The 54,539-nt window shown below is 72.9% G+C and carries 62 protein-coding genes (1 of these 62 running past the window's edge); 16 read left to right on the top strand and 46 right to left on the bottom strand.

All coding sequences use genetic code 11. The features are described 5' to 3' along the window. Window positions 1–136: the start of an arylamine N-acetyltransferase family protein gene (locus VGD70_RS24260; RefSeq protein ID WP_331085104.1), read on the bottom strand. Its footprint begins 743 nt before the window's first position; the window shows 136 of its 879 coding nt (coding positions 1–136); it begins with the start codon at window positions 134–136; its stop codon lies off the left edge, out of view. Window positions 137–173: 37 nt separating this feature from the next. Here VGD70_RS24260 and menE point away from each other — a divergent pair, with 37 nt between their 5' ends. Further along, entirely contained in the window at window positions 174–1,340 is a 1,167-nt protein-coding gene (gene menE / locus VGD70_RS24255) for an o-succinylbenzoate--CoA ligase (protein ID WP_331085136.1), read from the top strand. Here menE and VGD70_RS24250 read toward each other — a convergent pair. Further along, window positions 1,288–1,680 carry a hypothetical protein gene (locus VGD70_RS24250; protein WP_331085102.1) on the bottom strand — a complete coding sequence of 131 codons (393 nt, stop codon included), beginning with the start codon at window positions 1,678–1,680 and terminating at the stop codon, window positions 1,288–1,290. The genes menE and VGD70_RS24250 overlap by 53 nt on opposite strands. 220 nt (window positions 1,681–1,900) lie before the next feature. Here VGD70_RS24250 and VGD70_RS24245 point away from each other — a divergent pair, with 220 nt between their 5' ends. Beyond that, window positions 1,901–3,109, top strand: a complete 1,209-nt coding sequence (locus VGD70_RS24245) for a hypothetical protein (RefSeq protein ID WP_331085101.1) — start codon at window positions 1,901–1,903, stop codon at window positions 3,107–3,109. Here VGD70_RS24245 and VGD70_RS24240 read toward each other — a convergent pair. Further along, window positions 3,073–4,290, bottom strand: a complete 1,218-nt coding sequence (locus VGD70_RS24240; protein ID WP_331085099.1) for a glycosyltransferase 87 family protein — start codon at window positions 4,288–4,290, stop codon at window positions 3,073–3,075. The genes VGD70_RS24245 and VGD70_RS24240 overlap by 37 nt on opposite strands. A 78-nt stretch (window positions 4,291–4,368) precedes the next feature. Between VGD70_RS24240 and VGD70_RS24235 the strand changes: the two genes are divergently transcribed. Beyond that, window positions 4,369–5,244 (top strand): 1,4-dihydroxy-2-naphthoate polyprenyltransferase, encoded by an 876-nt coding sequence (locus tag VGD70_RS24235; RefSeq protein WP_331085097.1) that lies wholly within the window; start codon window positions 4,369–4,371, stop codon window positions 5,242–5,244. Window positions 5,245–5,268: 24 nt separating this feature from the next. Here the strand turns inward: VGD70_RS24235 and VGD70_RS24230 are convergent, their stop codons facing one another. From VGD70_RS24230 to VGD70_RS24220, 3 genes are read right to left on the bottom strand one after another with little or no spacing between them, the layout of a single operon-like run. Further along, on the bottom strand, window positions 5,269–6,375 hold the full coding sequence (locus VGD70_RS24230; RefSeq protein WP_331085134.1) for a PLP-dependent cysteine synthase family protein: 1,107 nt from the start codon (window positions 6,373–6,375) through the stop codon (window positions 5,269–5,271). Next, a complete protein-coding gene (locus VGD70_RS24225) occupies window positions 6,372–6,656 on the bottom strand; it encodes a DUF4229 domain-containing protein (RefSeq protein WP_331085095.1) in 285 nt (94 codons plus the stop codon). The genes VGD70_RS24230 and VGD70_RS24225 overlap by 4 nt, the downstream gene beginning before the upstream one ends. Before the next feature lie 10 nt (window positions 6,657–6,666). Beyond that, a complete protein-coding gene (locus tag VGD70_RS24220) occupies window positions 6,667–7,131 on the bottom strand; it encodes an Lrp/AsnC family transcriptional regulator (RefSeq protein ID WP_331085093.1) in 465 nt (154 codons plus the stop codon). 168 nt (window positions 7,132–7,299) lie between these two features. Here VGD70_RS24220 and VGD70_RS24215 point away from each other — a divergent pair, with 168 nt between their 5' ends. Beyond that, the gene (locus tag VGD70_RS24215; protein WP_331085091.1) at window positions 7,300–7,509 is read left to right on the top strand and encodes a BldC family transcriptional regulator; all 210 of its coding nucleotides are present in this window, start codon (window positions 7,300–7,302) and stop codon (window positions 7,507–7,509) included. 93 nt (window positions 7,510–7,602) lie between these two features. Beyond that, window positions 7,603–7,830: a hypothetical protein gene (locus VGD70_RS24210; protein WP_331085089.1), complete on the top strand. Its 228-nt coding sequence runs from the start codon at window positions 7,603–7,605 to the stop codon at window positions 7,828–7,830. An 8-nt stretch (window positions 7,831–7,838) separates the two neighbouring features. Here VGD70_RS24210 and VGD70_RS24205 read toward each other — a convergent pair whose 3' ends face one another. The 18 genes from VGD70_RS24205 to VGD70_RS24120 form a co-directional block, all read right to left on the bottom strand. Then, a complete protein-coding gene (locus VGD70_RS24205; RefSeq protein ID WP_331085132.1) occupies window positions 7,839–9,176 on the bottom strand; it encodes a MinD/ParA family ATP-binding protein in 1,338 nt (445 codons plus the stop codon). 222 nt (window positions 9,177–9,398) lie between these two features. Further along, window positions 9,399–10,112, bottom strand: coding sequence for a hypothetical protein (locus tag VGD70_RS24200; RefSeq protein WP_331085088.1), 714 nt, complete (start codon window positions 10,110–10,112; stop codon window positions 9,399–9,401). Window positions 10,113–10,294: 182 nt separating this feature from the next. Then, entirely contained in the window at window positions 10,295–11,251 is a 957-nt protein-coding gene (gene ccsB / locus VGD70_RS24195) for a c-type cytochrome biogenesis protein CcsB (RefSeq protein ID WP_331085086.1), read from the bottom strand. Beyond that, on the bottom strand, window positions 11,251–12,912 hold the full coding sequence (gene resB / locus VGD70_RS24190) for a cytochrome c biogenesis protein ResB (protein WP_331085084.1): 1,662 nt from the start codon (window positions 12,910–12,912) through the stop codon (window positions 11,251–11,253). Before resB ends, ccsB begins: the two co-directional genes overlap by 1 nt. Then, window positions 12,909–13,733, bottom strand: coding sequence for a cytochrome c biogenesis CcdA family protein (locus VGD70_RS24185; protein ID WP_331085082.1), 825 nt, complete (start codon window positions 13,731–13,733; stop codon window positions 12,909–12,911). The genes resB and VGD70_RS24185 overlap by 4 nt, the downstream gene beginning before the upstream one ends. Window positions 13,734–13,799: 66 nt before the next feature. Further along, window positions 13,800–14,366: a TlpA disulfide reductase family protein gene (locus tag VGD70_RS24180; RefSeq protein ID WP_331085080.1), complete on the bottom strand. Its 567-nt coding sequence runs from the start codon at window positions 14,364–14,366 to the stop codon at window positions 13,800–13,802. Then, window positions 14,363–14,995, bottom strand: coding sequence for a histidine phosphatase family protein (locus VGD70_RS24175; RefSeq protein ID WP_331085078.1), 633 nt, complete (start codon window positions 14,993–14,995; stop codon window positions 14,363–14,365). The genes VGD70_RS24180 and VGD70_RS24175 overlap by 4 nt, the downstream gene beginning before the upstream one ends. Next, window positions 14,992–16,311 (bottom strand): glutamate-1-semialdehyde 2,1-aminomutase, encoded by a 1,320-nt coding sequence (hemL, locus tag VGD70_RS24170; RefSeq protein WP_331085076.1) that lies wholly within the window; start codon window positions 16,309–16,311, stop codon window positions 14,992–14,994. The genes VGD70_RS24175 and hemL overlap by 4 nt, the downstream gene beginning before the upstream one ends. After that, complete coding sequence (locus VGD70_RS24165; protein ID WP_331085075.1) at window positions 16,301–16,654, bottom strand: hypothetical protein; 354 nt, start codon at window positions 16,652–16,654, stop codon at window positions 16,301–16,303. The genes hemL and VGD70_RS24165 overlap by 11 nt, the downstream gene beginning before the upstream one ends. A 16-nt stretch (window positions 16,655–16,670) precedes the next feature. After that, entirely contained in the window at window positions 16,671–17,267 is a 597-nt protein-coding gene (locus VGD70_RS24160; RefSeq protein ID WP_331085073.1) for a hypothetical protein, read from the bottom strand. Window positions 17,268–17,271: 4 nt separating this feature from the next. Continuing rightward, window positions 17,272–17,748, bottom strand: coding sequence for a hypothetical protein (locus VGD70_RS24155; protein ID WP_331085071.1), 477 nt, complete (start codon window positions 17,746–17,748; stop codon window positions 17,272–17,274). After that, window positions 17,745–18,335 (bottom strand): hypothetical protein, encoded by a 591-nt coding sequence (locus VGD70_RS24150; RefSeq protein ID WP_331085069.1) that lies wholly within the window; start codon window positions 18,333–18,335, stop codon window positions 17,745–17,747. Before VGD70_RS24150 ends, VGD70_RS24155 begins: the two co-directional genes overlap by 4 nt. 30 nt (window positions 18,336–18,365) lie before the next feature. Next, the gene (gene hemB, locus VGD70_RS24145) at window positions 18,366–19,337 is read right to left on the bottom strand and encodes a porphobilinogen synthase (RefSeq protein ID WP_331085067.1); all 972 of its coding nucleotides are present in this window, start codon (window positions 19,335–19,337) and stop codon (window positions 18,366–18,368) included. 32 nt (window positions 19,338–19,369) lie between these two features. Further along, a complete protein-coding gene (locus VGD70_RS24140) occupies window positions 19,370–20,902 on the bottom strand; it encodes a bifunctional uroporphyrinogen-III C-methyltransferase/uroporphyrinogen-III synthase (protein ID WP_331085065.1) in 1,533 nt (510 codons plus the stop codon). 39 nt (window positions 20,903–20,941) lie between these two features. Next, a complete protein-coding gene (gene hemC, locus VGD70_RS24135; protein WP_331085063.1) occupies window positions 20,942–21,907 on the bottom strand; it encodes a hydroxymethylbilane synthase in 966 nt (321 codons plus the stop codon). Continuing rightward, window positions 21,904–23,229: a glutamyl-tRNA reductase gene (locus tag VGD70_RS24130; protein WP_331085061.1), complete on the bottom strand. Its 1,326-nt coding sequence runs from the start codon at window positions 23,227–23,229 to the stop codon at window positions 21,904–21,906. The genes hemC and VGD70_RS24130 overlap by 4 nt, the downstream gene beginning before the upstream one ends. Next, entirely contained in the window at window positions 23,226–24,056 is an 831-nt protein-coding gene (locus tag VGD70_RS24125) for a redox-sensing transcriptional repressor Rex (protein ID WP_331085059.1), read from the bottom strand. The genes VGD70_RS24130 and VGD70_RS24125 overlap by 4 nt, the downstream gene beginning before the upstream one ends. 161 nt (window positions 24,057–24,217) lie before the next feature. After that, window positions 24,218–25,765, bottom strand: coding sequence for a molybdopterin-dependent oxidoreductase (locus tag VGD70_RS24120; RefSeq protein ID WP_414638040.1), 1,548 nt, complete (start codon window positions 25,763–25,765; stop codon window positions 24,218–24,220). A gap of 138 nt (window positions 25,766–25,903) precedes the next feature. Here VGD70_RS24120 and VGD70_RS24115 point away from each other — a divergent pair, with 138 nt between their 5' ends. Further along, window positions 25,904–26,416 carry a hypothetical protein gene (locus VGD70_RS24115; RefSeq protein WP_331085056.1) on the top strand — a complete coding sequence of 171 codons (513 nt, stop codon included), beginning with the start codon at window positions 25,904–25,906 and terminating at the stop codon, window positions 26,414–26,416. Between the two features lie 17 nt (window positions 26,417–26,433). Here VGD70_RS24115 and VGD70_RS24110 read toward each other — a convergent pair whose 3' ends face one another. Both VGD70_RS24110 and VGD70_RS24105 read right to left on the bottom strand, forming a co-directional pair. After that, complete coding sequence (locus VGD70_RS24110) at window positions 26,434–26,667, bottom strand: glutaredoxin family protein (RefSeq protein ID WP_331085054.1); 234 nt, start codon at window positions 26,665–26,667, stop codon at window positions 26,434–26,436. Continuing rightward, on the bottom strand, window positions 26,668–28,191 hold the full coding sequence (locus tag VGD70_RS24105) for an AMP-binding protein (protein ID WP_331085053.1): 1,524 nt from the start codon (window positions 28,189–28,191) through the stop codon (window positions 26,668–26,670). Window positions 28,192–28,383: 192 nt separating this feature from the next. Between VGD70_RS24105 and VGD70_RS24100 the strand changes: the two genes are divergently transcribed. From VGD70_RS24100 to VGD70_RS24090, 3 genes are all read left to right on the top strand, one after another. Next, on the top strand, window positions 28,384–29,025 hold the full coding sequence (locus VGD70_RS24100; protein ID WP_331085051.1) for a sigma-70 family RNA polymerase sigma factor: 642 nt from the start codon (window positions 28,384–28,386) through the stop codon (window positions 29,023–29,025). 415 nt (window positions 29,026–29,440) lie between these two features. Next, the gene (locus VGD70_RS24095; RefSeq protein ID WP_331085049.1) at window positions 29,441–30,349 is read left to right on the top strand and encodes a DUF5667 domain-containing protein; all 909 of its coding nucleotides are present in this window, start codon (window positions 29,441–29,443) and stop codon (window positions 30,347–30,349) included. 60 nt (window positions 30,350–30,409) lie between these two features. Further along, complete coding sequence (locus tag VGD70_RS24090) at window positions 30,410–31,324, top strand: HAD-IB family hydrolase (protein ID WP_331085047.1); 915 nt, start codon at window positions 30,410–30,412, stop codon at window positions 31,322–31,324. An 80-nt stretch (window positions 31,325–31,404) separates the two neighbouring features. On the opposite strand, the gene VGD70_RS24085 is transcribed toward VGD70_RS24090, so the two are convergent. From VGD70_RS24085 to proC, 5 genes are all read right to left on the bottom strand, one after another. Next, window positions 31,405–32,376, bottom strand: a complete 972-nt coding sequence (locus VGD70_RS24085; protein WP_414638042.1) for a lysophospholipid acyltransferase family protein — start codon at window positions 32,374–32,376, stop codon at window positions 31,405–31,407. Window positions 32,377–32,379: 3 nt separating this feature from the next. Beyond that, a complete protein-coding gene (locus VGD70_RS24080) occupies window positions 32,380–33,315 on the bottom strand; it encodes an NAD-dependent epimerase/dehydratase family protein (protein WP_331085045.1) in 936 nt (311 codons plus the stop codon). A gap of 174 nt (window positions 33,316–33,489) precedes the next feature. After that, on the bottom strand, window positions 33,490–33,591 hold the full coding sequence (locus VGD70_RS24075) for a 30S ribosomal protein bS22 (protein ID WP_018684825.1): 102 nt from the start codon (window positions 33,589–33,591) through the stop codon (window positions 33,490–33,492). 143 nt (window positions 33,592–33,734) lie between these two features. Continuing rightward, window positions 33,735–33,953, bottom strand: coding sequence for a helix-turn-helix domain-containing protein (locus VGD70_RS24070; RefSeq protein ID WP_331085126.1), 219 nt, complete (start codon window positions 33,951–33,953; stop codon window positions 33,735–33,737). Window positions 33,954–34,162: 209 nt separating this feature from the next. Then, on the bottom strand, window positions 34,163–34,990 hold the full coding sequence (proC, locus tag VGD70_RS24065; RefSeq protein WP_331085029.1) for a pyrroline-5-carboxylate reductase: 828 nt from the start codon (window positions 34,988–34,990) through the stop codon (window positions 34,163–34,165). Window positions 34,991–35,028: 38 nt separating this feature from the next. Between proC and VGD70_RS24060 the strand changes: the two genes are divergently transcribed. Continuing rightward, the gene (locus VGD70_RS24060) at window positions 35,029–35,505 is read left to right on the top strand and encodes a ribosomal protein L7/L12 (protein WP_331085027.1); all 477 of its coding nucleotides are present in this window, start codon (window positions 35,029–35,031) and stop codon (window positions 35,503–35,505) included. A 50-nt stretch (window positions 35,506–35,555) separates the two neighbouring features. On the opposite strand, the gene VGD70_RS24055 is transcribed toward VGD70_RS24060, so the two are convergent. From VGD70_RS24055 to VGD70_RS24020, 8 genes are all read right to left on the bottom strand, one after another. After that, a complete protein-coding gene (locus tag VGD70_RS24055; RefSeq protein ID WP_331085025.1) occupies window positions 35,556–36,398 on the bottom strand; it encodes a thioesterase family protein in 843 nt (280 codons plus the stop codon). 58 nt (window positions 36,399–36,456) lie between these two features. Then, window positions 36,457–37,383 carry a proline dehydrogenase family protein gene (locus tag VGD70_RS24050; RefSeq protein WP_331085023.1) on the bottom strand — a complete coding sequence of 309 codons (927 nt, stop codon included), beginning with the start codon at window positions 37,381–37,383 and terminating at the stop codon, window positions 36,457–36,459. A gap of 160 nt (window positions 37,384–37,543) precedes the next feature. Next, a complete protein-coding gene (locus tag VGD70_RS24045; RefSeq protein WP_331085021.1) occupies window positions 37,544–38,326 on the bottom strand; it encodes a sugar phosphate isomerase/epimerase in 783 nt (260 codons plus the stop codon). 7 nt (window positions 38,327–38,333) lie between these two features. Next, a complete protein-coding gene (locus VGD70_RS24040) occupies window positions 38,334–39,740 on the bottom strand; it encodes a hypothetical protein (RefSeq protein WP_331085019.1) in 1,407 nt (468 codons plus the stop codon). 130 nt (window positions 39,741–39,870) lie between these two features. Further along, window positions 39,871–40,809: a Ppx/GppA phosphatase family protein gene (locus tag VGD70_RS24035; protein ID WP_331085017.1), complete on the bottom strand. Its 939-nt coding sequence runs from the start codon at window positions 40,807–40,809 to the stop codon at window positions 39,871–39,873. 44 nt (window positions 40,810–40,853) lie between these two features. Further along, window positions 40,854–41,540, bottom strand: a complete 687-nt coding sequence (locus VGD70_RS24030) for a response regulator transcription factor (RefSeq protein ID WP_331085015.1) — start codon at window positions 41,538–41,540, stop codon at window positions 40,854–40,856. Beyond that, entirely contained in the window at window positions 41,537–42,691 is a 1,155-nt protein-coding gene (locus VGD70_RS24025) for a sensor histidine kinase (protein ID WP_331085012.1), read from the bottom strand. Before VGD70_RS24025 ends, VGD70_RS24030 begins: the two co-directional genes overlap by 4 nt. 107 nt (window positions 42,692–42,798) lie before the next feature. Continuing rightward, the gene (locus tag VGD70_RS24020; RefSeq protein WP_331085010.1) at window positions 42,799–43,722 is read right to left on the bottom strand and encodes an oxidoreductase; all 924 of its coding nucleotides are present in this window, start codon (window positions 43,720–43,722) and stop codon (window positions 42,799–42,801) included. A gap of 95 nt (window positions 43,723–43,817) precedes the next feature. Between VGD70_RS24020 and VGD70_RS24015 the strand changes: the two genes are divergently transcribed. Beyond that, complete coding sequence (locus VGD70_RS24015; protein WP_331085008.1) at window positions 43,818–44,462, top strand: DNA-binding response regulator; 645 nt, start codon at window positions 43,818–43,820, stop codon at window positions 44,460–44,462. A gap of 62 nt (window positions 44,463–44,524) precedes the next feature. On the opposite strand, the gene VGD70_RS24010 is transcribed toward VGD70_RS24015, so the two are convergent. The 5 genes from VGD70_RS24010 to VGD70_RS23990 all read right to left on the bottom strand — a co-directional run bounded on the left by VGD70_RS24010 (window position 44,525) and on the right by VGD70_RS23990 (window position 49,513). After that, on the bottom strand, window positions 44,525–45,298 hold the full coding sequence (locus tag VGD70_RS24010; RefSeq protein ID WP_331085006.1) for a phosphoglyceromutase: 774 nt from the start codon (window positions 45,296–45,298) through the stop codon (window positions 44,525–44,527). Between the two features lie 398 nt (window positions 45,299–45,696). Then, a complete protein-coding gene (locus VGD70_RS24005) occupies window positions 45,697–46,194 on the bottom strand; it encodes a YbjN domain-containing protein (protein WP_331085004.1) in 498 nt (165 codons plus the stop codon). Next, window positions 46,191–47,513: a D-inositol-3-phosphate glycosyltransferase gene (gene mshA, locus VGD70_RS24000; protein ID WP_331085002.1), complete on the bottom strand. Its 1,323-nt coding sequence runs from the start codon at window positions 47,511–47,513 to the stop codon at window positions 46,191–46,193. Before mshA ends, VGD70_RS24005 begins: the two co-directional genes overlap by 4 nt. A 12-nt stretch (window positions 47,514–47,525) precedes the next feature. Next, entirely contained in the window at window positions 47,526–48,365 is an 840-nt protein-coding gene (locus tag VGD70_RS23995; protein ID WP_414638037.1) for an alpha/beta fold hydrolase, read from the bottom strand. Then, window positions 48,341–49,513: a L,D-transpeptidase gene (locus VGD70_RS23990; protein ID WP_331085000.1), complete on the bottom strand. Its 1,173-nt coding sequence runs from the start codon at window positions 49,511–49,513 to the stop codon at window positions 48,341–48,343. Before VGD70_RS23990 ends, VGD70_RS23995 begins: the two co-directional genes overlap by 25 nt. A 140-nt stretch (window positions 49,514–49,653) precedes the next feature. On the opposite strand from VGD70_RS23990, the gene VGD70_RS23985 reads away from it, so the two are divergent. After that, window positions 49,654–50,400 carry an SDR family NAD(P)-dependent oxidoreductase gene (locus VGD70_RS23985; RefSeq protein ID WP_331084998.1) on the top strand — a complete coding sequence of 249 codons (747 nt, stop codon included), beginning with the start codon at window positions 49,654–49,656 and terminating at the stop codon, window positions 50,398–50,400. Here the strand turns inward: VGD70_RS23985 and VGD70_RS23980 are convergent. Beyond that, on the bottom strand, window positions 50,397–51,497 hold the full coding sequence (locus VGD70_RS23980; RefSeq protein WP_331084996.1) for a UDP-N-acetylmuramate dehydrogenase: 1,101 nt from the start codon (window positions 51,495–51,497) through the stop codon (window positions 50,397–50,399). The genes VGD70_RS23985 and VGD70_RS23980 overlap by 4 nt on opposite strands. Before the next feature lie 25 nt (window positions 51,498–51,522). On the opposite strand from VGD70_RS23980, the gene VGD70_RS23975 reads away from it, so the two are divergent. Then, on the top strand, window positions 51,523–52,023 hold the full coding sequence (locus VGD70_RS23975) for a DUF2505 domain-containing protein (RefSeq protein WP_331084994.1): 501 nt from the start codon (window positions 51,523–51,525) through the stop codon (window positions 52,021–52,023). A 68-nt stretch (window positions 52,024–52,091) separates the two neighbouring features. Continuing rightward, window positions 52,092–52,808: a class I SAM-dependent methyltransferase gene (locus VGD70_RS23970; protein ID WP_331084993.1), complete on the top strand. Its 717-nt coding sequence runs from the start codon at window positions 52,092–52,094 to the stop codon at window positions 52,806–52,808. Between the two features lie 9 nt (window positions 52,809–52,817). Here VGD70_RS23970 and VGD70_RS23965 read toward each other — a convergent pair whose 3' ends face one another. Next, window positions 52,818–53,690: an ADP-ribosylglycohydrolase family protein gene (locus VGD70_RS23965; protein WP_331084991.1), complete on the bottom strand. Its 873-nt coding sequence runs from the start codon at window positions 53,688–53,690 to the stop codon at window positions 52,818–52,820. A 102-nt stretch (window positions 53,691–53,792) separates the two neighbouring features. Here VGD70_RS23965 and VGD70_RS23960 point away from each other — a divergent pair, with 102 nt between their 5' ends. Further along, a complete protein-coding gene (locus VGD70_RS23960; RefSeq protein WP_331084989.1) occupies window positions 53,793–54,365 on the top strand; it encodes a MerR family transcriptional regulator in 573 nt (190 codons plus the stop codon). Window positions 54,366–54,378: 13 nt separating this feature from the next. Beyond that, window positions 54,379–54,539, top strand: a 161-nt coding sequence (locus VGD70_RS23955; RefSeq protein ID WP_331085122.1) for a transposase, incomplete at its 3' end; no start/stop codon positions are given.

The raw sequence follows: 54,539 nt of genomic DNA, 5'->3' as shown, positions 1-54,539 counted from the left end.
CGTACGGGATGCGCTCGACCTGCGCCCGGTGGACCGCGAACAGCGCCTCGACGCCGACCGGCGGCGGCCCGGGCAGGCCGAGCCTGCGTAAGTACCGGTCACGCAGGCCGGCGTCCAGCGGTGCGAGCCAGGTCATGGCACGACTGTAGGTGAGGGGTACGACAATCGACGGCATGCGGGAGATCGTGCTGGCCGGGCCGTCGAGCGTCGGCTCGTTGGTCGACGCGCTGCGGGCGGCCCTCGACGGCTCCGGGCCGGCCGTGCTGCCGCTGTCGGCGGGTGACCCGCGGCTCGCGCGGCTGCGCGAGCGGATGGCGCCGGAGCGGCCGGCCGAGCCGGGGACCGCGGTGGTCGTCGCGACGTCGGGGTCCACCGGGGAGGCCAAGGGCGTGCTGCTGGCGGCGTCGGCGTTGCGAGCGTCGGCGGGGTCGACGCACGCGCGGCTCGGCGGGCCGGGGCGGTGGCTGCTCGCGTTGCCACCGCAGCACATCGCGGGCATCCAGGTGATCGTCCGGTCGCTGCTGGCGGGTGCCGAGCCGGTGGTCCTGGGCACGCAACCGTTTGCCGACGCGGTCGCGCGGCTCGGCGGGGGCCCGCGCTACACCTCGCTCGTCCCGACCCAGCTGACCCGGCTCCTCTCGCCCGGCCGCTCCGCGGACCTCGAGGCGCTGCGGTCGTTCGACGCGGTGCTGCTCGGCGGCGCGGCCACGCCGGCGCCGCTGCTGGCGCGGGCGCGCGAGGCCGGGGTCAAGGTCGTCACGACGTACGGGATGTCGGAGACCGCGGGGGGCTGCGTGTACGACGGCTTCCCGCTCGACGGCGTCGGGGTGCGGCTGCGCGACGGCCTGGTCGAGCTGTCCGGGCCGATGCTCGCGAGCGGCTACCGGCTGGCGCCGGAGGAGACCGCGGCGGCCTTCGTGGCCGGCTGGTTCCGGACCACCGACCTGGGCGAGCTGCGGGCCGACGGCTCGCTGGCGCTCCTCGGCCGGGCCGACTTCATGATCAACACCGGCGGGGTGAAGGTGGCACCCGGCGCGGTCGAGGCGGTGCTCACCGCGCAGCCGGGCGTGGCCGAGGCGTGCGTGGTCGACCTGCCCTCGGCCGAGTGGGGTCAGCTCGTGGCGGCCGCGATCGTGCCGGCCGGCCCCGCCCCCGCGGTGGCCGACCTGCAGGCCGCGGTGCGGGCCGCGCTCGGTGGCCCGGCGGTGCCCAAGCTCGTCCGGTTCGCCGACACGCTTCCGTCGCGCGGCCCGGGAAAGGTCGACCGGTCGGCCGTGCGCGAGCTGCTCAGAACAGCCGAGGGTTCAGCCACGCGGTCGTCTCGGCCCGGAAGAGGCTGACCAGGACGAGCACGCCGAGCGCCAGGTTGGCCACGCCCGCCGGCGCGCCCTGGGCCAGCGTCACGAGCCCGCTGATGATGCCGATGACCTCGATCACCGCGACGGGGACGCGGGCCCACGCGACGCGGCGGAGCAGGAGCACCCCGGAGACCACGAGCACGACGGTGATGAGGAACGAGAGGTAGCCGAGCAGGTAGACGATGCCGGGCACCTCCCGCCCGTGGCCGACGTCCTGGGCGGCGCCCCAGAGCACGAGCGCGCCGGCGAACGCGTTGAGCAGCGCCTGCAGGAAGATCGCGACGACTGCGTTGAGGAGGGCTCCGGGCCGCTTGTCCACCATGCGCGCAACGCTAAGGCCTCGGCGGCGGGACCCCTCCCGGATGGCCGCTCCCCGGCCGGAACCTGCCACCGGGTCGGGACGTCTCGATCGGTGATTCTTCCCCGACACGCGAGAACTTTCGGTTGACAGGTCACCAGCCGGCGTCTTGGCTCTGGGCGCCAACGGCACGCGACCCTGCAGCGGTTCGTCGGCCGCTCCGTGTGCCGCCGAAAGGACGATCATGAAGTCCAGCCGACACTTCCTGCTGGTCGCCGCCCTCGTCGCGGCACCAGTCGTCGGGTTCGCCCCGGCGGGGGCCGAGCCGGCGCCGGCGCACCGCGTCGACCTCGCCCGGCCGGGCGGCGGCAGTACCAACGTGACGACCGGGCCCGCCGTCCGGTTGGGGACGGCGGCCAACCGGGCGGCCAGCACCGAGTCCTCGCTGCGGACCGGCATCGCGGTCTACCCGCTCGGACGGCTCGCCACCGCGGCCGACACCTTCGACGCCACGGTCGAGAGCACCGTCCCGGCGGGTGCCGAGCTCGCGGTCGACGTCCGCGGGCGGCTCCGCGACGGGCAGTGGACCGAGTGGACCGAGATCCGTCCCGGCGCACCGGCCGTCCTGCCCACCGCGGCCCGGGACGTCGAGGTCCGCGCGATGCTCACCGCGCCGGACGGGGTCGCCTCGCCCGAGCTGCGGGCGTTGACGATCACGCCGTCGGCGACCGGGAAGCCACCCTCCGGCCCGGTGCACGCGGCCGACGCGGGGCTGAGCTACCGGGTGTTCGCCACCCGCGAGGGCCTCGTCGGCGGCACCACCGCCAACGGCCACGTGATCACCTCGCGGGACCACTTCGTCGCGCTGCCCTCGCGGCGTGGCCTGGCCGGCAACGGGGCCGGCGACTACAGCGTCCGCGTCTGCGCGAGCAACGGCCGCTGCGAGTGGGCGCCCGTCTGGGACGTCGGCCCCTGGAACACCCGCGACGACTACTGGAGCCCGCCGAGCGTGCGGCAGGAATGGAAGGACCTCCCGCAGGGCAAGCCCGAGTCGCAGGCCGCGTACCAGGACGGCTACAACGGCGGCAAGGACCAGTTCGGCCGGCAGGTCGCCAACCCCGCCGGCATCGACCTCGCCGACGGCACCTTCTGGGACGGCCTCAAGCTCACCGACAACTCGTGGGTGACCGTGACCTACCAGTGGACCGGCTCGGACCCGGCCGGCGTCGTCAAAACCGCCCGCGACCCGCTCAACGTGCGCAACGCCACCACCACCACCGGCGCGGTCGTCGGGATGGCGGCCAACAACGCCCAGGTGCGGGTCGAGTGCAGGACCACGGGCCAGCAGGTCTCGGGCTCGCAGGGCACGTCCAACGTCTGGTACCGGCTGGCCGCCGGCAAGTTCGTCGCGGCGGCCTACGTCTCCGGGGGCGGCTCGGCACCCGGCTGCTGACCCGCGGCGGCGCGCCGGGGCCCGGGCCCCGGCGGGCCGCGCCGGAAACCGGTGGCCGCCAGCACGACCAGCAGCGCGAGGGCGCACCACACGTAGTCGTTGCCCAGGACGTGCTGCCACAGCGCCCAGTGGCGCTCGCGGTTGTGCTGCCTGGGCAGCAGCCAGTGCGGCGGCGTGACGAACAGCAGCAGCCCGGCCACCGCGGCGAGCTGGGCCGGCAGGTGCCACTCGCGCAGCCGCCGCACCACCCAGATCGCCGCCACCGCCACCCAGACCCAGTGGTGCGACCAGGAAACCGGCGACACCAGCAGCCCGACGGCGGCCGCCGCGACCAGCGCGCCCAGGTCGTCGCCGGCCTCGCGGCTGGCCCGCACGGCCCGCCAGCCGAGCGCGACGACGACCGCCGCCGAGCCGAGCCACAGGACCTTCGTGGCCGTGTCGCCCAGGTCGAGGCGGTGCCAGAAGCCGTTGAGCGACTGGTTTCCCGCGTAGGTCAGGCCGCCGATCCGGCCCGGGTCCTCGATCACCGTGGACAGGTACGCGGAAATGGCGCCAGGGGAGGCGACCCACGCGACCGCCGTGGCGGCGGCGAACCCGGCCAGCGCGGCGAGGACCGGGCGCCACTGCCCGCGGGCGAGGAAGAAGAGGACGAACACGGCCGGGGTCAGCTTCACCGCCGCCGCGATGCCGATCAGCAGGCCGCGGGGCCACCAGGTGCGCGGCAGGAGGCAGTCGGCGACCACGAGGACCATGAGCAGCAGGTTGATCTGGCCGAAGCTGAGCGTCTGGCGGACCGGCTCGAGCAGCAGGCCGCCGGCGACCGCGGCCAGGATGGCCAGTCGCGGCCGCCGCACGACGATCGCCGCCGTGCCGGCGAGGGCGGCGAGCGAGGCCACGGTGACGAGCGCGATGGCCACGCCGAACGGGATGACCGCGACCGTCGTGAACAGCATCGCCGAGACCGGCGGGTAGGTGAACGGCAGGCCCACGCCGGAGCGGCGGACGAACTCGTTGCTGTAGAGGGTGTACCCGTCGAGCCAGGCGCGGCCGCCGGCCCGGTAGACGCGCAGGTCGATGAAGTTGTCGAAGTCGACGAAGAGGACGAGCGCCGCCGCGACGACGACGAGCAGCCCCACCGCGACGACGGCCGACGTGCGCCGCGTCATCGAGATCCCGGCCACCGCGCCCCCTCCCGGTCCCGGGGGGAGCGTAGGCCAGGCGCCGGGCGTGCCGTCGTTCGCGTCGAGCAAGATGGGCGCATGGCCGCAACAACGACAGAGTGGATCGAGGGGGCGCGGGTCCGGACGCTGCCGAACTCGGTGGCCCCGGTGATCGTCGGCGCCGGCGCGGCCGGGGCGATCGACCGGTTCAGCTGGTGGGCGTCGCTGCTCGCGCTGGTGGTCGCGCTGGCGTTGCAGGTCGGGGTCAACTACGCCAACGACTACTCCGACGGGATCCGCGGCACCGACGCCGCCCGCGTGGGCCCGTTGCGGCTGGTCGGCTCCGGGGTCGCGACGCCGGCGTCGGTGCGGGTCGCGGCGGTCGCGTGCTTCGTGGTCGCCGGGGTGGCGGGCCTGGCGCTCGTGGCGCTGACCGGGCACTGGTGGCTGCTCGCGGTCGGGGCGGCGTGCATCGCGGGTGCGTGGTTCTACACGGGAGGGTCGCGCCCGTACGGCTACTCGGGCTGGGGCGAGGCGGCGGTGTTCGTCTTCTTCGGACTGGTGGCCGTGCTGGGGACGCTGTACGTGCAGGCCGCGACGGTGACGTGGCCGGGGGTGGCCGGCGCGGTGGCGCTGGGCGCGTTCTCGGCGGCGGTGCTGGTGGCCAACAACCTGCGCGACGTCCCGACGGACGCGGAGACGGGCAAGCGCACCCTGGCCGTCCGCCTCGGCGACCGTCGCACCCGGACACTCTACTTCGGACTCGTCACGGTGCCGTTCGTCGTGACCCTGCTGGCGGCGCTCGCGAACCCGTGGCTGCTGATCGCGCTGCTGGCCGCCGTGCTGCTCCTACCGGCGGTGCGCATCGTGGCGCGCGGCAGGGACGGCATGGCGCTGATCCCGGTGCTACGCGACACCGCGATGGCGATGCTAGCGTGGGCCGTGTTCGCGGGCGCGGCCCTCGGCTTCAGCTAGGCCGTGGTTCAGCCGGGCCGTGGCTCAGCTGGGCCGTGGTTCAGCCGGCCACTCGCCGGTCGACAGGAACGCGTCCACGGTCGTGCGGTCCGCGGTCAGGTCCAGGCCCTGGGCGGCCAGCCACGCGTCGGAGTAGTAGGTGTGGCCGTAGCGGTCGCCCTGGTCGCAGAGCAGGGTCACCACGCTGCCGGCGCGGCCCGCGGCGCGCAGCTCGGCCACGATCTGGAAGGCGCCCCACAGGTTCGTGCCCGTCGAGCCGCCGACCCGGCGGCCCAGCACGGGCTCCACGGCGCGGATCGTGGCCAGGGACGCGGCGTCGGGGACCTTGATCATGCGGTCGATCACCTGGCCGATGAACGACGGCTCCACCCGCGGCCGGCCGATGCCCTCGATGCGGGAGCCGTTGCAGTTGGTGAGGTCGGGCGCGCCGTCGCGCCAGGCGGCGAAGAAGACCGAGTGCTCCGGGTCGACCACGGCCAGCCGGGTGTTCAGCCGCTGGTAGCGGATGTAGCGGCCGATCGTCGCGCTGGTGCCGCCGGTGCCGGCGCCCACCACGACCCACTCGGGCTCCGGGTGCGGCTCGAGGGCCATCTGCTCGAAGATCGACTCCGCGATGTTGTTGTTGCCACGCCAGTCCGTGGCCCGCTCGGCGTTGGTGAACTGGTCCATGAAGTGGCCGTTCAGCTCGGCGGCCAGCCGGTGCGACGCCAGGTACAGCTGGCTCGGCTCGTCGACGAAGTGGCACCGCCCACCCTGCCGCTCGATCAGCCCGACCTTCTCCGCGCTCGTCGTGCGGGGCATCACCGCGATGAACGGCAACCCGAGCATGCGCGCGAAGTACGCCTCCGACACGGCCGTCGAGCCCGACGATGCCTCGATCACGGGCGTGCCCTCGACGATCCAGCCGTTGCACAGCGCGTAGAGGAACAACGACCGGGCGAGGCGATGCTTGAGAGAGCCGGTCGGGTGGGTCGACTCGTCCTTCAGGTAGAGCTGGACATTCCATTCGACCGGCAGCGGGAACGGGATGAGGTGCGTGTCGGCGCTGCGGTTGGCGTCCGCCTCGATGATGCGGACCGCCTCGCAGACCCAGGTCCTCGTCTTGTCACTGCAGCGGTCGACGGCGGTCACCACGAGGCCGCGCCGTCCGGCGGGTCCTCGCCACGCAGCTGGGCACGCAGCCGGTCGCGGTGCGCGTCGCGCTCGGCGCCGCGGGCCGCCAGGGCGGCGGTGACCCGCCGGTTGAGACCGCGGAAGACCAGGAGCCCCAAGGGAAAGCCGACCACGATGGCCACCGCCAGCGCCACCAGCAGCGGGACACCGAAGATCAGCAGGACGAGGGTGCCCAGCGCGACCAGGCCCAGCCTGGCCAACGTGTAGAGCGCCAGGTCACGCCGCAGGTTGTCAGCCACGACCGTGACGCTACTCGTCGCCATCCTCGACCTCCGACGTGTTCGGCCGGCCCTCGAACCGGGTCGAGAGCACGAGCGTGGTCCGGGTCCGCGCCACGCCGTCGATCCGGCGCAGCCGGCCCAGCGTGTGCTCGAGGTCGTCGACCGTGGCCACCCGCACCTTGACGACGAACGACTCGTCGCCGGCCACCCGGTAGCACGACTCCACCTCGGCGAGCAGCGCCAGCGCCGCCGCCACGTCCTCGTCGTCGGCGACGTCGGTGGGATGGATGCCGATCAACGCGGTCACCCCGAGGCCGACGGCACTCGGGTCGACCACCGCGTGATAGCCCGTGATCACCCCCGTCGCCTCGAGCTTGCCCACGCGCTCGTGCACAGCCGACGCGGACAGCCCCACCTGCCTCCCCAGCTCCGCGTAGGTGGCCCGGCCGTTCTCGCGCAGCGCGGCGATGATCCTGCGGTCCAGCGTGTCCACCGCGGCACTCTAGCGCTCCCGGGCGACCCGGAGCGCGTCTCACGCGCGTGCCCGAACCGGCCGATTTGTCCCTTACTACCTCTTTACCATAAGACAACCGTTCGAGTACCCGATGGTCGAGATGACACGATTGACACGTCCGGATCCAGCACACCTGAGGAGGACATGGTGACTGCTGCACACGTCGGCGAGCGCCTGCTGACCCCGGGCGAGGTCGCGGCCTTGTTCCGGGTGGACCCGAAGACCGTCACTCGCTGGGCGACCGCCGGACGGATCGGCTCGATCCGTACCCCGGGCGGCCACCGCCGGTTCCGGGAGTCCGAGGTCAAGACGCTGCTCGCCGAGCTCACCACCGAGGCGACCAAGGCCACGGGATAACGGCCAGACGGCTGCGGAACGGTTCACCCCCGAACCCCCGAAATCGGAAGAAACGGGCTAACCTCGACTCCAGGACTTCCGGGAGGTGGCTCGATGCTCTACCTGCTCGCCGCGATCGGCGCGATCTGCGTCGCCGTGCTGCTGTGGCGGGCGTTCGTGTCGAACCCCGCCGAAGGCGACGACCGTCGTGCCGTCCGACCCACCCGTCCGGAAGGTCGTCGGCCGGCGCCCATGGCGCCCGACGACGACCCGGAGTTCCTGCGCAAGCTCGGCAAGCACAAGCCGCCGCCGGCCGACCCGGACGGCAAGCCGCCGGTCTGACCGGCGGTTCAGCGCACGTAGTAGAACTCGCTCGGGAACCCGTCCGCCACGGTGGCGGCCAGTTCCAGCAGGGCCAGCCGAGTGGGTGCGGCGAGCCTGTCGAGCTCGATCTCGGCACCCTCTTCCAGGTGCGGGTCGAACGGGATCCGGCACACCGCACGGCAGCGGGCCCCGAAGTGCTGGGCCAGCTTGTCCAGGTCCACCGACCCCGCCCGCGGCCGCACCGAGTTGATCACCGCCACCGAGCGGGAGACCAGGTCGCGGTAGCCGTGCACGTCGAGCCAGTCGAGCGTGGCCGACGCGCTGCGGGCGCCGTCCACCGAGCCGGAGGACACCACGACCAGCGCGTCGGCGATGTCGAGCACGCCCTTCATCGCGGAGTGCATCAGGCCGGTGCCGCAGTCGGTGAGCACGATGTTGTAGAAGTGCTCGAGCAGCGTGACCGTGCGCCGGTAGTCGTCCTCGCTGAACGCCTCGGACACCGCCGGGTCCTGCTCGCTGGCGAGCACCTCGAGCCGGCTCGGGCCCTGTGAGGTGTACGCGCGGATGTCGCTGTAGCGGTGGATCCGGTCGGCGTCGCGCAGCAGGTGCCGCACGGTGGCCGTGGTCTCCAGCGGGATCTTCTGGCTCAGCGTGCCGCGGTCGGGGTTGGCGTCGACCGCGATGACCCGGTCACCGCGCAGCGAGGAGAACGTGGAGCCGAGCGTGGTGGTGGTCGTGGTCTTGCCGACGCCGCCCTTGAGGCTCAGCATGGCGATCTTGTAGCACCCGCGCAGCGGCTGGTTGACCCGCGTGATGAGCTCGCGGCGCTCGAGGTCCGCGGGGCTCTCGCCGACGTTGATGAGGTGCCCGCTGGCCACGAAGACGGCCTTGCGCCAGCCGGACTGCGGGCGGCGCTTGACCTGCTTGAGCAGCTTGGCCGACGACAGCTCGTCCGCGTGCGGCGGCCGCTGCTGGGGGTGCTGCTGCTGAGCCATCTGGTACTGCGGCTGGGGCTGCTGCGGCTGCGGGGGGTAGCCCTGCGGCGGGTACTGCTGCTGGGGCAGCGGGCCCGACGGCACGCGCTCCGCGTAGTGCGGCCCGGACACCGACGGGTCGGCGTAGGGGCGCGGCCCGGAGGCGTTGGGGTCGAGGTACTGCTGGGGTCCCGACGGCGTCTGCTCGGTGTAGTGCGGGCCGGACGGGGTGGGGTCCGGGTAGTGCGGGCCGCTCGAGGCCGGCTCGGTGGGAACCGGGTGCGGCGCCGAGTCGGTGCGCGCGTCCTCCTCGAGCGACGACGCCAGCGGCCGCGGCCCGAAGTCCTCGGTCGCCGCCTCGCCGCTCTCGTGCCTGGCCCCCTGCGGCATCCAGCTGAAGTCGTGCCGCGGAGCCGGATCCTGACCTACGCCAGCCGCGTCCGACTCGCCCTCACGCCCACTCACCGCTGGGTTCCTCCCTGAAAAGACTGCCCGAGACCGCCTCCGCAGGCGACGGTAGTCGTTGCCGCGGAAGACCGTCGACACCGGGGCCTGCCGGTCTTCGCACCAGCAACCACGGGGCCGGCTCGGGCAGCCTGTCCGGGTGGCGCGTCAGCCGCCGAGCAGACCGCCCAGCGGGTTGATCATGCTCAGGGCGGGCTGGCTGCCGCCGCCGGTGCTCAGCAGACCGGTGACCGGGGAGAGGATGCCGCCGACGGTGTCGGTGACCGGCTTGACGACGCCGCTGACCGTCTTGGTCACCGGGGTCAGCACCTGCTCGACCGGACCGGGCTTCGGGGCGGGCTTGGGGGCCGGCGCCGGAGCGGGGGCCGGCGCGGGTGCCGGGGCGGGCGCGGGTGCGACGTTCTCGCCGCCGCCGCTGTGGCTCGCACCGGTCGGGTGGCCGCCGGTGCCGCCGCCCGCCTGCGGGGCCTGCTGCACCGGCACGGCGACCCTGGGGGCCGCGGCGGCCGGCTTGGTGGGCTGCGCGGACTCCGGCTTCTTGTCGGCGGGTGCGGCCACGCCGGGGGCACCGCCGTCGTTGGGGCCGTGGCCCGGCGCCGAGGGCGCGTGCTCGGGGGCCCCGTCGCCCACGGCCGGCAGCGCGCCGCCGTTCAGGCCGAGCGCGCCGGCGGCGAAGGTGCCGGCGACGAGCAACGCGCCGGCGGCGACCCCGAAGGTCCACCGCTTGCTGGCGCCGTTGCCCTCGGCCACGTCGGCCGGGTCCTCGTAGACCCTGCGCACACCGAGCGGATGACCCTCTCGGTGCAGCAGTCGCTCGGCCGGCACACGCTCGCGACCGCCGTAGGCAGCTGCGTAAGTCACAACACCCTCCTGGCCCCTTTTGTGCTCACCCATAAGGATGAACGTTGGCGAACCCCGGTGGCGGAGAGTACCGATAACGGCGAGAGTTGTCTAATGATGCTGATCAGGTGATCACGCGAACGTGGACCGTGACAGAGATCCAGCACGCAGCCGCGCCGACGATCGGTAGCCCCGGGGGTGGCTCAGCCGTTGGCGTAGGAGTGGAGCCCGGCCACGACGAGGTTGATGAAGAATAGGTTGAACACCATCATCGCGAACGCCACGATGTTGATCACCGCCGCGCGACCGCCCCGCCAGCCCGCGGTGGCGCGCGAGTGCAGGTACGCGGCGTAGACGACCCAGGCGATGAACGCCACGGTCTCCTTGGGGTCCCAGCCCCAGAACCGGCCCCAGGCCGACTCAGCCCAGATCGCGCCGAAGATCACGCCCGCGGTGTAGATCGGGAACGCGAACACCGTCGTGCGGTAGGCGACCTGGTCGAGCACGTTCGCGTCCGGCAGCCGGGTGGCCCACTCCGGCTTGCGGGTCTTGACCAGGTACAGCACGCTCACCACGCCCGGCACGAGCACCATGCCGCTGCCCAGCGCGATCGAGAACACGTGGATCACGAGCCAGTAGGACTGCAGCGCGGGCTGCACGGGCGCGGCGGTGGAGTAGAGGACGACCCCGCCCAGGAACATGAGAAGAATCACCGGCAGCAGCACCCACACCGACAGGTGCCGGATCGGGAACCTGCGCAGCAGCACGAGCCACGTCACGACCGCCGTGAGGCTGAGCGTGGCGCCGAACTCGTACATGTTGCTCCACGGCACCCGCCCGGTGGCGAGGCCACGCAGGGCCAGCGCGGACAGGTGCAGCAGCGCGCCGAGCACGATCAGCGACACCGACATCCGGCCGAACCGCTCGGCGCGGCCCCGGCCGGCCGGCTCCTCGGTCTCCACCGGCTCGTCGGACGCGGCGGACTCGTCGAGCTCGGCGGGTGCGCCGGCGCCGACGAGGACCCGCGCCCGGGTGGCCACCGTGGTGCGGCGGCCGAAGGCCTGCTCGATGAGGGAGAACACCATCGCCAGCACGTACACGCCGACCGCGGCGCCGTAGCACCAGTCGCTGTAGGTGGAGAGCGTCTCGTCGACCGGCATCAGGTCTCCCTCCCCGCGGTGACGTCCTGCCTCGCGGCGTTCCCGTCAGCGGTGTCCTCAGAGCTGTCTTCGGAGCTGTCTGCAGAGCTGTCGTCCGGGCCGTCCTCGGGTGCCGGTTCGCCGAGCAGGTCGGCGGCGAACCTGCGGAACTCCTCGCCGTAGCCGGCCTGGTCGGTGCGCGCCAGCCCACCGAGCAGCACCACGGTACGGCGGCTGCCGTCCGGGCCGGGGCCGGGGTCGCCCGTGATCGGGACCGCGCGCACCCAGAACCGCCGGCGCTTGACCACCAGCGACGTGCCGAGGCCCAGCACCAGCAGGACCGCGAAGCCGAGCACCCACACCTGCGCCGGGTCGTGCGAGACCTGCAGGTACACCCAGCGCTGCACGCCGTCGAACCGGATCACCGTGCCGTCGTCGAGCCGCAGCTGCTCACCGGGGCGCAGGTTCTGCCGCGCGACCCGCTTGAGCCTGCCGCTGTCCAGCATCGACTGGTTGACCGAGAAGATCGACTGACCGCGGCCCGACTCGTTGCCGAGGTCGCCGCGCAGCACGTCGACCGCGACGGCCGGGTCGCGCAGGTCCGGGAAGCCGGAGCCGAGGAGCTTGCCCTGGAAGGCCGCGGTGGGCGCGAACAGGCCGGTGATCGCGAGCTGCTTCGTGCGGCGCTCGGCCGGGTCGGTGACGCCGGGCGGGTCGAACTTGGTGGCGCCCTCGGACAGGTAGCTGGGGTCGACCTGGCGCCACTGGGTGGTCTGGGTGCGCTTCTGGCCGTTCGGGAAGGTGACCGTGAACGTCGGCGCGTAGCCGTTGCCGAGCAGGTAGACCCGGTCGCCCTCGACCCGCAGCGGGCCGTTGACCTCCAGCGGGTAGGGCCGCCAGGTGTTCGTCTCGAGGTCGGCGCCGGCCTGGTACCGCAGGTCCGCGCGGAAGTAGTCGGCCTGGCCGGTGGGCAGGTAGTGCGCGGTGAAGTCGTCGACCTTGACGCAGAACTCGTCGAGCTCGGTGCCGTCGACCCGCAGGCCGGGGCGGAAGGAGTCGTAGGCGAAGGTGCCGGAGTTGCAGAACTCGGAGCCGTTGGCCATGACGATGACCTGGCCCTCGTAGTTGAACATCTTGCCGATCGCGAGCGCGACGATGAGGCCGAGCATGGCGAAGTGGAAGACGAGGTTGCCGGTCTCGCGCAGGTAGCCGCGCTCCGCGCTGATGCTGCGGGCGCCGTCCTCCTCCGTGCGCTCCTCGAGCCGCCAGCCCTTGAGCCGCCGCTTGGCCCTGGCCATGACCTCGTCGACGGTCTCGCCGGACCCGCCCTCGCGGTGGTGCGGCAGGCGGGCGAGGTTGCGCGGGGTGATGACCGGCTTGGCACGCAAGGACTTCGCGTACTCGACCATGCGCGGGGTGAGGCAGCCGACGAGGGAGACGAACAGCAGCAGGTAGATCGCGGAGAACCAGACGCTCGCGTAGACGTCGTAGAACTCCAGCCGGTTGAGGAGCTGGCCCCACCAGCCGTGCGCGTCGATGTAGTCGTCGACCTTGGTCGCGTTGAGGCTGCGCTGCGGCAGGAGCGCGCCGGGCAGCGCGGCGAGGGCGAGCAGGAACAGCAGCACCAGGGCGGTGCGCATGGAGGTGAGGCCGCGCCAGGTGTTGCGCAGGAACGCGGTCATAGCGGGAGGACCGTGTCGGTGACGACGGTGTCCCGCAGCCACGCGGTGATCTCGCCCCAGAGCCCGGTCACGAGCAGCACGCCGACGACGAACAGAAGGCCACCTCCGACGAGTTGGATGGTCCGGCTGTGGCGGCGCAGCCAGCCGCTGGTGCGCACGGTCCAGCGCGCGCCGAGCGCGATGACCAGGAACGGCACGCCGAGCCCGACGCAGTAGACGAGGACCAGCAGGAAGCCCCGCGCGGCGGTGCCCCCGGTGCTGCTGGCGATGATCATCACGCCGGAGAGGGTCGGGCCGACGCAGGGCGTCCAGCCGAGCCCGAAGATGGCGCCGAGGATGGGTGCGCCGGCCAGGCCGAGCCTGGGGACGCGGTGGATGCGGACGTCGCGCTGGAGCCCGGGGATGAGGCCGATGAACACGAGCGACATGGCGATGGTGACGACGCCGCCGATGCGCTGGAGGAGCTCCTGGTTGACCAGCAGGGAGTCCGCGAGCCACACGAGACCGCCGACGGTGGCCGCGAAGACGAGCGTGAACCCGAGGACGAAGAGCCCGACGGCACCGACGACCCGCCACCGCCCCGCCATGGGCGGCTCCTGGGTCTGGGTCTCCTGGGTCTGCGTCTCCTGGGTCGAGGGGGCGCCCGAGGACACCTTCACCGGCGGGGCGTCGGCACCCACCAGGGCGGCCAGGTAGGCCAGGTAGCCCGGCACCAGCGGCACCACACACGGGGAGGCGAAGGAGATCATCCCGGCCAGCAGCGCCACCCCGCTGGCCACCAGCAGCGGGCCGTCGACGGCGAGGGCGGTCGTCGGGTCCACGGGGTCAGGGTAGGCACCGCGCGTGCCAGCGCCGTCGCCGCCTCCCCGCGGGAGTGGCCGGCGCTACTACTTCTCAGCGGTGAGGCGGTCCACCACGGGGAGGAGGTCCTCGGCGAGCAGGTCACGCAGGAAGACCGCGGCCACCCGGTGCTGCTTGTCCAGCACGATCGTCGACGGGACGACCGAGCGGGGGTAGCCCTTCAGCGCCAGCAGCGAGCGGCCCGGCGGGTCCCAGATCGACGGGTAGGTCAGGCCCGTGTCGCGGACGAAGTCCTGCGGTGCCGTGCGGTCGAAGTCGCGGACGTCGATGCCCAGGACCTCGACGCCGGCCGCCTTCTCCTTGTAGACCTTCTCGAGCTCCGGTGCCTCGACGCGGCAGGGCGGGCACCAGGCGCCCCACAGGTTGAGGACCACGACCTTGCCCTTGAAGTCCGAGACGGCGATCTGCTTGCCGTTGGTCATCAGGTCCTCGCCGGACACGGGCGGGATCGGCTGCCGGTCGGCGCCGTCGTAGCGGATCTCGTCCTTGCCGCCGGGTGACACGAACTGGAACTCCGTGCCGGTCTGGACCGCGTCGGTGCCCGTGGAGCAGCCGGCGAGCAGGAGCAGGACGACGAGAAGCAGCCGCCTCACGCGCCGGTGACCTTCGGGCTCGACGCGCCGGCCGGCTCGGTGTAGCGGATCGCCACGAGCCGGGAGTCCTCGAACAGCAGCGAGGTGAGCGAGGCCAGCGAACACTGCCGCCGCCGCGGGTCGTGCCACAGGCGCTTGCCCTCGAGGAAGCGCCGGAGCGTCCAGATCGGCAGCTGGTGCGACACGCACACCGCCTCGTGCCCCTCCGCCTGCTGGCGGGCCCGGTACGCCGCCGCCAGCATCCGCCGCGCGATCGTGACGTACGGCTCGCCCCACGACGGCAGGAACGGGTTGCGCAGCTTGGGCCAGTGCCGCGGCGAGCGCAGCGCCCCGTCCCCGACGGCCACCCGCAGGCCCTCGAACACGTTGTCCGCCTCGATCAGCTGCTCGTCGGTGTCCAGCGACAGCTGGTGGGAGTCGGTGATGGGGCCCGCGGTCTGCTGCGCGCGCTCCAGCGGCGAGGCGACCACGTACCCGATGTCGTTGCCCGCCAGGTGCTCCGCGACGATCAGCGCCTGCCGCTTGCCCAGCTCGGACAGCCCGAACCCGGGCAGCCGCCCGTAGAGCACGCCGGTCGGGTTCTCGACCTCGCCGTGCCGCACCAGGTGCACGGTCGTGCGTGTGGTCACCGCTCCCCCTCCGAAGCCGCGGCCGCCGCGGCGGCGGCGGCCGGTAGCGCCGCCGCGATGACCTCGAACACCGCGTCGTCCATCGCCGCGTTGACGAACCAGGCCTCGAACGCGCTCGGCGGGGCGTACACCCCGCGGGCGAGCAAACCGTGGAAGAACGCGGGGAACCGCCACGTCTGCGCGGCCTTCGCGCCCGCGTAGTCCCGCACCGGGTCGGCGGTGAAGAACACGCTCAGCAGGTTGCCGGCGAACTGCACCCGGTGCGCCACTCCCGCCTCGGACAGCGCGTTGCCGATCAGCGCGCCGAGCCGGGTGGCGTGCGCGTTGAGCGCGGTGTAGACCTCCGAGGTCGCCGTGCGCAGCGACGCGAGGCCCGCGGCCACCGCGACGGGGTTCCCCGACAGCGTGCCCGCCTGGTAGACGGGGCCGGACGGGGCCAGCGCGGCCATCACGTCGCGGCGGCCGCCGAACGCCGCCGCGGGCAGGCCGCCGGACATCACCTTGCCGAACGTGTAGAGGTCGCCGGCCACCGACTCGAGGCCGTACCAACCGGCCGCCGACACGCGGAAGCCGGTCATCACCTCGTCCATGACCAGCAGCGCGCCGTGCGCGGTGCACAGGTCGCGCAGGGCCTGGTTGAAGCCCGGCTCGGGTGGGATCGCGCCCATGTTGCCGGCCGCCGCCTCGGTGATCACCGCGGCGATCTCGCCGCCCTGCGCGGCGAAGACGGCCTCGACGGCGGCGATGTCGTTGTACGGCAGCACGATCGTGTCCGCGGCCGCGGCACCGGTGACGCCGGGCGTGGTGGGCAGGCCGAGCGTGGCGACCCCCGAGCCCGCGTCGGCGAGCAGCGCGTCGACGTGGCCGTGGTAGCAGCCGGCGAACTTCACGATCTTGCGCCGCTCGGTGAACCCGCGAGCCAGCCGGATGGCGCTCATCGTGGCCTCGGTGCCGGAGTTGACCAGCCGCACGGCCGCGACCGGGGCGACCCGGCCGATGATCTCCTCGGCGAGCTCGATCTCGCCCTCGGTGGGCGTGCCGAACGACAGCCCCGACCCCGCCGCCACGCGGACCGCGTCGACCACCGCCGGGTGCGCGTGGCCGAGGATCATCGGACCCCACGAGCTGACCAGGTCGACGTACCTGGTGCCGTCGGCGTCCCAGAGATAGGGGCCCTCGCCGCGGACCATGAACCGCGGGGTGCCGCCGACCGCCTGGAACGCGCGGACCGGCGAGTTGACCCCGCCGGGAGTGACCGCCCGCGCCCGCTCGAACAGTGCCGCGGACCGCCGTGCCGTCTCCACCTCAGTCCTCACCGGCCACCTTCGCAGATCGCTTGGCCCGCTTGGGCCGGGCCCGCACCGCGAGCACGACCTGCCGCAGCGCGTCGAGCACGAGCAGCGCCGCGAGCGTGCCGAACCCGATGGCCGCGCCGAGCCAGTTGCCGTAGATCCTGGTCGACTCCAGCTCGGTGCCGTTCCCGACGACCGTGGTGATGGTCGAGAAGCCGCGTGGCCACGCCCAGAACGCGAGCCATACCAAGCCACCCGCCGCCAGCAGCTCGACGAGCGCCACCAGCGCCCGCGCCGGCCGGTGCAGCCGGCCCGGCTCGGTAGGCGGCGGCGCGACCAGCTCTTCGGTGGCCTGCGGTGCTGTCATGAGCAAAAGCCTCTCATCAGCGGTTGCGGCCGCGCCGGGCGAGCTGGCGCTTCTTGTGCTCGGCGAAGTACGCCGACGACTCGGGGCGGAACAGGTAGATCACCGCGGTGACGGAGAACGCCACGTCGGCGAGGCTCCACATGAGCTCCAGGGCGGCGCCCGAGCTGGCCACCGAGGACAGGAAGTTGATCAAGCCGATGGCCGCGAACACGGTCAGCACCATGCGGGCCCAGTTCCGCCCGGCCCGCATCTTGACCGCGAACAGCACGAACAGCACGGCGAACAGCAGGATGCCGATGGCGAGCATCACCTGCATCGTGCCGATCGCGTTCGCGACCTCCGCGTCGCCGGCGGGCTGGTTGGCGTCCTCGAGGACCTGGCGGACGAGGCGTTCGAGCCACTGGCGGTCGAGCAGCACGGTGACGACCGTGGCCACCATCGAGATGGCGGTGCTGGCGAGGCTTGCCTGGAACGCGTTGTCGATCGCCTTGGGGCGCGGGATCCCGCCACCGAGACCGCCACCGTGACCACCGCTGTGACCACCGCCGAGACCACCGTCCTGGACGGGCGGCATCGGCTCGGGCGAGAAGCCGTCCTCGCGGGGGTTCGACACCCCCTCATTCAACATGACCGGCCTCGGGCTCGACGAGGCGGCGCAGCGCGTCCCGCAGGCCGTCGTAGTCGCGGGCCCAGGCGAGGACCACCTTGCCGTCGTCGAGCCGCACGGGGATCTCGGTCGTCCTGCGTGGGGCCGTCCAGCCGCCGCCGAGGATCTTGGCCCCCGTCGGCGTGCCGACGTCGGTGATCGCGGCGATCCGGGACGTGGCCAGGTGCTCGCGGCCCTGGGTGAGCGTGCCGGTGGTCAGCCGCACGAGGTAGACCTTGCGCCGCGCGGACACCCACACCGTCGCGATGCCGAACAGCCCGACGCCGACGACGAACCAGGGCAGCCAGTGCACCGGCCCGGTCGTGGCCTCCACACCCGCGCCGATCGCGGCGAACAGCGGGCCCCACAGCACCGGCCACCACGACGAGCCCTGCTCGGCGAACAGCACCGGCGCGTCGGGCTCGTCGTCGGTGGCCGGCCCGGTCACCTGGTCGTCGGGCGCGGACCGAAGTAGTCGCGCGCGGCCGGCGTGTACATCAGCGCGGTGGCGATGGCGGCGAGCAGCGCGGACAGCAGGCCTGCCTGGGTGCGGAACAGCACGTAGTAGAAGATCACCACGATCACGACGACGACCGTGAGCATCATCCGCGCCCGCCGCACGCCCTCCTGTGCCTTGTAGGCGAAGAGCCCGAACAGCACGGCGAACACCACGGTGACGACCATGTGCATCCACAGCAGCGTGGTCATGCCGTCGGCGATCTGCTGCGGGGTGATCTTCGGGTCCTTGTTGGCCTTGACGACGTCGTTGATCAGGCCCTGCTTGTTCATCAGCATCAGGATCCCGCCGAAGATGCCGACCACACCCGCGGCGGCCCACAGGTACAGCGAGACGCGCAGGATCCGCGGCGTCGTCCTGTCCCCGCGGTCGCGCGCGGCCTCGCGGGCCGTCGGCATCACGGGCGGCTCCTCCGGTGGTGGCGGCGCCTTCTCGAGCTCCGCCATCAACGGCTCGTCCTCGACCGCCTCGTCGGCGTCGGGCCGATCCTTGGGGTCCGAATTGCCTGGCTTCGTCACGGGCGGCAGGTTACCCCTTCCTCCTGCGGCTCAACGCAACCAGGCCGCGACTTCCGCGGCCCAGTAGGTGAGCACGATGTCCGCGCCGGCCCGGCGGATGGCGGTGAGCGACTCGAGCACGGCCGCGCGCCGGTCCAGCCAGCCGTTGGCCGCGGCGGCCTCGATCATCGCGAACTCGCCCGAGATCTGGTACGCCGCAACGGGAACGTCGCTGATCTCGGCCACCGCGCGGATGACGTCGAGGTAGAGCATGGCCGGCTTGACCATCACCAGGTCGGCGCCCTCGTCGAGGTCCAGCCGGACCTCGCGCAGCGCCTCCCGGACGTTGCCCGAGTCCTGCTGGTAGGTCTTGCGGTCGCCGGTGAGCTGGGACTCGATGGCGTCGCGGAACGGGCCGTAGAACGCCGAGGAGTACTTCACGGAGTAGGCGAGGATGCCGGTGTCGGTGCGGCCGGCCCGGTCGAGCGCCTCGCGGATCGCGCCGACCTGGCCGTCCATCATCCCGCTGGGCCCCAGCAGGTGCGCGCCGGCCTCGGCCTGCGCGAGCGCCATCTCGCCGTACACCCGCAGCGTCGCGTCGTTGTCGACGCGGCCGTCGTCGTCGAGCACGCCGCAGTGGCCGTGGTCGGTGAACTCGTCGAGGCACAGGTCCGACATCAGCACGGTCTCGTCGCCGAGCTCCGCGCGCAGGTCCCGCAGCGCCACGTTGAGCACGCCCTTGGGGTCGACGCCGCCGGAGCCGACCGCGTCGCGCTTCTCGGGCACGCCGAACAACATCAGGCCGCCGACACCGGCCTGCACCGCCTCGACCGCGGCCTTGCGCAGGCTGTCCCGGGTGTGCTGGACGACGCCGGGCATGGTCGCGATCGGCACCGGCTCGGTCACGCCCTCCTTGACGAACATCGGCAGCACGAGCTGGTTCGGGCGGATGGTGGTCTCGCCGACCAGCCCGCGCATCGCGGCCGTGGTCCGTAACCGGCGGGGCCGGTGGCTGGGGAACATGCGCTTCCTCCCGAACAGAAGTTCGCGACTGGTTAGCGGCGGGCTCGCTTCGTCTTGCGCGGCGGCGGCAGCGCGCCCTCGGCCCTCAGCCGGGCGGCGTGCTCGGCGAGCGCGTCGACCAGCGCCGGCACGGTGGGGTGCTCCGGCTGGACGTCCACCCGCAGGCCGAACTCCCGCGCGGTCTCCGCGGTCTTCGGGCCGATGCAGGCGACGAGCGTGCGGGTGTGCGGCTTGCCGGCGATGCCGACGAGGTTGCGCACGGTGGACGACGAGGTGAAGCACACCGCGTCGAAGCCACCCGTCTTGATCATCTCGCGGGTGTCGGCGGGCGGCGGCGCGGCGCGCACCGTGCGGTACGCGGTCACGTCGTCGATCTCCCAGCCGCGGTCCCGCAGCCCGGCCGCCAGCGTCTCCGTGGCGATGTCGGCGCGCGGCAGCAGCACCCGGTCCACCGGGTCGAGGATGTCGTCGTAGGGCGGGAACTCGTCGAGGAGGCCCTCGCTCGACTGCTCACCCGAGGGCACCAGCTCGGGGATGATGCCGAAGCTGCGCACCTTCGCCGCGGTGGCCTCGCCCACGCAGGCGATCTTCACGCCGGAGAACGCGCGGGCGTCGAGGCCGAACTCGGCGAACTTCTCCCACACCGCGCGCACCGCGTTGGTGGAGGTGAAGATCAGCCACTGGTAGCGGCCGTCGACGAGGCCCTTGACCGAGCGCTCCATCTGCGCGGGGCTGCGCGGCGGCTCGACGGAGATCGTCGGCACCTCGGACGGGATGGCGCCGTGCAGCCGCAGCCGCTCGCTCATCTCGCCGGCCTGGTCCTTGGTCCGCGGCACGAGCACCCGCCAGCCGTAGAGCGCGCGGGACTCCCACCAGGAGAGCTTGGTCCGGCCGGACACCGCCTGGCCGACCGTGACGACCAGGTTGCCGGCGATCTCGCCGGCGTCGGCCGCGAGCGAGGCGAGCGTGGTGTCCAGCGTGCGCTGGCCCGAGCCCGTGCCGTCGGCGGTGACCGCGACCGGCGTCTGCGCGGCGAGGCCGTGCTCCACCAGCGCGGAGGCCGCCTCGGCCAGGTGGCTCGAACTCGCCAGCAGGACGATCGGGCCCGGGGTGGCCGCGAGGCCCGCCCAGTCGACCTCGCCGCGGACGTCGACCTCGGTGTGCGTGGAGCCGAGCGCGATGCCGGCGTAGGCAGGGACCGCGGTGGCCGGCGGCACGCCCGGCACGACGTCGAACACGGCGCTGGTGCGGGCCACCGCCTGCGCCTCGGCGACGAGGGCGGCGTGGGTCAGCGGGTCGCCGGACACGAGCCGGATCACGACCCGGCCCGCCTTGGCCTCGGTCACGAGGTCCTTCGCGACGTCGGCGGGGTCGCCGACCGCGGGACGGACCTCGGCCTCGGGGTCGGCGAGCGCCAGCACACCGGCCGGTACGTCCGGGTCGGTCACGACGAGCTCGGCCCGGGCGATCAGCTCCTGCGCCCGGACGGTGAGAAGCCCGGCGTCGCCGGGCCCGGAGCCCACGAACGCGATGCGTCCCGAGCTTTTTCGGGTACGGGTGGTCATTTCTCGGCCGCCTCTTTCAAAATAAGCATCGTCTATCAATTACGACTCCGGGCCTGACAGCACGCCGGCTCCGAGCTCGAGCAGCTCGGCGGCCAACGCACGCCCCAGCTGCTCACCATCGCTCATCTCACCGGTGGCCGAGGCCCGCAACAAATCGACGGCCGAGCCCTGCGCCGAGCCGTCGGGGGTCCAGTTCGCGGCCGCGACCCCGCGCAGCGACAGGCGGTGAACCACCCGGTCGTCGCTGTCGAGGTCCTCGACCACTTCGGCCAGTGCGCCGACCGGGGCGTTGCAGCCGGCCTCGAGCGCCGCCAGCATGGCTCGCTCGGCGCCCACCGCTACCCTGGTGGCCTCATCGTCCACAATGGACTGAAGGAGGTGTTCGGTATCCACGTCCTCGACCCGGCACTCCACCGCGAGCGCCCCCTGGGCGGGCGCGGGCAGCACCTGGATCGGGTCCAGCACCTCGGTGATCACGTCGAGCCGGCCGAGGCGGGCGAGGCCGGCCCTGGCCAGCACGACCGCGTCGAACTCGCCGTCGGCCACCTTGCGGATCCGGGTGTCCACGTTGCCCCGGATCGCCACGATGTCCAGGCCGAGCCCGAGCGCCTGGATCTGCGCGGCCCGGCGCGGCGAGCCGGTGCCGACCCGGGAACCGGGCGGCAGCTCGCCGAGCGTCAGCGAGTCCCTGGCCACCAGCGCGTCCCGCGGGTCGGCGCGCGGTGGCACCGCGGCGAGCGACAGCCTCGGGTCGGGCTTGGTCGGCAGGTCCTTGTAGGAGTGCACGGCGACGTCGACCGTGCCGGCGGCGAGCGCGTCGCGCAGCGCCGTGGTGAACACGCCGACGCCGATCTCGGCGATCGGCGCCGACGAGCGGTCGCCCGGCGTGACGACCGTGACCAGCTCCACCGTCACGCCGGACTGCTCCAGCTGTGCGGCGATGGTGCCGGTCTGGGCCAGCGCGAGCGCGCTGCCCCGGGTGCCGATCCTGATCGTGCGGCTCACCGGAGCTCACCGTCCAGCTTCGCGGCGGCCTTCACGGCGGCCTTCGCGACGGCGGTGGGCACGCTCGGGTCGAGCTGGAACAGCTCGCGCAGGGCCTCCGCGTACTCGGCGCCGCCGGGGCCCGACGCCAGCTCCTTGACCCGCACGGTCGGCGTGTGCAGCAGCTTGTCGACGACCCGGCGGACGGTCTGCGCGAGCTCGGCCCGCACCCCGCCCTCGAGCTCCGGCAGCCGCGAGTCGAGCCGCAGCAGCTCGGCGTCGACGACCTCGGCGGCCCGCCGGCGCAGCGCGGTGACCGTGGGGGTGACCTCGGCCGAGCGCTGGGTGGCGAGGTAGCCGCGGACCTCCTCGGCGACGATGCCGCTGGCCCGCCGGGTGTCCAGGCCGCTCGGCGCCTCGGCGAGGCGGCGCTGCAGGCTCTCGAGGTCGACGATCGTGACGCCGGGGACGTCGGCGACCGCGGCGTCCACGTCGCGCGGGAGGCCGAGGTCGCAGATGACCAGCGGGCGGACGCGCGGGGCCACGGCGGTGGTGTCGACGACCGTGCCGGTGGCGCCGGTGCAGGAGACCACGAGGTCCGCGGCGGCGATCTGGTCGGCCAGCTCCCCGAGGCCGACCGCGCGGGCGGTGACGCCCTGGCCGGCCAGGTTCTCGGCGAGCCGCGCGCCGGTGCGCTCGGTGCGGTTGGCGATGACGATCTCGCCGATGCCCGCGCGGCGCAGTGCCGCGGCGGCGAGCGACCCCATCGAGCCGGCGCCGACGAGCAGCGCCCGGCGCCCGGCGAGACCGCCGAGCCGCGTGTCGGCGTCGGCGAGCGCCTCGGAGACCACCGAGCCGCCGGCCTTGTCGAGCTCGGTCTCGGCGTGCACCCGCTTGCCGACCCGCAGCGCGCGCTGGACGAGCTCGTGCAGCGTGCGGCCGACCGTGCCGGCCTCCCGCGCGGTGTTGTAGGCGGTGCGGACCTGGCCGAGGATCTGCGACTCGCCGACCACCATGGAGTCGAGCCCGGCGGAGACGGCGAAGAGGTGCTCGACGGCCGCGGTCGCGTAGTGCACGTAGAGGTGCTCGTACAGCTCGGTGGTGTCGAGGCCGGAGTGGCGGCCCAGCACGCCCACGATGTCGGCGAGCCCACCGTGGAAGGCCTGCACGACCGCGTAGACCTCGACCCGGTTGCACGTGGTGACCAGGGCGGCCTCGACGACGTTGTCGCACTGCATCAGCTCGCCGAGGACCTTGCCGACCTCGCCGGCCGGCACCGCGGCCTTCTCGAGCACGTGCAGGTCGGCCGATCTGTGCGACATCCCGACCACAAGGATGCTCATCTGCGCACCACCACCCCGTTCGGCGCCGTCCCGTTGACCCGGCCGTCGACCCGGGGTGCGGGCGTGGCGTCGTCGGCGGGCGCGTGGTCCGCGCGGCGGGCCACATGGAAGGACAGGATCTGCAGCTCGACCGCGAGGTCGACCTTGCGCACCTCGACCGTCTCCGGAACCTGGAGGACGACCGGGGCGAAGTTCAGGATGCACTCGACGCCGGCCTGCACGAGCCGGTCGCACACGGCCTGCGCGGCGGGCGGCGGGGTGGCGATGACGCCGATGGTGATCTCGCGGGCGGCACACACCGCGCGGATGTCGTCGATGTGGTCGACCGGGATGCCGCCGACGGGCACGCCCATCAGGTCCGGGTCGACGTCGAAGAGCGCCGTGACCGGGAAGCCGCGGCCCGGGAAGCCGCCGTAGTTGGCGAGCGCGTGGCCGAGGTTACCGATGCCCACCACGGCGACGCTCTGCTCGCGGGTGAGGCCCAGGACCCGCTCGATCTGGTCGACGAGGACCTCGACCTCGTAGCCGACGCCGCGGGTGCCGTAGGAGCCGATGTAGGACAGGTCCTTGCGCAGCTTGGCGGAGTTGACCCCGGCCGCGACGGAGAGCTCCTCGCTCGAGACCGAGCTGATGCCCTGCTCCCGCATGCCGGACAGGACGCGGAGGTAGACGGCCAGCCGGGCGACGGCGGCCTCGGGAATGGCGCGGGCCCGGTCCCGCAGGCCGTTGCCGTGGATCGCGGGCATCGGCGTGGTGATCTCGGCGGCGTTCTCGGCCGGCGCCCGTGGGGTTCTACCGGCCGCACCGGACTGGCCACGCTGCGCCACGCTGATACTCCTTGACAGATTCGCCCCTGGGATGTGCTTAACGGTAGCCGCTTGTGAACGTAGGCACAAAGTCGCAAGCCAGGGCAGGGTCGGCGGTCTAACTCCTGTGTACTACTGCCCGGTCGCACAAGGCTGGAGGGGTGGCCGCGGTCACCCCCCGCTCACGCCGCGCTGATCGAGATCGTGTGCCAGCCGGTGGCACCGTCGGGGGCGGGCGGGGCGTAGCGGTCGGTCTGCGTGTATCCCGTGCGATCGGTGGCGCGGACCGCGAGCCGGTGGTCGCCCGAACCCACGTCGAGGTCCACCCGCCACATGCGCCACGTGTTGCGGTCGACCTCGGCACCGAGCCGCGCGGGGTGCCACTCGCCGTCGACGGCGACCTCGACCCTGTCGATGCCGACGGTGGGCGCCCAGGCCACGCCGGCCACGGTGAGCCCGCGGCCCGTGTTCGCGCCGTCCCGCGGGCTGTCGATGCGCGACTGGGTCTTGACCGGCCCGCGTGCCGACCAGCCGCGCGGGATCCAGTAGCCCTGCGCGGCGGCGAACGTGGTCACCTCCAGCGTGGTGAGCCACTTCGTCGCCGAGACGTACCCGTACAGGCCGGGCACCACCAGCCGCGCGGGGAAGCCGTGCTCGACCGGCAGCGGCTCGCCGTTCATGCCGATCGCGAGCAGCGCGCCGCGGGCCGGGTCGAGGACCGTGTCGATCGGGCTGCCGGCGGTGAAGCCGTCGACGCTCGTGGACAGCAGCTGGTCGGCACCCTTGCGGACGCCGGCCTCGTCGAGGATGTCGCGCAGCGGGACGCCGATGAAGTTGGCGGTGGAGACGAGCGAGCCGCCGACGTCGTTGGACACGCACGCCATGGTGATCGGGCGCTCGATGAGCCGCCGGCCGCGGATGTCGGCGAAGTCGAGGGTCAGCTCGTGCTCGACCATGCCGCGGACGCTCAGCCGCCACTCTTCGGCGGTCATCCGGGGCACGGTGAGCGCGGTGTCGATGCGGTAGAAGTCGCCGTTGCTGGTGATGAAGCTGCTGGTGCCGGGAAAGTCGGCGTTGGCGGGTAGCCGTGGGGCCGGCTCGGCGACCCGCAGCCGGCCGACCTGCCGGCGGGAGGCCTCGACGTCGACGCGGGAGCCCAGCAGCTGGCCGGCCGCGCCGAGCACGCCCGCGCCGACCACGACCCCGGCGGAGATGCGCATGAAGCGCCTGCGGTCCTGCGACGTCGTGCCGGCGGCCGCGGCCTGCTTGTGCAGCCAGGAGAACCCGCCGACGCCGACGAAGAGGCTGGCGGCCGGCGCGAGGAAGCCGAGCTGCCCCAGGTCCGGGCGGGACAGGACGGCGACGAAGCCGATCGCCCCGAGCCCGGTGGCGACCAGCTGGCCGGGCCAGGGCTTGTGCCGCGAGACCAGCCCGGCGCCGACCGCGAGCGCGAGGATCACGACCGTGACGCCGATGAACAGGACGGTCTTGTCCAACGTGCCGAAGGTGTTCTTGGCCCACTCGGTGACCGGGTGCGGCGAGAGGTCCCGCACCCAGTTGCCGACCGCGACGAACGGCGAGGCCGGCAGCCCGACGAACCCGGCGACGAGCTGCCCGGCCGCGAGCGCGGCGAGCAGCGACCCGAGCGCGACCGTGATCGCCCGGCCGCGGCTCAGCCCGGCGCCGGGCGGTTCCGCGGTGGGCGACTGGGCACGCGTGTCGAGTTGCACGTCTCCATCATTCGCCGCCGACGGCCCGGCGGATGGCCGGAACGGGTTACGGACTCCTTACCGGGCGGCCCTTGGCGAGGCCGCCCGCCGCGGCCCGGCGTCAACGGTCCACCGAACCGACCCGGAAGGTGGCCCGACATGAACCCGACCGCATACCCCGCCCACGTCCCCGCCCACGTCCCTGCCCAGCACGGCGTGCCGCCGTGGCACACGCCGCCCGCCCTGCCGCCGGTCCCGGTCGCGGGGCCGCCGCGCCGCCGGCGCGGCCCGGTCGTGCTCGTGGCCCTGCTGATCGCGATGACCGTCGCCGCCGGCACGTTCGGCGCGCTCTACGTGAGCGCGAGCGGCGGCGAGTCGTCCGCGACCGCGGCGGTGGCGGCCAAGGACAAGGAGCTGCGCGACGCGCGGGCCGAGCTGACCGACGCGCGGACCGCGCGCAAGGAGGCGGAGGCGAGCCGCGACGAGGCGACCTCGGCCCGCGACGACGCCACGGGCCGGGCGAGCACGGCCGAGGCCACCGCGCAGCGGCTGCAGGCCTGCCAGCTCGCGTCGAAGGACCTGCTCACCGCGCTGAAGGGCGACCCGAAGGCACCGCAGACGCAGAAGGCCGCGACGGACGCGCTGACCCGGATGTCGATCGCCTGCCAGTAGGCCTGTGTGCCAGTGCTTCAGCCGGACGTGAGCGCGGCCCGCAGGCGGTCCTCCTCGACCTGCCAGTAGCCGTGCTCGACGTTATCGACGAGGATCACCGGCACGCGGTCGCCGTACTCGGCGCGCCACTCGGGATCGGTGTCGACGTCCCGGACGGTCCACTCCACGCCCAGGTCCGCACAGATCCTGGCCACGTCGGCCTCGGCCACCTCGCAGTTGTGGCAGCCCTGCCGCGACATCACGGTCACCATCTACGCGACGGTACCCCGCAGGCTCGCCCGCCGGACCTTGCCGGTGACCGAGTACGGCAGCGACTCCACGAACTCGACCGACCGGGGCACCTTGAACCGCGCCAGCCGCTCGGCGCAGTGCTCGCGCACGGCGTCCTCGGTGAGCGAGGCACCCGGCCGCAGCACCAGCACGACCTTCACCTGTTCGCCGGTCCGCTCGTCCGGCATCCCGACGGCGGCCGACTCGACCACGTCGGCGAGCTCGGCGAGGACCCGCTCGATCTCGTTGGGGTAGACGTTGAACCCGTTGACGATGATCAGGTCGTTCGCCCGGTCGACCAGGCACAGGTCGCCGTCGGCATCGAGGTAGCCCACGTCGCCGGTGCGGAACCAGCCGTCCGCGTCCGGGCCGTGCGCGCCGTCGGGCCAGTAGCCGGAGAACAGGTTGGGCCCGCGTGCGGCGACCCGGCCGGTCTCCGACGCGTCGCCGTCGTCCCAGGTGTCGAACCACTCCGGCTCGTCCGGGTCCGGCGCGGCGCCGACCGGGTGGCCGTCGGAGTCGACCAGGACGAGCTCGACACCGGGCAGCGGCCGGCCGACCGAGCCGGGCTTGGCGTAGCCGCCGACCAGCGTCGACGTGAGCACCGGGCCGGTCTCGGTGAGCCCGTAGCCCTCGAACACCGACAGCCCCGTCGCCTGCTTGATCGCCGTGAGGACCGCCGGCGGCAGCGGCGCGGCACCCGAGGTGAGCAGCCGCACGGTGGACAGCGCCTCGGCGAGCCGGTCGGCCGGGATCGCGGCGAACGCCTGGTACATCGCCGGCACGCCGACCAGCGCGGTGACCCGGTTCTCCGCGCACACGGCGAGCGCCCGCTCGGCGCCGAAGGTCTCCAGCAGCACGGCGGTGGCACCGGCCGCGGCGACCTGCAGCAAGCCCGGGCCGAGCCCGTAGGCGTGGAACAGCGGCACGACCAGCAGCACCCGGTCGGTGGCGGTGACCGGCGCGGGCTTGAGCGCGGCGCACTGCCCGACGTTGGCCAGCAGCGCGCGGTGGGACAGCATCACGCCACGCGGCACGCCCGCGGTGCCGGAGGTGTAGCAGAGCACCGCGATGTCCTCGCCGCCGCGCGCCCGCTCGGGCAGCGTCATCTCGGGCGTGGCGTCGAGGTCGGGCGGCGCGAGCACGGTGACGTCGCCGGCCGCCCCCTCGCCGACGAGGAGCTCGGCGCCGCTGTCGGTGAGCACCCGCTCGAGCTCGCGGGCCGGGGACTGCGTGCTGATCGGCACCGCGATGCCGCCCGCGCGCAACACACCGAAGAGCGCCACGGCAAACTCAGGACTCGTGGGCAGTACGACAGCGACCCGGTCGCCGGGCACGAGGCCGGCCTGCAGCAGCGTGCCGGCGAAGCTGTCGACGGCCGTGTCGACCTGCTGCCAGGTCAGCGTCCGGCCGGACGCGTGGTCGACGAGTGCCGCGTGCCGTGGCACCCTCTTCCCGGCCTCGGCGACCAGGTCGGCGACATTGCCGGTCGGCGCGTCGACCATGGGAACACCTCCGCTTTTCGACACCGGAATCCCGCAACGTTCCCGCAGTGTGGCACGACTCACTTGCGTCACCGTTGACCACCTGGCGAGTCTCGAGCCAGCACTGCTACCTACTACGAAGTAACCACACGTATGCTGCCTAAGGCTCCGGTCGGCGGTGCGGCTGGCCGGGAACCGACGAGGGAGTGGCCCATGCCGTCCGTGCGCCCAGCTCCGCGGGACGCAGCGGGGGCAACGCCGCCCGGGCCCGGCGCGTCCGCGCAGGTAGAGGGCATCCCGCACCAGGAGCCGGGCGGTTCGTGGGACCTCGTGCACGCCGCGCAGGAAGGCGACCGGTCCGCGTTCGCCGAGCTCTACGACCGCTACGTCGACGTCGTGTTCCGCTACGTGCTCTTCCGGGTCGGGGATCGAGAGCTCGCCGAGGACGTCACGAGTGAGACCTTCCTCCGCGCGCTGCGCCGGATCACCTCGGTCACCTACCAGGGCCGCGACGTCGGCGCCTGGTTCGTCACGATCGCCCGCAACCTCGTGCTCGACCACGTGAAGTCCAGCCGGTTCCGGCTCGAGGTGGCCACCGCGGAGGTCGACGACTCTCGCCGGGTCGAGTCCGGGCCCGAGCAGCAGGTGCTCGCGGGGGCCACCAGGTCGGCCCTGCTGGAGTGCGTCCAGCAGCTCGGTGACGATCAGCGCGAGTGCATTGTCCTGCGGTTTCTCCAGGGACTGTCGGTGGCCGAGACCGCCGCGGTGATGGCCCGCAACGAAGGCGCGGTGAAGGCGTTGCAGCATCGGGCCGTGCGCCGGCTGGCCCAGCTGCTCCCGCCGGAGCTGCGCTGAGGCGAAATTCGTTGCGTGGGGCCGTAACCCGCCCCCTTTCGGATCGTTCACAACACGAGATCCTGGATGGGTTCCAGGAACGACACGGAGCACGATTGTGGAAAGCGGACCGGATCGCGAAGACGCCGAGCACGACCGCACCGTCGTGCCGGCTCTGGCGTGGCTGGCCCCGCTCACCGCACCGACGAGCGCGGAACGCGACCGCATCCGCGAACGAATCCTCGCCGGCTTACCGGAGGCGCCGGTCCCCGGCGCCGGCCCCACCAGGGTCGCCGCGGTCGCGACCACCACAGACCGAGTGCGCCGGTCCGGTCCGGCCGCACCGGGGAGAGCCGCGCGGGCACGTCGGGGGCCGCGCGGCCCCAAGAGCCGGTCCGATCGATCCGACAGACCCGGCCGGGAGCCGGCGCGTCCGATGTCCGGCGCCCGGGCCCGGTTCGCGATCGCCGCGGTGGCGGTGCTCGCGCTCGTCGGCTCGCTCGCGGGGATGAGCCTGCTGCTCGCCCGCGACGCGCTGCCCGGCGACGCTCTCTACGGCGTCAAGCGCACCGCCGAGGCGGCCTCCCTCGGCCTCACCTTCGGTGCCGAGCCCAAGGCGCTCAAGCACCTCGAGTTCGCGAGCGCCCGGGTCAGCGAGATCGAGACGCTCGCCCGGCGCTATCCCGGCCGCGACAGCGCGCCGGTCGGCGGCTACCTCACCGCGCTCACCGACTTCGACAACGACGCCGCGGCCGGCTCCCGCCAGCTGATAGCCCTGGCCACCCGCGCCGACGGGCGCCAGCTCGACGCGCTGCACGCGTGGGCGCGGCAGCAGAGCGCGCGGCTCACCGACGTGACGTCCCGGCTGCCCGCGGCCGCCCGCAACCGGGAGACCGCCACGCACGGGCTGCTCGACAAGATCTCGACCAGGGCGGCGGCGCTGTTCGCGCGGATGGACTGCTACCAGATCACCTCGGGCTCGTTCGATGACGTGGGGGCGCTGCCCGCGGCCGGGGTCTGCGAGAAGGCCACCGGCACCGCCCCGGACCCGAACGCGCCGAAGCCCTCGGGCGTGCCCGGTGCCAGCGCGGTCCAGCCGACGGTTCCGCCGCGGGGGACGGATCCGCCGACACCGGGCCTGCCGACCCCCGCGCTGCCGCCGCTGCCGCCCGTGGCGCGGACCGTGCCGCTGCCTCAGCCGGGTATCCCCCAGCCGGGTACCCCTCAGTCGGGCGCCCCGCAGCCGCCGGCCGGCCTGCCCACGGTCGTGCTCCCGCTGCCGCTGCCGACGGTGGAGTTGCCGCCGTTGCTGCCGGGGCTGCCCGGCGTGCGGATCGGGGAATGACCAGCATCGCTACGCTGTCAGTGGAGTTGCACCTGTGGTCGGATGCGCGGAGGCGATGCCGTGTCCCTGTGGCGTGGCCGTGAGAAGGAGCCGGAGCTCGAGCAGCTGGCGACGCTCGCCGGCGAGGCCTCGGCGGAGGCCGCGGTCGTTCTCGGACGTGCCGAGCCCGACGAGCCCGGCCGCCCCACGCTGCCCGTGGACCTCACCGCGGCGGCGTTCTTCGACGTGGACAACACGATGATGATGGGCGCGTCGATCTTTCACTTCGCCCGGGGCATGGCCGCGCGCAAGTTCTTCACCAGCTCTGACCTGGCCAAGTTCGCCTTCCAGCAGGTGATGTTCCGGGTCGGCGGCCGCGAGACGCATGACGGGATCCGCAACGCCCGCGAGTCCGGCCTGTCCTTTGTGGCCGGTCATTCCGTCGAGGAGCTAATGGCCCACGGCGAGGAGATCTACGACGAGCTGATGGCCGACAAGATCTGGCCGGGCACGCGAGCCCTGGCCCAGATGCACCTCGATGCGGGCCAACGCGTCTGGCTGGTGACGGCCACCCCGGTGGACCTGGCCACGATCATCGCCCGGCGGCTGGGCCTCACGGGCGCGCTGGGCACGGTGCTCGAGAGCAAGGACGGCGTCTACACGGGCAGGCTTGTCGGAGAGATGCTCCACGGCCCGGCCAAGGCCCACGCGGTCCGCGCCCTGGCGGCGCGGGAAGGCCTGAACCTCCGCCGCTGCACGGCGTACTCCGACTCGGCGAACGACGTGCCGATGCTGTCGGTGGTCGGCACGGCGGTGGCGGTGAACCCGGACGGCTCACTGCGCGAGACGGCCCGCAAGCGCGGCTGGGAGATCAGGGATTTCCGCACGGGCCGCAAGGCGGCGAAGATCGGCGTGCCGAGCGTGCTGGGCGCGGGGGCGGTGGCAGGCGCGGTAGCCGCGGGCCTGGCGTACCGCAAAAGAGATCGCTTGATCTGAGGACGAGCCAAACCCCCGGCGACGCGAAGCGAGCAAGAGAAGGCGCAGACTCCGGCGCGAAGCCCAAGAGCGGGTAAGGGCTAGCGAAAGACGGACTCCCGAGCCGCGAGCATCCCGTTGAGCGTTCCCTGAATCGTCTCCCGCACCTGCTCCGCCATGTCAAGCACCAGAGAATGATCCTGATCCGTATCCGGCGCCGCGAGATCGGTCCGAACAGGCTCCCCGAAATCAATGGTCCACTTCGTCGGCAACGGCACCGCCCCGAGCGGCCCCAGCAGCGGAAACAACGGGGTGATCGGGAAATACGGCAGCCCGAGAAGCCGGGCGAGCGGCCGGATGTCGGCGATCTTCGGATGGATCTCCTCCGCGCCGACGATCGAGCACGGGATGATCGGCACCCCGGCCCGCAGCGCGGTCGTCACGAAGCCGCCGCGGCCGAAACGCTGGAGCCGGTACCGCTCGCCGAAGGGCTTGCCGATCCCCTTGAAGCCCTCGGGCCACACGCCGACCACCTCGCCCGCGCGGAGCAGGCGCTGCGCGTCCGAGCTGCACGCGAGGGTCTGGCCGGTCTTGCGCGCGATGCTGCCGAGCACCGGCACCTTGAACACCAGATCCGCGCCCAGCATCCGCAGGTGCTTGCGCTCGGGATGGTTGTCGTGCACGGCGACCGCGGTCATCACGGCGTCCCACGGCAGCGTGCCCGAGTGGTTGGCCACCACCAGGGCGCCGGTGCCGGCGGGCAGGTTGGCGGCGCCCGTGACGGTGACGCGGAACCACTTCTCGTAGATGGCCCGCAGCAGGGGCATCAGCACGGCGTCGGTGAGCTCCGGGTCGAAGCCGAAGTCGTCGACCGGGTACTCGCCGGTCAGCCGGTGACGGAGAAATCGCGCGGCGCCGGCCAGCAGGCCCGGCTCACGCGCGGGCCGTGGGTGCAGCTCGGTCACCGGCGCCGGTGGGCCGGTGACGGTTGCCGGGCGGACGTGCACCGTCCCGTTGAGCGCCCGGCGCGGAAGGGGGATCACCTCGGCCGTACGACCGTTCACCTGGGTCAGCTCCTAGTGCGCGGTGCGCACGTAGTCATCGAATGCGTCGGCCGTGGACCACGTCGGCGTGAACCCGAACGTGGTCTTCAGCCGGGTCGTGTCGATCACCCGGCCGTAGTTGAGCAGCCGCGCGAGGTCCGGCGAGAAATGCACCGGGGCGGCGCCGCGCACCAGCTTGGTGGCGGCGGGAATCGCCGCTCGCAGCATCGGCAGCGCGACCCGGCCGGCCCGGCGCACGGCCTGGGACAGCAGGATCACCCCGTCGCCGCCGACGTTGAACACCCCGGGCAGGTCGTGCAGGGTGGCCCGCTCCAGCGCGGCGACCGCGTCCTGCGGGTGCAGGAGCTGCACGCGCGCGTCGAAGCCGAGCACCGTCGGCACCACCGGCAGCCGGAAGTACCGGGCCAGCGCGGTGTCCACGCCCGGCCCGATCAGCTCGGCCAGCCGCATCGTCGTGAGCGTGACGTCGGGACGGCGCCGCGCGAAGCCGCGTGCGTACGCCTCGATCTCGGCGGGCTCGCGGTCCCGCCCGCCCGCCGGCGGGTCCTTCTCGGTGAACACCGCGGGTGAGGTGGCGCTGGCGCCGTACACCTCGGCGGTGGACTTGACCACGAGCTTGCGCACACCCGCTGACCGCTGGCAGGCGGCCAGGAGCTGCATCGTGCCGATGACGTTGCGTTCCTTGATGGCCGACCGCGCGGGCCCGACGCTGGCCCGCGGCGCGGCGTGCACCACGGTGTCGACCTCGGCCGAGCTGATGACCTTGGCGATGCGCGGGTCGCGGATGTCCGCGGCCACGAACTCGACCCCCGCGGGCACGCCCGCGTCGGGTGGTCGGGCGTCCACGCCGAGCACTCGGTCGATGGAGGGGTTGGTTGCCAGTCTGGCAGCCAGCCTGCCGCCGAGCTGATCGGCGACTCCGGTCACGAGGACGACGTTGGGCGCCATACGACTCCGATGAATCGATCACTTGTGGAGGACGGCCCGACTATCACGGTGGCGGACCACCGGCGACTGTACAACCAGATTGTGATCAATTTGTCGCTGGCAACGCGTAATTAACGCAGGTCACACGCTGTGATCCCGGATGTCACTCGTATGGCGGCATCCGGGACAAGCGCCCTACTTCTTGAGCTTGCGACGCTGCACTCGCGTCTTGCGCAGCAGCTTGCGGTGCTTCTTCTTCGACATGCGCTTGCGGCGCTTCTTGATGACCGAGCCCATGTGGGTCCCTTGCTGTAGTCGGTGGTCGATCTTGCCTGGGCGGCTACGACCACTTCGACCGGCAGGTCACGGACGTGCTCGAAATAGCCAGGCGCAACGGTCATCCAGGTTACCCGGACGTCATCCTCCTCCGGTCACCGGCTCTAGCCAGCGTCGAAATAGGCGCTGCGCAGGTAGTCGTTGACCGCCTTCTCGGGCACGCGGAAGGACTTGCCCACGCGGACCGCGGGCAGCTCTCCGTTGTGCACCAAGCGGTACACCGTCATCTTCGAAACCCGCATCACTGTGGCGACCTCGGCGACGGTCAGGAACTGCACCTGCGCGAGACCTGGATGCTCCGGATCGTTCTTGTTAGCCGGCATGCTCACCGAGCCCTTCGACACGCATCGCGCCGTCGGCTTCCCCACCGACGGGTTCGACACGCACGTGCTTCACCCGAGAGTAGCGGGACTGGTGTGACTCATGCGACGCCGTGGACGAAATTTACGCCGAGCGGCGGGTGGGACGGGCGCGTCCGGGGTTCGTCAGACGTGCCCTGGTTGGCTGGTGTTTCGGGTTCGACACCAGCCAGCTAGTTTTCGTCGTGCGCGCGGCCGAGCTCCTGCGAGCGGTCGCGGGCGGCCTCGATGGCGGCCAGCAGCGCGGCCCGGACGCCGTGTTTCTCCAGCTCCCGGATGGCCATGATGGTGGTGCCGGCCGGCGAGGTGACCGCCTCGCGCAGGATCACCGGGTGCTCGCCGGTCTTCGCGAGCATCGTGGCCGCGCCGACCGCGGACTGGATGATCAGCTTCTCCGACACCGCCCGCGGCAGCCCGAGCAGGATGCCGGCGTCGATCATGGCCTCGACGAGGAAGAAGAAGTAGGCCGGGCCGGAGCCGGACAGGGCCGTGACGGCGTCCTGCTGCGACTCGGGCACCCGGATCACCATGCCGACCGTCGAGAGCACCTGCTCGACGGTAGCCAGGTGCTCGGCGGTGGCGTGGCGGCCCGGCGAGATGGCGCTCATCGCCTCGCCGACGACCATCGGCGTGTTGGGCATGACGCGCACGACCGGGACGCCCTCGGGCAGCCGCCGCTCGTAGAGGGCGGTCGGCAGCCCGGCGCACAGCGAGACGATCAGCGTGCTGGTGTCGACGGCGGGCCCGAGCTCGTCGAGCAGCGGCTCGATGTCCTGCGGCTTGACGGCGACGACGAGGACCCCCGCCTCCTTGGCGGCGGTGGCCACGTCGACGCCGCGGATGCCGTAACGGGTGGTCAGCTCGGTCGCGCGGTCCGGGTGGCGCTCGGTGAACATGAGCTCGTCCGCGCGCCGGCCGCCGGTGAGCAGGCCGGAGAGGAGCGCCTCGCCGATCTTGCCGGCCCCGAGGACCGCGATGGCGGGCTTGTCCGCGTCAGTCATGCACATCAGCCTGCCACGGACCGCTACCGTCCACGGTCATGCCCGTCGCTCTGCAGATCGTCCTCGGGATCGGCATCGCGCTGCTGATCGCGGCCTTCGTCCTGCGCCGCGGGCGGCCCGCGCCGCCACCCCCGCCGGCGGTGCCGGTGACCGAGGAGCTGGTCGTCCGGCTGCGGGCCCTGCTGGCAGAGAACAAGAAGATCCACGCGATCAAGGAGCTGCGCCAGCGCACCGGCCTGAGCCTGGTGGACGCGAAGAACTACGTGGAGCGCCTGCCTCCGTCCGGCCCGGTCCCGCCGCCGCCGGACCTGGCGGCCGGGGTGAGCGAGGAGGCGCTCGCGCGGGCGAGCGGGCTGGTGGCGAACGGCAAGATCGTCGCCGCGGTGAAGGTGGTCCGGGACGACACCGGCTGGCCGCTCAAGCAGGCCAAGGACGTGGTGGACCGGCTGCGCGCGAACCAGCCCAGGCGCCGCGACGACGGCATCGGCTACTTCGGCGGCTTCGGCCCCTCCTGACGGCCGGGCGCTGAGCGGCCAGGGGCGGACCGATCAGGGCTTCGGACCGGTCAGGGCTTCGCGGACAGGGCCAGCTGGCGGGACTGGCACACGAGCCGGCCCGTCGAGTCGACCACCGTGGCGTCGGCGTCGAACCAGGGGCCGTGCACGGCCCTGGAGTCGACCTGGACGCGCAGCCAGCCCGGGGCCGGGCGGGAGCGCAGCAACGCCGTCAGCTGGACCGTGGGGGTCCAGCCGAACCGGCCCAGGTTGAACGTCACCGGCATCGAGATGTCGCCCGCCAGCAACGCGAACAGCGGGTCCACCTGCTCACCCCGCGGCCGCACCCACAGCCGCAGCCGCGGCGGGTCACCGGTGTGGCCGTGGAGGAAGCCCGCGCCGTTGGGGTCCAGGCGGACGTCGCAGCTCGAGGTGAGGCGGAACACCGAGGCCATCGGCAGCGCGGCCAGGTCCACGGCGTTGCCGGGGGGCTCCGCGGGCTGGTTCGGTAAGTCCGACCAGGCCGCGCGCTCGCGCGGCAGCCGGCCGGTGGTGACCACCCCCTCGACGCAGGAATGGCCCCTCTGTTCCAAGTAGACACTCACGACGGTGGCCTGCCGGCCGGACTTGCGCACGTCCGTCCGCAGCAGGACCGGGCCCACCTCGGGTGGGCGGAGGAACTGGGCGCTGACCGCCAGCGGGTCGGCCATCGGCGTGCCGGAGCTGGCCGTCGCCACCGCGGCCCGGGCGAGCAGCGACAGCAGAAACCCCCCGTGCGGCTTGCCACCCACCGTCCACGCGCTGCCGAGCTCAGCGGTGAACGTGCCGTCACCGAGCGAGCGCACCCGCGACGCCGCCGCGAACGGACCGACGGCCGCGCCCCGGGCATCGCCCTGCCCCGCAAGACTGCTCATGATTATTACCCTGCCACGTTGGGTGGAGCTTGATCGGACCGCGTCGGAGAAGGCCGCGCTACGTGCGGGAAGTCAACGCACGCAAGAAGAACGCGGTGTTCGCGGGCCGCTCGGCGAGTCGCCGCATGAGGTAGCCGTACCACTGCACGCCGTAAGGAACGTAGACCCGGACCGTGTGCCCGAGCGCCGCCAGCCTGCGCTGTTCCTCCGGCCGGATCCCGTACAGCATCTGGTACTCGAAGCTGCCGGGCTTGCGGCCGTGGTACTCCGCGCGCGCCTCCGCGATCGGCACGAGGCGCGGGTCGTGTGTGGCGAACATGGGAAAGCCGTCGCCGGCGAGCAGCGCGTTGACACACCGCACGTAGCTCAGGTCGACGTCGTGCATGTCCTGGAACGCCACCGAGGCCGGCTCGGCGTAGGCACCCTTGCACAGCCGCACCCGCGAGCCCGAGCCGGCGAGCCGGACGCAGTCCTCCTCGGTGCGGTGCAGGTAGGCCTGCAGGACCGCGCCCACCCACGGCCACGTCCGGCGCAGCTCGTCGAGCACGCGCAGGGTGGAGTCGGTGGTCGTGTGGTCCTCCATGTCGAGGGTCACCGTGGTGCCGCACTGCTCGGCCGCGGCGCAGATGCGCGACGCGTTGGACAGCGCGAGGCCCTCGTCGAGCAGCTGTCCGACCGCGGACAGCTTCACGCTGACCTCGGCGCTGTGCGCCAGGCCCTCGGCGTGCAGCGCGTCGAGGACCTCGAGGTAGGCACGCACGGTCTGCTCGGCGAGCTGGGCGTCGGTGGTGTCCTCGCCGAGGTAGTCGAGGGTGACCGTGAGGCCGGCGTCGGCCAGGGTCCGGGTGACCTCGATGGCGTCGGCGGTGGTCTCACCGGCCACGAACCGGCGCACCACGTCCCTGCTCACCGGAGCGGTCGCGACGACCCGACGGATCACGTCGTTGCCGGCCGCGGCCAGGATCAAGCTACGTAGCGGGTTCACAAAAGCTCCCATTCCACGCAAATGGGCGCCCCGCCCCATCCGACGGGTGCCTCGGAGCGAGACTTTACGGTGCGCCCGGCTCAGGCGTCTCCTGTCGGGCCTTGATTGGACAAGACCCGAACAGCACCACGGTCGTGTACCGGTCGAGCCCGGCTCGGCGTTACTGGCCGAGGTGCAGCCGGGCGAACAGCAACGCCTCGGCGAGGTCCTTCGCGCGGTCGGCCTGGCCCTTCGCGCGGCGGGTGTTGATCTCCACCACGACCTGGCCCTCGAAGCCGCTCGTGGCCAGCCACTCGCATACCTCGGCACACGGCTGGCCGCCCCGGCCGGGCACCAGGTGCTCGTCGCGGGGCGCGCCCGTGCCGTCGGCGAGGTGCAGGTGGCCCAGCGCCCGGCCCATCCGCTTGGCCAGCGCGAACGCGTCGACGCCGGCGGCGGCCGTGTGGGACAGGTCGAGCGTGTAGCTGGCGTAGCCGACGTCGGTGGGGTCGATCGACGGGTGGAACGCCGACATCTCGCTGCCGAAGCGCCGGACGGGGAACATGTTCTCCACCGCGATCGCCACCCCGCTCTCCGCGGACAACGCGTGCACCAGGTCGGCGAAGCCGTCGGCGTACTTGCGCTGCCAGCGGAACGGCGGGTGGATCACGACCGTCGGCGCGTCCAGGTCGACCGCGGCCTGCACCGACCGGCGCAGCCGCTCCTCGGGCCGGGGCGACCAGACCCGCTGGGTGATGAGCAGGCAGGGCGCGTGCACAGCCAGGACCGGCACCCCGGTCTGCCGGGACCGCCGGCGCAGCGCCATGGGGTCCTGGCTGATGGGGTCGGCCCAGACCATCACCTCGACGCCGTCGTAGCCCAGCTCGGCCGCGAGCTCGAACGCCGAGGTCGCGGTCTGCGGCCACACGGACGCCGTGGACGTACCGATCCGGATGCCGGGCACGGCCGGGTCAGCGATTCACCAGCAGCAGGACCACCGGCGAGACCGTGGCGAGCAGCCCGACCAGCACGGCGAACACCATGGTCTGCAGGTCCTCGGCGCGGCGGATCTTCCGCACGATCAGCACCATGCCGGCGATGACCAGCAGCGCGAGCACGAGCGCGGCCTGCGGCAGCGTGCCCCACAGCCAGTTGAAGCCCAGCCACACCGCACCGCCGGCGACGACGCCGAGGGCGAGCTGGCCGGCCATGATCAGCCACTCGCGCAGCGGCGAGGTCTCGGTCAGCTCGTCATCGTCGTCGAGGTCTCGGTCCAGGTCTCGGTCGCGGTCACGATCTCGGTCACGGTCACGGTCGAGGTCGTCGCGGTCGAGGTCGTCGTCGAGCTCCCCGTAGTCGTCGGCCCGGTCGTACCGGTCGTCGCGGTCGTACCGGTCGTCGCGGTCGAAGTCCCGCTCCTGGTAGCCGCCGAGGTAGTCGTCCTCCGGCTCCGGGGGCGCGCCGCGCGGCGGGAACACGGCGGGCTGCATGCGCGTGCGGCTGTCCGGCCCTCCCCGGCGGGGATCCACGTCGGGTCCGGGCCGGCGCAGCTCGCCGCTGTCCGGGCCGGGGCGGCGCGGGTCGCTGTCCGGGCCCTGGCGCCGGGGGTCGGCCACCGGCTCCATCGACGGGTACGTCGGGACCCGCGGCAGCTCCTCGGTCATCGGCTCGCGCGGCGGGGCCTGCGGCGGAGGCGGCGCCTCGCCGCCGTCCAGCCGCGAGCGCAGCGACGGCTGCACCCCGCTGCGCTGGCCCGGCGGCATGCCGTTCGGTGGTACCCGCGGCGGCGGCTTGGGCAGCTGCCCGGACTGCTGCGGGAGCTGGCCCGACGGCTGGGGCAGCGGCTGCGAGGACTGCTGGCGCGGCGGCTGGGAGGACTGCGGGGGCGGCTGGCCCATGCGGTTGCCGCGCACCGGCCGGGTGGACTCCGGCGGCTGCTGGATGGCCGGCATCCGCGGCATCGACGGCGGCCCGACCGGACCACCCTGCGGCGGGCCGAGCGGCAGCCCCGGCTGGGGGCCGGACTGGCCCGGCTGCGGCCGGGGCACCGGCGGCCGCTGCTGCGTCGGCTGCTGGGCCTGCGGCGGCGGCTGCTGAGGCGGCGGCCGGCGGCGCGGCGGGGGCTCGACCGGGCGGTTGAAGCCGGTGTCGCCCCTGCGGTGCGAGGTGCGCGTGGGCGGCGGGGTGTCGTCGCGGATGACCGGCATCTCGCCGCTCTCCGCGTTGACCCTGTCGATGATGGCCTGAGCGCCGGTGTCGTCGTCGTCGGCACGCCGTCGACGACGGCGCGGGGCACGCTCTCCCGCGTCCGCGCCGTACTTGGCGAGCAGCTCAGCAACCGTGCGCTGAGTCGGCTCAGGTCCGCCTTCGTGACTCATTGACTCCACCGTGCCCGGCGTCGGGCGAATCGTCCAGCGCCGGTGCGCTCCTTACGCGACCCGCGGGCACGGGCCACCGATCGAACAGCTGACATTATGGATGCTCCCCCGGCGCGGCCGTCGGCAAGCATCACGAATCCTCACCGTCGGTCTGATCCAACCGCCGCAGGATCACTCCTTCGCGCAGCGCCCAGGGGCAAATCTCCAGCTCGGGGCGGCCCAGCGCACGCATCGTGGCCTGCGCCACCAGAGCCCCCGCCACCAGCTGGTGGGCCCGGTTGGCGCTCACCCCCTCGAGCTCGCCGAGGTCGGCCGTGGACATGCGCGAGATGAACGCGATGAGCTGGCGCAGCCCCGGCTCGGTGAGCACCCGGCGCACCCGGGGGCCGGCCGAGGACGGCGCCGCGCCGGTCAGCCGGGCGAGCGAGCGGAACGTCTTCGAGGTGGCCACCACCCGGTCCGGCTCGCCCTCCTTGGCGATCTTCTTCGCGACCGAGGACAGCTCGTCGGCGAGCCACTCGGCGGTCTTGGTGACCTCCGCGCGACTCGGCGGGTCGCTGGTGAACCGCTCCCGGGTGAGCCTGCCCGCGCCCAGCGGCACCGACCGCGCGTAGTCGGGCTCCTCGTCGACGCCCATCGCGATCTCCAGCGAGCCGCCGCCGATGTCGAGCACCAGGAGCTTGCCCGCGGACCAGCCGTACCAGCGGCGGGCGGCGAGGAAGGTGAGCCGGGCCTCGTCGGTGCCGGTGAGCACCTTCAGCTCCACCCCGGTCTCGTCGGCGACGCGTTGCAGCACCTCGGCGGCGTTGTGCGCGTCGCGGACGGCGGAGGTGGCGAAGGCCATCAGGTCCGCACAACCCAGCTTGCTGGCGGCCTTCTTGGCCTCGGCGACCGTGTAGACGAGGTCGTCGGCGCCCTCGTCGGACAGCGCCCCGGAGGCGGTGATCCGCTCGGCGAGGCGCAGCAGGGTCTTCTCGGACCGGGCCGGCATCGGGTGCGCGCCGCGATGCGCATCCACGACGAGAAGGTGGACGGTGTTGGAACCGACGTCTAACACCCCTAGGCGCACGGAGGGCTAGGTTACCGGTCGGTCGCGGTTCGGGAAGGCTTTCTTCACGATTCGAACTTGTACCCCAGCCCCCGCACGGTCACCAGGTGCCGCGGCGAGGCCGGGTCCGGCTCGATCTTCGAGCGCAGCCGCTTCACGTGCACGTCGAGGGTCTTGGTGTCGCCGACGTAGTCCGCGCCCCACACCCGGTCGATCAGCTGGCCGCGGGTGAGCACCCGGCCGACGTTGCGCAGCAGGTACTCGAGCAGGTCGAACTCCTTGAGCGGCAACGGGATCTCGCCGCCGTCGACGGTGACCACGTGCCGCTCGACGTCCATCCGCACCGGGCCGGCGGCCAGCACCTGCGGCAGCAGCTCGCCGTCGCCGGTCTCGCCGCCGCGGCGCAGCACCGCGCGCACCCGGGCGATCAGCTCCCGCGCCGAGTACGGCTTGGTGACGTAGTCGTCGGCGCCGATCTCCAGGCCGACGACCTTGTCGATCTCGCTGTCCCGGGCGGTCACCATGATCACCGGGACGGTGGAGCGCTGGCGCAGCGCCTTGCACACGTCGGTGCCGCTCATCCCGGGCAGCATCAGGTCGAGCAGCACGATGTCGGCGCCGTTGCGGTCGAACTCCTCGAGCGCCTGCTGGCCGGTGTTGGCCACCGCGGCGGTGAACCCCTCCTTGCGGAGCAGGAACGCGAGCGGGTCGGCGAACGACTCCTCGTCCTCGACGATCAACACCCTGGTCACGGCAGTCCTCCATGGTTGGAACCGTTGTTGGAACCGTTGTGTGCGGGAATGCGCAACGTGAACGTGGAGCCGGTGCCCGGCCGGCTCCAGAGCTTGACCTCGCCGCCGTGGTTGGCCGCGACGTGCTTGACGATGGCGAGCCCGAGCCCGGTGCCGCCGGTGGCCCGCGAGCGCGCCTTGTCCAGCCGGTAGAACCGCTCGAACACCCGCTGCTGTTCCTCCTCCGGGATGCCGATGCCGCGGTCGGTGACCGCGATCTCGACGAACCGGCCGACCTGCCGGCGGCTGATCGACACGGGGCTGCCGGGCGGGGAGTACGCGACGGCGTTCTCCAGGAGGTTGGCCAGCGCGGTCACCAGCAGCGGCCGGTCGCCCTCGACGAGCAGGCAGCTGTCCGGGTCGGTGGCGATGTCGATGCCGGTCGACTCCTGGGCGAGCTGGGAGCGGCCGAGCGCGTCGCGCACGACGGCGTCGACCTCGACGGCGTTCATCGAGGGCAGCCGCTCGGCGCCCTGCAGCCGGGACAGCGCGATCAGCTCGGTCACCAGCGTGCCGAGCCGGGTGGCCTCGTGGAGGATCTTGCCGGTGAACCGGCGGACCGCGGTGGGGTCGTCGGCGGCGTCGAGGACGGCCTCGGCGAGCAGGGCCATCGCGCCGACGGGGGTCTTCAGCTCGTGGCTCACGTTGGCCACGAAGTCACGCCGGGTGGCCTCGAGGCGGACGGCGTCGGACTCGTCGGCCGCGTCGACCGCGAGGAAGCCGTCGCCGAGCGGGCGGATCTCGCCGCGCACCGCCTCCGGGCCGCGGCCGAACGGGACCCCGCGTTCGGCGGGGGTCAGCTCGATCTCGACCGGCTCGCCCGTCTCGAGGACGAGCTCGGCGGCCCTCTTGGTCCGGGTGTCCACCCGCCGGTTGCGCACCACGCCGAGCTCGACCGCGCGGGCGTTGTACTGCACGGTGTCGCCGAACTCGTTGAGGATCACGATCGCGTTGTGCGAGGACTGCACGAGCCGCTGGACCAGTACCGAGATGCTCGGGCCGGCCGGCGACTCTGTCGGCGGCCGGCTACGAGCCCTGGCGATCCCGAAGCCGGCCACGAGGCCGACCAGCAGCGCGCCGGCTGTCGGGAGGATCCAGACCAAGTCGGTCACGGGCGAATCGTAAGCAGGTCATGGGTGGTGTGGACCAGTCCGGCACGGCCCGGAGTGACGGTCACGACATCAAATGAGATGTTGTTCGTTCGGCCGTCAGCCCTTGTTCACCCGATCGTGTCCAATCGGGCCAGGTCATCCTGGGTGAGCCGGAGCGCGCCCGCGGCGACGTTCTCCGCCACGTGATCCGGGTTGCCGGTGCCCGGGATCGCCAGCACGTTCGGGCTCTTGTGCAGCGTCCAGGCCAGCCGGACCTGCGCGGGCGTCACGTCGTGAGTCTTCGCGACCTCCTCGACGACCGCGGCCGCGGCTGCCTCGACGGCGGTCTGCGCCTGGCTCCTCGGCGCGCCGCTCACCGACCCGCCGCTCGCGATGGCGAAGAACGGCACGAACGCCACGCCGTGCTGGGCACAGAGCTCGATGAGCGCGTCGTCCTCGCGGGCGGTGGTCAGCGAGTACTGGTTCTGCACGCACACGACCGGTGCGACGCTCAGCGCCTCGGTGAGGTGCTCGGCGGTGACGTTGGAGATGCCGAGGTTGCGGATCAGGCCCTCGTCACGCAGCTCGGCCAGCGCGCCGAACCGGTCGGCGAGCGAGCCCTGGCCGCGCTCGAGTGCCTCGCCGATGCGCAGGTTCACCACGTCCACGTGGTCGCGGCCGAGCTGGCGCAGGTTCTCCTCGACCTGGCCGCGCAGCTGCTCGGGCCGGGCCTGCGGCAGCCACTCGCCGGACGGGCCGCGGCCGGGCCCGACCTTCGTGGTGATCACGAGGTCGTCCGGGTAGGGCGCGAGCGCGGTGTTGATCAGCTCGTTGGCCGAGCGCAGCGCGGAGAAGTAGAACGCGGCCGTGTCGATGTGGTTCACGCCGAGCTCGATCGCCCGGCGCAGCACGGTGACCGCGGTGTCCCGGTCGCTCGGCGAGCCGTCGGCCTTCGACATGAGCCGCATGGCCCCGAAGCCGAGCCGGTTGACGGTGCGATCGCCGAGCCGCCAGGTCCCCGAGTCGGCCGCCGTGATGGTGTCTGTGGTCATGTCCCCAGCTTGTCCCCGGCACGTTTCGCCTGCTCGCTTTGGCAACTTGTTGCCGATCCGTGCGGCAGGGATGCGGCGAAGGCAGACTTCGAGGTATGGAGAGCGCCCAGGTCGCGATCGTGCGCGACGAGGAGGAGCTGTTCGCCCGTACCGCGCACCTGTTCGCGGCCGCCGCGGACGTCGCGTGTGCGGCCAACGACCTCAACACGTGGCAGGCCAACCGGACCGCCGCCGACGGTGTCGTCCCGCAGCACCGGACGAGTGTGCGGGTGCGCAAGCTGTACCGGCCCGGCGTGCTGCTGAACCCGTCGACCGCGCAGCACCTGGCGTCGCTGCGGCAGGCGGGCGCGGAGATCCGGATCACCCAGGACGAGGTCAACGAGACGATCATCCTCGACCGCAGGGTGGCGATCCTGGCCGGTGACCTCTCCGGCGGCCGGCGCTCCTACAGCGTGATCTCCCAGGCCGAGGTCGTGCAGGGCGTCGCGTCGCTGTTCGAGGCCGCCTGGCGGAGCTCGGTCGAGCTCGCCGTGTACGACGCGCAGCTCGCCGAGCTGCGCTCGCTGGCGCCGCGGGTGCTGGAGCTGCTCGCCACCGGCGGCAAGGACGAGTCCGCCGCGCGGGCGCTCGGGCTCGGCGTGCGGACCTACCGGCGCCGGGTGGCCGAGCTGATGGCCGCGCTGGGTGCCGAGTCCCGGTTCCAGGCGGGGGTGCGGGCGAGGGAGCTCGGCCTGGTCTGAGGTTCGTCACTCAACGGCCAACCACCCGCCAGCCACGTTCCCAACCTCTCGGGTCAGTACCCCTAACGCCCCTGGTTCGCGACGGCCGCGGCGGCCTTCTCGGCCTCCTCCGGGTCGAGGTAGGTGCCGCCCGGGTTCAGCGGCTGCAGGTCGTCGGACAGGTCGTAGCGCAGCGGGATGCCGGTCGGGATGTTGAGGCCCGCGATCGCGTCGTCGGAGATGCGGTCGAGGTACTTCACCAGCGCGCGCAGCGAGTTGCCGTGCGCGGCGACCAGCACCGTCTTGCCCGCGCGCAGGTCCGGCACGATCGCCGACTCCCAGTACGGCAGCATCCGCTCGACCACGTCCTTGAGGCACTCGGTCAGCACCTTGTCGGCGCCGACCCGGATGTAGCGGATGTCCCGGTCCTGGCTGAACTCGCTGCCGGGCTCGATCGGCGGCGGCGGGGTCGCGTACGACCGGCGCCAGATCATGAACTGCTCCTCGCCGAACTCCTCCATGGTCTGCTTCTTGTTCTTGCCCTGCAGCGCGCCGTAGTGCCGCTCGTTGAGCCGCCAGTCCCGGCGCACATCGATCCAGTGCCGGTCGGCCACGTCGAGCGCGATGTTCGCGGTGTTGATCGCGCGGCGCAGCAGCGAGGTGTGCACGACGTCGGGCAGCAGCTCGTTCTCGACGAGCAGCTCCCCGGCGCGGCGGGCCTCGGCCTCACCCTTCGCGGACAGGGCGACGTCGACCCAGCCGGTGAACAGGTTCAGCGCGTTCCACACGCTCTCGCCGTGCCGGAGCAGAATGAGGGGCCCCAGCGTGGAGCCGTTCTGGTGCATCGATCCAGCCATGACCCGAAGCGTGCCAGATCACGGGTCCTCGTGTCTCACCACCCGTTTGGGGGGACGAGAGAGGGCCGAAACCACGGTTAGTTGACTTTTCAGATTGCTTCGTGACCGAATAGTTACCTACGGAACGTTATTATCCCCGCTAGTGGTATCCGGTGGCCTTGTGTAACCGCCCGACTTCTGACAGGTTGACACCGCCCTACCGGATCAGCTCCCACGCACTCCCTGATCCGAGAGGGCAGCAGTGCGGCTCGTCTCCCCTGCCGAGCCGCACCCCGCCCGGAATCCCAGGGTGCCCCCCGCTCAGGGCTCCGACGCGGCGGGAACCCACGCGGAGCGGCTCGAGATCGCGACTCCCCCCTCGCTCGAGCCGCTCCGCGAGCCCCGCCTCGATCCCGGACTCACGGCTCGCGGCGAGTCGGGCTGAGCAGGTGCTCGAACGCCTTCAGGTTCGCCAGGGACTCGCCGCGCGACACCCGCCAGTCGTACTCGCGCCGGATCGAGGTGGCGAAGCCGATCTCCAGCAGCGTGTTGAAGTCGCCGTCCGCGGCCTCGACCACCTGCCCGAGGATCCGGTCCAGCTCGTCGGCGGTCACCGCGTCCAGGCCCACCCGGCCGACGAGGTAGATGTCGCCGACCTTGTCGATCGTGTAGTGCACGCCGTAGAGCTTCGCGTTGCGCCGCAACAGGAACCGGTACACCGCCTCGTGCGCCTCGGCCGGCTTGCGGCAGACGAACGCCTCCACGACCAGCGCGTGCCGGCCGACCTGCAGCCAGCAGTTGGTCTGCAGCTTCTTGGTGCCCGGCAGCGTGACGAAGAACCGGCCGGCCGACGGGTGGTCGTAGGTGAGCTCCCGCTCGTCGAGCGCGTCGGTGATGACCTTGTCGAGACCGGTCACACGGCCACCCCCGTGTCGAACACGGCGCGGCGGAACGCGCCGGCGGCCTCGACGTAGCCGGCGACCAGCGCGTCGGTGGTGCGGTCCCAGGAGAACTCGCTGGCGTGCGCGACCGCACCCGCGGCGAGCCGGGCGCGAACCCCGGGGTCGAGCGCGACCCGGCACAGCGCCTCGGCCCAGGTGCCCGGGTCGTGCCCGCGCACCAGCAAACCGGACGACCGGTCCGCGACGGCCACCGGCAGCCCGCCGACCGCGGCGGCCACCACCGGCGTGCCACACGCCTGGGCCTCCAGCGCGACCAGGCCGAAGGACTCGTTGTGACTGGGCACGGCGACCACGTCGGCGGCCCGGTAGACGTCGACGAGCGCGGCGCCCCGGCGCGGCGGCAGGAAGCGCATGACGTCGGCGATGCCGAGCTGGGCGGCCAGCTCGTGCAGCGCGGTGGGCGCCTCGAGGCCGGTGCCCGACGGCCCGCCGGCGACCACGACGGTGAGCTTGTCGCGCGGCACGGCGCCGCGGGCGAGCAGCTCCGCGGCGGCCCGCAGCAGCACGTCGGGTGCCTTGAGCGGCTGGATCCGGCCCACGAACGCGAGCACGACGGCGTCCGGGCGGATGCCGAGCGCGGCGCGGGCGGCGGCCCGGTCACCCGGGCGGAACAGGTCGAGGTCGACGCCCGGCGCGACGGTGTTGACCTTGTCCGGCGCGGCTTCGTAGAGGTCGACCAGCTGGTGGGCCTCGACCGCGGTGTTGGCGATGAGCTGGTCGGCCTGGTCGACCACCTGCTGCTCGCCGATCTCGCGGGTGCGCGGCTCGGGGGTGTCCCCGGCGGCGAGCGCGGCGTTCTTGACCTTGGCCAGCGTGTGCGCGGAGTGCACGAGCGGCACGCCCCAGCGGTCCCGGGCGAGCCAGCCGACCTGGCCGGAGAGCCAGTAGTGGGAGTGCACGAGGTCGTAGTAGCCGGGCTCGTGGCGTGCCTCGGCCCGCAGCACGCCGGCGGTGAACGCGCACAGCTGCGCGGGCAGCTCGTCCTTGCCGAGGCCCTCGAACGGGCCGGCGTGCACGTGCCGGACCAGCACGCCCGGCGCGAGCTCGGCGACCGGTGGCAGGTCGGAGGACGTGGCCCGGGTGAACACCTCGACGGCGATGCCGCGGCGGGCCATCCGGGTGGCGGTCTGGGTGATGTAGACGTTCATGCCGCCGGCGTCGCCGGTGCCCGGCTGCTCGAGCGGCGAGGTGTGCACGGAGAGCACGGCGACCCGGTTTGGCGGCCGGTGCAGCCGGATGACGGCACCGTCGTTGGCACTGCTGGCTACCCGCACATCCACTCCCGACTAGTGGCTGGTGGTCGATCCCGCGAACGCACGCAGGACCGCGTTGAACTCGTCGGCCTCTTCCGCGAACGGCAGGTGGCCCACGTTCGTAAACCAACGCAGGGAGGCGCCGGGAATCTTCCCCGCCGCGTACTCGGCCGCCCGCGGGCTGATCACCCGGTCCCGCTCGCCGTGCACGACCAGCGCCGGCACGGACACCGCGGCCAGCACGTCCGCGCTGCCGAGCCGCCGCCGGAACAGCGCCTTGCGTACGGCCGGCGGCACCCGCAGCATGTCGGCGAGCCGCCGCTGCACGTCCGGGCCGGGCGCGGGGGTGGCGGTCAGGTCGGCGGCCAGCGTGGCGAGCGCGGGGACCGCGACCGCCGGGTCGGCCGACAGCGCCGGGCGCATGATGCCGTCCCAGGCCGGGCCGACCTCGCCGCCGGGGTGGTCGCCGATCTCGGTGAGCGCGCCCACCAGCACGACGCCGTTGAGCTTGGCCGAGCCGTGCACGCGCAGGTAGTCGGTGATGACCAGGCCGCCGTAGGACCAGCCGACGAGCACCGCCGGACCGGTGCGCTCGAGCACCGCGGCGACGTCGCCGGCCCAGGTGGCCGGGTCGTCGTAGCCCCCGTCGGGGGTGCCGGACTCGCCGTGCCCGCGCAGGTCGAGCGCCACGAGCCGGTGGTCCGCGGCGAGCGCGAGCTGGTTCACCCAGGCGAGACTGCTCGAGCCCCAGCCGTGCAGCAGGACGATCGGCGGGCCGGCCGGATCGCCGGCCTCACGCACGGCGAGCCGGGTGCCGCCGGCACCGGTGAGGTACCGCAGCTCCGGCGTCACAACGCGGACATCGTCTGCCACTGGCTCCACGGGATCAACCAGTCGTACACGTCCGACGTGGCCGGGAAGTTGGCCTTTGAGCCGGTGATCTCGACCGGGTCGCCGACGAGCGCGCTGTCGAAGTACCTCTTGGCGTCGGGCTCGAGGAGGTTCACGCAGCCGTGCGAGCTGTTGCGGTTGCCGATGTTGGCGTGGTTCTCCTCGTTCTCGTGGATGAACTCGCCGTGGTTGGAGATGCGGACGGCCCACTTCTTCTTGACGTTGGTGTAGCCGTAGCGCGGGTTGGAGAAGTCGCCGACCGGCTCCTTCGACATCACGATCACGGTGCCGTTGGGGGTGTTGAGGTTGGGGTCGGCGTCCTTGCCGTTGCTGGACGGGTAGCTCGCGAACAGCGCGCCGCCGCGGTACACGTTCATCTTGTGGTCCGGCGTGTTGATCTTGACGACCTGGTTGCGGCCGACGGTGAACGCGGTGGACAGGTCGGCCTTGCCGAACGCGCCGCCGCCGAAGCTGAGGCCGTACAGCTTGGCGGTCACGGTGACCTTGGTGTTGGCCGGCCAGTACACCTTGGGCCGCCAGTCGACCTGCTGGTCGTTGAGCCAGCCCCACGCGCCCTCGACGGGCTGGGAGGTCTCGACCTTGAGCGCCTTCTCCACGGCCGCGCGGTCGGGGACCGGGCCCTCGGGGAACTTGACGCTGACCGGCATGGCGACGCCGACCGTGGCGTTGTCGCCGGGGTTGATCGTGGCGCGCGGGGTGGAGGCGGGGGCGAGCGTGGTGAAGCTGCCCTCCTGCGTCGACTCGTCGCCGCTCTTGTTCTTGGCGGTGGCCGTGTACTTGTAGGTCTTGCCGTAGCCGAGAACCTCGCCGCTGCTCCAGCTGAGCTTGTCGGCGGCGAGCTGGCCGGTGATCGGCTTGCCCTCGGGGTTGGTCACGGTGGCGGCGGTGAGCTCGCCGCCGTCGACGGTGATCTTGATCGGGTTGAGGACCGAGACGTCCTTGGCGCCGTCGGCCGGGGCGAAGATGATCTTTGCGGCCAAGGCCTTCTGCGCCTTGGGGCCCTGGCCGAAGCCACCACCGCCGCCGCCGGAGCCGGAGGTGCACGCCGCGAGCAGCACGAGGCCCGCGAGCAGAGCGGCGACCGAGCCGAACAACCGCTGTGATCTCACCGTGATAAACCTCCGCCTGAGTCTGGCCCTCGTGTTGTGAGGACGCCCGGGAGCGGGACGAGGTGCGCGTGGAAGAGTGTGACAGTGGTCATACTCGCCTTCACACTCGGCTGGATACCCCCGAGAGAAAGATCCCTAACGTGAACAACCGCGGCACCGCCATCATTACCGGAGCGAGCTCGGGAATCGGCGCGGCCACCGCCCGCCGGCTCGCGGCGGAGGGCTTCGATGTGGTGCTCGGTGCCCGCCGCATGGACCGCCTCTCCGACCTTGCCTCGGAGATCGGCGGCGTGGCGCTCCCACTGGATGTGACGTCGCCCTCGTCGGTCGCCTCGTTCGTCGCGTCGGTGCAGGCCTGCCGGGTGCTGGTGAACAATGCCGGCGGCGCCCGCGGCCTCGAGCCGGTCGCGTCGGCGGACGAGGACCACTGGCGCTGGATGTGGGAGACGAACGTCCTCGGCACCCTGCGGATGACCAAGGCGCTGCTGCCGTCGCTGATCGAGTCCGGCGACGGCCACGTGGTCACCGTCACATCGATCGCGGCGGTCGAGGTCTACGACAACGGCGCCGGCTACACCAGCGCGAAACACGCGCAGTCCGCATTGCACCGGACATTGCGGGGCGAACACCTCGGCGAGCCCATTCGGTTCACCGAGATCCTTCCCGGCATGGTCGAGACGGAGTTCTCCGTGACCCGCTTCGAGGGCGACGCCACCCGCGCCGACGGCGTGTACGCGGGCCTGACCCCGCTCACCGCCGACGACGTGGCCGACACGATCGCGTTCGCGGTCACCCGCCCGGCACACGTGGACATCGACGAGATCGTGCTCAAGCCCCGCGCCCAGGCCTCGGCCACCCGCGCCCACCGCGACGCTGTAAGGGATTAGAGCTCGCAGCCCACCAGCACCGGCTCCGGGTGCAGGTCCACGCCGAACGCCACCCGGACGCCGTCGCGGATCTCGCGGGCCAGCGCGAGCAGGTCGCCGGTGGTGGCCTCGCCGCGGTTGGCCAGGGCCAGCGTGTGCTTGCCGGACAACGTGACCCGGCCGCCCGGCCCCGGGTAGCCCTTCGAGAACCCGGCCCGCTCGATGAGCCACGCGGCCGACAGCTTCGACGCGCCGACACCCGCCGGGTACTGCGGCACCGGCACGTCCGCGCCCACCCGCGCGCCGATCCGGGACAGCACGGCACCGAGGTCACGCTGGAGCACGATCGGGTTGGTGAAGAACGAGCCGACGCTCCACGTGTCGTGGTCGTCCTCGTCGAGCACCATGCCCTTGCCGCGGCGCAGCTCCAGCACCGCCTGCCGGGCCTGCTCCACGGGGACCTGGCGGCCCTGGCGCACCCCGAGGACCCGGGCCAGCTCGGTGTAGCGGATCGGCGCGGACAGGCCGCCGTCGGCGAGCTCGAAGCGGACCCGCAGGACCACCGCGCGCTCGGTGCCCTTCAGCACGCTGGTGCGGTAGCCGAGGCCCAGCTCGTCCGTGCCGAGCGTGCGGACCTCGCCGGCCGCGCGGTCGAGCAGGTCGACCGACATCAGCAGCTGCGCGACCTCGACGCCGTACGCGCCGACGTTCTGCACGGGCGTCGCGCCGACCGAGCCCGGGATGCCGGACAGGCACTCGAGCCCGCCGAGCCCGGCCTCGACGGTCCGGCAGACCACCGCGTCCCAGTCCTCGCCGGCCTCGACGGTCAGCGCGACCCGGCCGTCGCCGAGCGAGTCGATCTTGCTGCCCTGGTTGGCGACGTGCACGACCGTGCCGTCGAACCCCTCGTCGGCGATCACCAGGTTGGACCCGCCGCCGAGCACCAGCACGGGCTCGCCCCGGCCGTCGGCGGATCTGACCGCGGCGGCGACGTCCTCGGCCGTGCCGGCGGCCACGAACCGGGCGGCGGGGCCGCCGAGCCGCAGCGTGGTGTACCCGGACAGGGGGACCGCGGAGCGGGCCACGACCCCGTCCGCACCGAGGGGGAGGCTGGTCATGGGCTCCAACGGTAACCTCCGTCGCATGGCAACCAGCCTCGAGCACCGGTCCACCTACCCCGCACCGCCCACAGTGGTCTACTCCACCCTCGTTGACGAGGCGTTCCTCGCCGCGCGTCTGCGGGGCATCGGCGGCAAGGGCGCGGCGCTGCTCGAGCACTCGCTCTCCGACTCCCGCGCGGCGTTCCGGATGCGGCAGGGCGTCGACGCGTCCCGGCTGCCGGGCGCGGTCCGGTCGATCCTCAACGGCGACCTCGTGGTCGAGCGCGAGGAGCGCTGGGAGCCCGCGGACGGCGGGTACGCGGGCACCAGCCGGGTGACGATCTCGGGGGTGCCGGGCGAGATCCGCGGGCGGTCCCGCATCGAGGCCGCGTCCACCGGCACGGCGCTGGTGGTCACCGCGCAGGTGAAGGTCAGCATCCCGCTGGTCGGCGGCAAGCTGGAGAAGGTCGTCGCCGAGCAGGTCGGCAAGCTGCTGGCCACCGAGGCCGAGTTCGCCGAGAAGTGGCTGGCCGAGCGCGCCTAGGTGGCCCGCAGGGGTCGCCGACGCGGGGCACGACCAACCCGAACCGGCTGCGCCGGGCGGACCGGTGGATGGCCGGCTCGCGGCTCGTCCGCGCGGCGCTGCGCGGCGCCACGGACCCGCTCGTCGTCGACGTCGGGTACGGCGCCTCGCCGGTGACCACCGTCGAGCTCGCGGCCCGGCTCGCGACCGTGCGGGCGGACGTCCGGGTGCTGGGGCTGGAGCTGGATCCCGAGCGGGTCGCGGCCGCCGTGCCCGCCGCCGACCCGCCGCGGCTGACGTTCGGCCGGGGTGGCTTCGAGCTGGCGGGCACCCGGCCGGTGCTGGTGCGGGCGTTCAACGTGCTGCGCCAGTACACCGAGGCGGAGGTCGCGGCCGCGTGGTCGACGATGCTCGGCCGGCTCTCGCCGGGCGGGCTCCTCGTCGAGGGCACGTGCGACGAGCTGGGCCGGCGCTGCTGCTGGGTGACCCTGTCGGCGGCGGGGCCGGCGCTGTTCACGCTGGCGTGCCGGCCGGCGGACCTGGCGCAGCCGTCGGACCTGGCGGAGCGGCTGCCGAAGGCGCTGATCCACCGCAACGTGCCCGGCGAGCCGGTGCACGCCCTGTTCGCGGCGCTGGACCGGTGCTGGGCGACCGCGGCCCCGTTCACCGCGTTCGGCCCGCGCGCCCGCTGGGTGGAGACCGCACGGCTGCTGGCGGCCGACGGCTGGCCGGTCCGCGACGACCGCAAGCGGTGGCGGCTCGGCGAGCTGACCCTCGACTGGGCCGCCGTCACCCCCGGCGGCTGACCCCGCTGCTCAGCGCGGCGGCAGCACCCACGACGGCAGCGGCTCGCACGCCTGGCGCCACTGCGCCGGAATCCCCGCCGAGCCGACCCGGCCGGCCACGATCCCACCCACGATCGCGCACACCGTGTCCACGTCCTCGGCCACCGGCGCGGCGGTCCAGACCGCCTCGGGGTAGTCGTCGAGGTGCCGGATCGCGACCCACAGCGCGAGCGGCACGGTGTCCGGCGCGCTGAGCCGCCGGCCGTTGCCGAGCGCCGACGCGGCGTCGGCCGGGTCGGCGTCCTGGATGGTCGTCGCGAGCCGGATGCCGTCGTGGACCTGGCCGGGCGGGGTGTGCTCGAGCACGGCGGCGACGAGCTCGCCGACCGGCGCCCCGCTGGCCGCGAGCGCCGCGGCCACCGCGGTGGCGACGGCACCGGCCACGCCCTCCGGGTGGGTGTGCGTCACCTGCGCCGCCACCGCCGCCTCGCGGGCCGCCGTGGCCGGGTCGCCGGCGAACCAGGCGCCGAGCGGCGCGATCCGCATGGCCGCGCCGTTGCCCCACGAGCCCGCGCCGCCGAAGGTCTCGGTCGCCAGCTCGCGCAGCGAGACCCGCCGGAGGCCGACCTCGCGGATCATCGCGTCGATGCCGGGGCCGTAGTGGCGGTCGACGTCGTAGTGCGCGACGAAGCTCTCGGCGAGCGCGTCGGCGTCGATGCGCCCGTGCGCGGCCAGGACGTGCACCACCGAGCAGGCCATCTCGGTGTCGTCGGTCCACCGCCACGGCGCCGCGGGCAGCCGGCGCTCGACCGCGCGGGCCGGCAGCGCCAGCTGGTCGCCGAGGGCGTCGCCGACCGCGGTGCCGGCGAGGCTGGCACGCGCGCGACGCAGTCTGTCGCTCATGTCGTGGTTGGTACCACATTCGGTTTGACCTTGACGTTACGTCAACTTCTATCGTCGGTCGCGGGTCGGAAAGCCCGGCCCGGCGAGACCCGGAGAGCGGTCATGGCGTGGTCGACAGCGCAGGTCGCGCGGATGTCCAAGGTGACGTCGCGGACGCTGCGGCACTACGACGAGATCGGCCTGCTGGCGCCGGCGTGGGTCGGTGCGAACGGGTACCGGTACTACGAGCGGGAGCAGTTGCTGCGGCTGCAGCAGATCCTCGTGCTGCGTGAGCTGGGCGTCGGCCTGGACGCGATCGCCGAGATCGTGCACCAGGGCCGCGACCGGACCGAGGTGCTGCGGCTGCACAGGAAGTGGCTGCTCGCCGAGCGAGACCGGTTCCAGCTGCTGGCCGACACCGTGTCGCGGACGATCGAGGAGCTGGAAGGAGGTGAGGACGCGAGTGCCAAGTCGATGGACCACTGGTTCGAGGGCTTCGACCCGGCGAAGCAGGCCGAGCTCCAGCAGGAGGCCCGGGAGCGCTGGGGCACCGAGCAGGTCGACGCCGCCAACGCGCAGGTCGAGGACAAGTCGCAGCAGTGGTGGCAGGACCAGGGCGCGCGGTGGGCGGCCCACCTGGCCGCGCGAAGTTCGACTAGGGCGTGTCCCGTGGATCTAGGTTTCGGGGTGAAGTAGAACCGGGGTTGTGCTGGAACGTCATGATCTGACTGATTCGGAGTGGGCGCGGCTGGAGCCGTTGTTGCCGGACAGGACGCCGCGTCGGGGTGGTCGGTGGATGGATCATCGGGTGGTGATCGACGCGGTGTTGTGGCGGATCCGAACGGGGACGCCGTGGCGGGATCTGCCGGA

It is taken from the genome of Actinophytocola sp., assembly GCF_036402745.1.
Taxonomy (GTDB): Bacteria; Actinomycetota; Actinomycetes; order Mycobacteriales; family Pseudonocardiaceae; genus Actinophytocola.
Note: the sequence above shows the minus strand (reverse complement) of the source record. Positions and strands in the feature narration are given on the sequence as shown.

What these genes read in the sequence shown, in the direction of transcription:
- menE (WP_331085136.1), top strand. Translation starts at nt 174, where the DNA reads ATGCGGGAGATCGTGCTGGCCGGGCCGTCGAGCGTCGGCTCGTTGGTC.
- VGD70_RS24250 (WP_331085102.1), bottom strand. Translation starts at nt 1,680, where the DNA reads ATGGTGGACAAGCGGCCCGGAGCCCTCCTCAACGCAGTCGTCGCGATC.
- VGD70_RS24245 (WP_331085101.1), top strand. Translation starts at nt 1,901, where the DNA reads ATGAAGTCCAGCCGACACTTCCTGCTGGTCGCCGCCCTCGTCGCGGCA.
- VGD70_RS24235 (WP_331085097.1), top strand. Translation starts at nt 4,369, where the DNA reads ATGGCCGCAACAACGACAGAGTGGATCGAGGGGGCGCGGGTCCGGACG.
- VGD70_RS24210 (WP_331085089.1), top strand. Translation starts at nt 7,603, where the DNA reads ATGCTCTACCTGCTCGCCGCGATCGGCGCGATCTGCGTCGCCGTGCTG.
- VGD70_RS24205 (WP_331085132.1), bottom strand. Translation starts at nt 9,176, where the DNA reads ATGCCGCAGGGGGCCAGGCACGAGAGCGGCGAGGCGGCGACCGAGGAC.
- ccsB (WP_331085086.1), bottom strand. Translation starts at nt 11,251, where the DNA reads ATGCCGGTCGACGAGACGCTCTCCACCTACAGCGACTGGTGCTACGGC.
- resB (WP_331085084.1), bottom strand. Translation starts at nt 12,912, where the DNA reads ATGACCGCGTTCCTGCGCAACACCTGGCGCGGCCTCACCTCCATGCGC.
- VGD70_RS24165 (WP_331085075.1), bottom strand. Translation starts at nt 16,654, where the DNA reads ATGACAGCACCGCAGGCCACCGAAGAGCTGGTCGCGCCGCCGCCTACC.
- hemB (WP_331085067.1), bottom strand. Translation starts at nt 19,337, where the DNA reads ATGTTCCCCAGCCACCGGCCCCGCCGGTTACGGACCACGGCCGCGATG.
- VGD70_RS24140 (WP_331085065.1), bottom strand. Translation starts at nt 20,902, where the DNA reads ATGACCACCCGTACCCGAAAAAGCTCGGGACGCATCGCGTTCGTGGGC.
- VGD70_RS24130 (WP_331085061.1), bottom strand. Translation starts at nt 23,229, where the DNA reads ATGAGCATCCTTGTGGTCGGGATGTCGCACAGATCGGCCGACCTGCAC.
- VGD70_RS24115 (WP_331085056.1), top strand. Translation starts at nt 25,904, where the DNA reads ATGAACCCGACCGCATACCCCGCCCACGTCCCCGCCCACGTCCCTGCC.
- VGD70_RS24110 (WP_331085054.1), bottom strand. Translation starts at nt 26,667, where the DNA reads ATGGTGACCGTGATGTCGCGGCAGGGCTGCCACAACTGCGAGGTGGCC.
- VGD70_RS24105 (WP_331085053.1), bottom strand. Translation starts at nt 28,191, where the DNA reads ATGGTCGACGCGCCGACCGGCAATGTCGCCGACCTGGTCGCCGAGGCC.
- VGD70_RS24100 (WP_331085051.1), top strand. Translation starts at nt 28,384, where the DNA reads ATGCCGTCCGTGCGCCCAGCTCCGCGGGACGCAGCGGGGGCAACGCCG.
- VGD70_RS24095 (WP_331085049.1), top strand. Translation starts at nt 29,441, where the DNA reads ATGTCCGGCGCCCGGGCCCGGTTCGCGATCGCCGCGGTGGCGGTGCTC.
- VGD70_RS24080 (WP_331085045.1), bottom strand. Translation starts at nt 33,315, where the DNA reads ATGGCGCCCAACGTCGTCCTCGTGACCGGAGTCGCCGATCAGCTCGGC.
- VGD70_RS24075 (WP_018684825.1), bottom strand. Translation starts at nt 33,591, where the DNA reads ATGGGCTCGGTCATCAAGAAGCGCCGCAAGCGCATGTCGAAGAAGAAG.
- VGD70_RS24070 (WP_331085126.1), bottom strand. Translation starts at nt 33,953, where the DNA reads ATGCCGGCTAACAAGAACGATCCGGAGCATCCAGGTCTCGCGCAGGTG.
- proC (WP_331085029.1), bottom strand. Translation starts at nt 34,990, where the DNA reads ATGACTGACGCGGACAAGCCCGCCATCGCGGTCCTCGGGGCCGGCAAG.
- VGD70_RS24060 (WP_331085027.1), top strand. Translation starts at nt 35,029, where the DNA reads ATGCCCGTCGCTCTGCAGATCGTCCTCGGGATCGGCATCGCGCTGCTG.
- VGD70_RS24055 (WP_331085025.1), bottom strand. Translation starts at nt 36,398, where the DNA reads ATGAGCAGTCTTGCGGGGCAGGGCGATGCCCGGGGCGCGGCCGTCGGT.
- VGD70_RS24040 (WP_331085019.1), bottom strand. Translation starts at nt 39,740, where the DNA reads ATGAGTCACGAAGGCGGACCTGAGCCGACTCAGCGCACGGTTGCTGAG.
- VGD70_RS24020 (WP_331085010.1), bottom strand. Translation starts at nt 43,722, where the DNA reads ATGACCACAGACACCATCACGGCGGCCGACTCGGGGACCTGGCGGCTC.
- VGD70_RS24015 (WP_331085008.1), top strand. Translation starts at nt 43,818, where the DNA reads ATGGAGAGCGCCCAGGTCGCGATCGTGCGCGACGAGGAGGAGCTGTTC.
- VGD70_RS24010 (WP_331085006.1), bottom strand. Translation starts at nt 45,298, where the DNA reads ATGGCTGGATCGATGCACCAGAACGGCTCCACGCTGGGGCCCCTCATT.
- VGD70_RS23980 (WP_331084996.1), bottom strand. Translation starts at nt 51,497, where the DNA reads ATGACCAGCCTCCCCCTCGGTGCGGACGGGGTCGTGGCCCGCTCCGCG.
- VGD70_RS23975 (WP_331084994.1), top strand. Translation starts at nt 51,523, where the DNA reads ATGGCAACCAGCCTCGAGCACCGGTCCACCTACCCCGCACCGCCCACA.
- VGD70_RS23970 (WP_331084993.1), top strand. Translation starts at nt 52,092, where the DNA reads ATGGCCGGCTCGCGGCTCGTCCGCGCGGCGCTGCGCGGCGCCACGGAC.
- VGD70_RS23965 (WP_331084991.1), bottom strand. Translation starts at nt 53,690, where the DNA reads ATGAGCGACAGACTGCGTCGCGCGCGTGCCAGCCTCGCCGGCACCGCG.
- VGD70_RS23960 (WP_331084989.1), top strand. Translation starts at nt 53,793, where the DNA reads ATGGCGTGGTCGACAGCGCAGGTCGCGCGGATGTCCAAGGTGACGTCG.